The organism is Chloroflexota bacterium, assembly GCA_013152435.1.
Taxonomy (GTDB): Bacteria; Chloroflexota; Anaerolineae; order DUEN01; family DUEN01; genus DUEN01.
In genome coordinates this window covers 9,554-67,224 of record JAADGJ010000037.1, presented here as the reverse complement: position 1 = coordinate 67,224, position 57,671 = coordinate 9,554, and the positions used below count along the sequence as shown (strand labels likewise).

At 65.1% G+C, this 57,671-nt stretch carries 45 protein-coding genes (1 of these 45 cut by a window edge); 20 read left to right on the top strand and 25 right to left on the bottom strand.

Annotation, left to right across the window (positions count from 1 at the left end; translation table 11 throughout):
• Together gyrB and GXP39_04875 are read left to right on the top strand one after the other, a co-directional pair.
• Nucleotides 1–236 carry the final stretch of a DNA topoisomerase (ATP-hydrolyzing) subunit B gene (gene gyrB, locus GXP39_04880; GenBank protein NOZ27374.1) on the top strand. It extends 1,690 nt beyond the left edge of the window, so the window shows 236 of its 1,926 coding nt (coding positions 1,691–1,926); the start codon falls outside the window, past its left edge; it ends in the stop codon at nucleotides 234–236.
• Between the two features lie 408 nt (nucleotides 237–644).
• Complete coding sequence (locus tag GXP39_04875; GenBank protein ID NOZ27373.1) at nucleotides 645–3,101, top strand: endonuclease MutS2; 2,457 nt, start codon at nucleotides 645–647, stop codon at nucleotides 3,099–3,101.
• 99 nt (nucleotides 3,102–3,200) lie between these two features.
• Here the strand turns inward: GXP39_04875 and GXP39_04870 are convergent, their stop codons facing one another.
• From GXP39_04870 to GXP39_04840, 7 genes are all read right to left on the bottom strand, one after another.
• Nucleotides 3,201–4,421, bottom strand: a complete 1,221-nt coding sequence (locus tag GXP39_04870) for a glycosyltransferase (protein ID NOZ27372.1) — start codon at nucleotides 4,419–4,421, stop codon at nucleotides 3,201–3,203.
• A gap of 266 nt (nucleotides 4,422–4,687) precedes the next feature.
• On the bottom strand, nucleotides 4,688–5,932 hold the full coding sequence (locus GXP39_04865; protein ID NOZ27371.1) for a YgeY family selenium metabolism-linked hydrolase: 1,245 nt from the start codon (nucleotides 5,930–5,932) through the stop codon (nucleotides 4,688–4,690).
• A 77-nt stretch (nucleotides 5,933–6,009) separates the two neighbouring features.
• Nucleotides 6,010–7,485, bottom strand: a complete 1,476-nt coding sequence (locus GXP39_04860; GenBank protein ID NOZ27370.1) for an undecaprenyl-phosphate glucose phosphotransferase — start codon at nucleotides 7,483–7,485, stop codon at nucleotides 6,010–6,012.
• Nucleotides 7,430–8,179, bottom strand: a complete 750-nt coding sequence (locus GXP39_04855) for a glycosyltransferase family 4 protein (GenBank protein ID NOZ27369.1) — start codon at nucleotides 8,177–8,179, stop codon at nucleotides 7,430–7,432. The genes GXP39_04860 and GXP39_04855 overlap by 56 nt, the downstream gene beginning before the upstream one ends.
• Nucleotides 8,176–8,589, bottom strand: a complete 414-nt coding sequence (locus GXP39_04850; protein NOZ27368.1) for a glycosyltransferase family 4 protein — start codon at nucleotides 8,587–8,589, stop codon at nucleotides 8,176–8,178. The genes GXP39_04855 and GXP39_04850 overlap by 4 nt, the downstream gene beginning before the upstream one ends.
• Before the next feature lie 46 nt (nucleotides 8,590–8,635).
• Nucleotides 8,636–9,736, bottom strand: coding sequence for a glycosyltransferase family 4 protein (locus GXP39_04845; GenBank protein ID NOZ27367.1), 1,101 nt, complete (start codon nucleotides 9,734–9,736; stop codon nucleotides 8,636–8,638).
• Between the two features lie 53 nt (nucleotides 9,737–9,789).
• Entirely contained in the window at nucleotides 9,790–10,977 is a 1,188-nt protein-coding gene (locus GXP39_04840; GenBank protein NOZ27366.1) for an MFS transporter, read from the bottom strand.
• Between the two features lie 671 nt (nucleotides 10,978–11,648).
• Between GXP39_04840 and GXP39_04835 the strand changes: the two genes are divergently transcribed.
• The 7 genes from GXP39_04835 (at nucleotide 11,649) to GXP39_04805 (ending at nucleotide 18,254) form a co-directional block, all read left to right on the top strand.
• Nucleotides 11,649–13,298, top strand: coding sequence for a ribonuclease J (locus GXP39_04835; protein ID NOZ27365.1), 1,650 nt, complete (start codon nucleotides 11,649–11,651; stop codon nucleotides 13,296–13,298).
• Nucleotides 13,299–13,823: 525 nt separating this feature from the next.
• Nucleotides 13,824–14,417: a hypothetical protein gene (locus GXP39_04830; protein NOZ27364.1), complete on the top strand. Its 594-nt coding sequence runs from the start codon at nucleotides 13,824–13,826 to the stop codon at nucleotides 14,415–14,417.
• 171 nt (nucleotides 14,418–14,588) lie between these two features.
• On the top strand, nucleotides 14,589–15,176 hold the full coding sequence (locus GXP39_04825) for an HDIG domain-containing protein (GenBank protein ID NOZ27363.1): 588 nt from the start codon (nucleotides 14,589–14,591) through the stop codon (nucleotides 15,174–15,176).
• A 13-nt stretch (nucleotides 15,177–15,189) separates the two neighbouring features.
• Complete coding sequence (locus tag GXP39_04820; GenBank protein NOZ27362.1) at nucleotides 15,190–15,645, top strand: hypothetical protein; 456 nt, start codon at nucleotides 15,190–15,192, stop codon at nucleotides 15,643–15,645.
• Between the two features lie 94 nt (nucleotides 15,646–15,739).
• On the top strand, nucleotides 15,740–15,994 hold the full coding sequence (locus GXP39_04815) for a hypothetical protein (protein NOZ27361.1): 255 nt from the start codon (nucleotides 15,740–15,742) through the stop codon (nucleotides 15,992–15,994).
• Between the two features lie 24 nt (nucleotides 15,995–16,018).
• Complete coding sequence (locus tag GXP39_04810) at nucleotides 16,019–16,723, top strand: CPBP family intramembrane metalloprotease (GenBank protein NOZ27360.1); 705 nt, start codon at nucleotides 16,019–16,021, stop codon at nucleotides 16,721–16,723.
• Between the two features lie 205 nt (nucleotides 16,724–16,928).
• A complete protein-coding gene (locus tag GXP39_04805; protein ID NOZ27359.1) occupies nucleotides 16,929–18,254 on the top strand; it encodes a LysM peptidoglycan-binding domain-containing protein in 1,326 nt (441 codons plus the stop codon).
• Nucleotides 18,255–18,493: 239 nt separating this feature from the next.
• Here the strand turns inward: GXP39_04805 and GXP39_04800 are convergent, their stop codons facing one another.
• The 17 genes from GXP39_04800 to GXP39_04720 all read right to left on the bottom strand — a co-directional run bounded on the left by GXP39_04800 (nucleotide 18,494) and on the right by GXP39_04720 (nucleotide 42,878).
• On the bottom strand, nucleotides 18,494–19,198 hold the full coding sequence (locus tag GXP39_04800) for a PHP domain-containing protein (protein NOZ27358.1): 705 nt from the start codon (nucleotides 19,196–19,198) through the stop codon (nucleotides 18,494–18,496).
• Nucleotides 19,195–19,515 carry a hypothetical protein gene (locus tag GXP39_04795; protein NOZ27357.1) on the bottom strand — a complete coding sequence of 107 codons (321 nt, stop codon included), beginning with the start codon at nucleotides 19,513–19,515 and terminating at the stop codon, nucleotides 19,195–19,197. Before GXP39_04795 ends, GXP39_04800 begins: the two co-directional genes overlap by 4 nt.
• Nucleotides 19,516–20,090: 575 nt before the next feature.
• A complete protein-coding gene (locus GXP39_04790; protein NOZ27356.1) occupies nucleotides 20,091–21,311 on the bottom strand; it encodes an MFS transporter in 1,221 nt (406 codons plus the stop codon).
• Nucleotides 21,312–21,317: 6 nt separating this feature from the next.
• Nucleotides 21,318–22,820 (bottom strand): glycerol kinase GlpK, encoded by a 1,503-nt coding sequence (glpK, locus tag GXP39_04785; protein ID NOZ27355.1) that lies wholly within the window; start codon nucleotides 22,818–22,820, stop codon nucleotides 21,318–21,320.
• Between the two features lie 189 nt (nucleotides 22,821–23,009).
• On the bottom strand, nucleotides 23,010–25,781 hold the full coding sequence (locus GXP39_04780; protein NOZ27354.1) for a peptidase S8: 2,772 nt from the start codon (nucleotides 25,779–25,781) through the stop codon (nucleotides 23,010–23,012).
• A 626-nt stretch (nucleotides 25,782–26,407) separates the two neighbouring features.
• Entirely contained in the window at nucleotides 26,408–27,670 is a 1,263-nt protein-coding gene (locus GXP39_04775; protein NOZ27353.1) for a hypothetical protein, read from the bottom strand.
• Between the two features lie 104 nt (nucleotides 27,671–27,774).
• Entirely contained in the window at nucleotides 27,775–28,620 is an 846-nt protein-coding gene (locus tag GXP39_04770) for a pyrroloquinoline quinone biosynthesis protein PqqB (protein NOZ27352.1), read from the bottom strand.
• Between the two features lie 108 nt (nucleotides 28,621–28,728).
• Nucleotides 28,729–29,616, bottom strand: coding sequence for an ABC transporter permease (locus GXP39_04765; GenBank protein NOZ27351.1), 888 nt, complete (start codon nucleotides 29,614–29,616; stop codon nucleotides 28,729–28,731).
• A 29-nt stretch (nucleotides 29,617–29,645) separates the two neighbouring features.
• Nucleotides 29,646–30,620: an ABC transporter permease gene (locus tag GXP39_04760; GenBank protein NOZ27350.1), complete on the bottom strand. Its 975-nt coding sequence runs from the start codon at nucleotides 30,618–30,620 to the stop codon at nucleotides 29,646–29,648.
• A 150-nt stretch (nucleotides 30,621–30,770) separates the two neighbouring features.
• The gene (locus tag GXP39_04755) at nucleotides 30,771–32,432 is read right to left on the bottom strand and encodes a hypothetical protein (protein NOZ27349.1); all 1,662 of its coding nucleotides are present in this window, start codon (nucleotides 32,430–32,432) and stop codon (nucleotides 30,771–30,773) included.
• A 486-nt stretch (nucleotides 32,433–32,918) separates the two neighbouring features.
• Nucleotides 32,919–34,220 carry an O-antigen ligase family protein gene (locus GXP39_04750; GenBank protein ID NOZ27348.1) on the bottom strand — a complete coding sequence of 434 codons (1,302 nt, stop codon included), beginning with the start codon at nucleotides 34,218–34,220 and terminating at the stop codon, nucleotides 32,919–32,921.
• A gap of 79 nt (nucleotides 34,221–34,299) precedes the next feature.
• Nucleotides 34,300–34,995, bottom strand: a complete 696-nt coding sequence (locus GXP39_04745) for an ABC transporter ATP-binding protein (protein ID NOZ27347.1) — start codon at nucleotides 34,993–34,995, stop codon at nucleotides 34,300–34,302.
• 11 nt (nucleotides 34,996–35,006) lie between these two features.
• A complete protein-coding gene (locus tag GXP39_04740) occupies nucleotides 35,007–36,035 on the bottom strand; it encodes an ABC transporter ATP-binding protein (GenBank protein NOZ27346.1) in 1,029 nt (342 codons plus the stop codon).
• Between the two features lies 1 nt (nucleotide 36,036).
• A complete protein-coding gene (locus tag GXP39_04735) occupies nucleotides 36,037–38,961 on the bottom strand; it encodes an FtsX-like permease family protein (protein ID NOZ27345.1) in 2,925 nt (974 codons plus the stop codon).
• A 4-nt stretch (nucleotides 38,962–38,965) separates the two neighbouring features.
• Nucleotides 38,966–40,348 carry an HlyD family efflux transporter periplasmic adaptor subunit gene (locus tag GXP39_04730; GenBank protein NOZ27344.1) on the bottom strand — a complete coding sequence of 461 codons (1,383 nt, stop codon included), beginning with the start codon at nucleotides 40,346–40,348 and terminating at the stop codon, nucleotides 38,966–38,968.
• Between the two features lie 79 nt (nucleotides 40,349–40,427).
• Nucleotides 40,428–41,681 carry an extracellular solute-binding protein gene (locus GXP39_04725; protein NOZ27343.1) on the bottom strand — a complete coding sequence of 418 codons (1,254 nt, stop codon included), beginning with the start codon at nucleotides 41,679–41,681 and terminating at the stop codon, nucleotides 40,428–40,430.
• Nucleotides 41,682–41,885: 204 nt separating this feature from the next.
• Nucleotides 41,886–42,878 carry an ornithine carbamoyltransferase gene (locus tag GXP39_04720; protein ID NOZ27342.1) on the bottom strand — a complete coding sequence of 331 codons (993 nt, stop codon included), beginning with the start codon at nucleotides 42,876–42,878 and terminating at the stop codon, nucleotides 41,886–41,888.
• Between the two features lie 287 nt (nucleotides 42,879–43,165).
• Between GXP39_04720 and GXP39_04715 the strand changes: the two genes are divergently transcribed.
• The 5 genes from GXP39_04715 (at nucleotide 43,166) to GXP39_04695 (ending at nucleotide 50,236) form a co-directional block, all read left to right on the top strand.
• Entirely contained in the window at nucleotides 43,166–45,151 is a 1,986-nt protein-coding gene (locus GXP39_04715) for a DUF4445 domain-containing protein (protein ID NOZ27341.1), read from the top strand.
• 6 nt (nucleotides 45,152–45,157) lie between these two features.
• Nucleotides 45,158–47,761 (top strand): CBS domain-containing protein, encoded by a 2,604-nt coding sequence (locus GXP39_04710; GenBank protein ID NOZ27340.1) that lies wholly within the window; start codon nucleotides 45,158–45,160, stop codon nucleotides 47,759–47,761.
• Entirely contained in the window at nucleotides 47,758–48,600 is an 843-nt protein-coding gene (gene mtnN / locus GXP39_04705) for a 5'-methylthioadenosine/S-adenosylhomocysteine nucleosidase (GenBank protein ID NOZ27339.1), read from the top strand. The genes GXP39_04710 and mtnN overlap by 4 nt, the downstream gene beginning before the upstream one ends.
• A gap of 120 nt (nucleotides 48,601–48,720) precedes the next feature.
• The gene (locus tag GXP39_04700; GenBank protein ID NOZ27338.1) at nucleotides 48,721–49,446 is read left to right on the top strand and encodes a YIP1 family protein; all 726 of its coding nucleotides are present in this window, start codon (nucleotides 48,721–48,723) and stop codon (nucleotides 49,444–49,446) included.
• A gap of 4 nt (nucleotides 49,447–49,450) precedes the next feature.
• Nucleotides 49,451–50,236 carry a hypothetical protein gene (locus GXP39_04695; GenBank protein ID NOZ27337.1) on the top strand — a complete coding sequence of 262 codons (786 nt, stop codon included), beginning with the start codon at nucleotides 49,451–49,453 and terminating at the stop codon, nucleotides 50,234–50,236.
• A 77-nt stretch (nucleotides 50,237–50,313) separates the two neighbouring features.
• Here the strand turns inward: GXP39_04695 and GXP39_04690 are convergent, their stop codons facing one another.
• Nucleotides 50,314–51,048 (bottom strand): NAD(P)H-hydrate epimerase, encoded by a 735-nt coding sequence (locus tag GXP39_04690; GenBank protein NOZ27336.1) that lies wholly within the window; start codon nucleotides 51,046–51,048, stop codon nucleotides 50,314–50,316.
• A 196-nt stretch (nucleotides 51,049–51,244) separates the two neighbouring features.
• Between GXP39_04690 and GXP39_04685 the strand changes: the two genes are divergently transcribed.
• The 6 genes from GXP39_04685 to GXP39_04660 all read left to right on the top strand — a co-directional run.
• The gene (locus tag GXP39_04685) at nucleotides 51,245–51,691 is read left to right on the top strand and encodes a DUF1440 domain-containing protein (GenBank protein NOZ27335.1); all 447 of its coding nucleotides are present in this window, start codon (nucleotides 51,245–51,247) and stop codon (nucleotides 51,689–51,691) included.
• A gap of 614 nt (nucleotides 51,692–52,305) precedes the next feature.
• Nucleotides 52,306–54,186 carry a DUF2723 domain-containing protein gene (locus tag GXP39_04680; GenBank protein NOZ27334.1) on the top strand — a complete coding sequence of 627 codons (1,881 nt, stop codon included), beginning with the start codon at nucleotides 52,306–52,308 and terminating at the stop codon, nucleotides 54,184–54,186.
• A 244-nt stretch (nucleotides 54,187–54,430) separates the two neighbouring features.
• Entirely contained in the window at nucleotides 54,431–56,335 is a 1,905-nt protein-coding gene (locus GXP39_04675; protein NOZ27333.1) for a DUF2207 domain-containing protein, read from the top strand.
• An 81-nt stretch (nucleotides 56,336–56,416) separates the two neighbouring features.
• Nucleotides 56,417–56,941: a zinc ribbon domain-containing protein gene (locus GXP39_04670; GenBank protein NOZ27332.1), complete on the top strand. Its 525-nt coding sequence runs from the start codon at nucleotides 56,417–56,419 to the stop codon at nucleotides 56,939–56,941.
• A gap of 13 nt (nucleotides 56,942–56,954) precedes the next feature.
• Nucleotides 56,955–57,386, top strand: coding sequence for a YccF domain-containing protein (locus tag GXP39_04665; protein NOZ27331.1), 432 nt, complete (start codon nucleotides 56,955–56,957; stop codon nucleotides 57,384–57,386).
• A gap of 79 nt (nucleotides 57,387–57,465) precedes the next feature.
• The coding region (locus tag GXP39_04660) for a hypothetical protein (protein ID NOZ27330.1) at nucleotides 57,466–57,671 on the top strand (206 nt) is incomplete at its 3' end.

Sequence of the window (57,671 nt, the reverse complement as noted above, 5' to 3'; positions counted from 1 at the left end):
AGCGCCTGAATGGGCGGAACGTGACCCTCCAGCGGTATAAAGGGTTGGGCGAGATGAACCCGGAGCAGCTCTGGGAGACGACCATGAACCCCGAGAATCGCACGATCCTTCAGGTGACCCTGGAGGACGCGGCGGCCGCGGATCGGACGTTCGATATGCTGATGGGGTCGGCCGTGCCGCCCCGTAAGCGGTTTATCCAGACGCACGCCCGGCGGGTTCGCAACCTGGACGTGTGATCGTTCAGACCGGTGTGGAAGTGATCGGGGGAGCCAGCCGGCTCCCCCGTTTCGCGTCCGCGGGCCGATGGTGTATCCATCGAAAGGAATACACCAGCGCGCATCGGTAGGGTATCTTTTTGGGTGGAAATGCGGTGGGAGCTTTGAGGGGCGCAGCCCCTCAAAAGAAACCTCTTGGTTTCCGCCCCTCACCTGTCTTGCCCGGCCTCGTCCACCCGAATCAGGCCGGGAGGGGCCGGTGCAGGTCGGAAAAGAGGATATTTTAGCGAGGGGACCTCCCTCCGCACCCCCTGGGGGCTTGCGATGAGCGTCGTGGGTCGTCTCGCGGAATTTCCACCATTTTGAACACACTACCCCGCGAATCGGATGTTTGGTCACCCCTCGCGGCTATGTTATACTGGCGGCGCTATGATGGACGAGAAGGCTTTACACACGCTGGAATTTGATAAAATCCTGGAGCGGTTGGCGGAGCACACCAGCTTCTCCGCCGGGCGTGAGCTGGCCCTGGCCCTCAGGCCTACGGAGGATCCGCAACTGGCCCGTGAGCTGCAGGCGCAGACCGCCGAGGCGCGCTCGCTGTTGGAGCAGAAGACGGATGTTCACATGGGCGGCGTGCACGACGTGCGCCCGTTGCTGCCGCAGGCGGAGCGGTCCGCCATCTTGCTTCCCACGGATTTCCTGAACATTCGCAGCACCCTTTTGCGTGCCCGCTCGATTCAGCGCACGCTGACCCGCCTGCGCGGCCAGTTCCCGCGGCTGGCGACCATCGCCGCCCGGATCGAGCCGTGCGAGCCTCTCATCGATGAGATCGGGCGGTGCATCAATGAGCGCGGCGAGGTGATGGACAGCGCCTCGCCGGCCCTGGCCCGCATACGGAGCGAGAAGCGCATCGCCCACGAGCGGCTGATCGCGCTGCTGGAGCGCATCGTCTCGTCCCCCGCCAACGCGGCGTACCTTCAGGAGCCCATCGTCACGCAACGCCAGGGGAGGTATGTGATCCCTCTGCGTGCTGAGTTCAAGGGACGGATCCCCGGGCTGATCCACGATCAGTCCGCGTCCGGCGCGACCCTCTTCATCGAGCCCCTGGCCGCGGTGGAGCTGAACAATCGCTGGCGGGAGAAGCAGCTGGAGGAGGACAAGGAGGTTCGTCGTATCCTCCTGCAGCTCACCGAGTTGGTCGCCGACGAGGCCGTCTACGTCCAGCGTACTGTGGAGGCGCTGGCCGAGCTAGACCTCATCTTCGCCAAGGCCCGGTACGCGGAGCAACTGGAGGCCCGTGCACCGGAGCTCGTCCCCTTCCGTCGGCCGCGTCGCCCCCGCCACGGACGGCGGGCGCAGGATTCCGGCCGGGAGAACGGGCGTGAGGAGGGGATCCAGCATCCCGGATCGGTGATCGACCTGAAGCGTGCGCGGCATCCCCTGCTCGACCCGGAAACGGTGGTCCCGATCGATGTGCATCTGGGGGATGACTACTTCATCCTGGTCATCACCGGCCCCAATACGGGCGGCAAGACGGTGGCGCTGAAGACGGTGGGGCTGCTGGCGTTGATGGCCCAGGCCGGGCTCCACATCCCGGTCGCGGAGGACTCCCGGCTCACCGTCTTCCAGGGGATCTACGCTGACATCGGGGATGAGCAGTCGATTGAGCAGTCGCTATCCACGTTCTCCTCGCACATGTCCAACATCATCCGCATCCTGGACCGGGCGAACGAGCGCAGCCTGGTGTTGTTGGACGAGCTGGGGGCCGGCACCGATCCGGAGGAGGGCTCCGCGCTGGCCCGGGCGCTGCTCTCCTACCTGCTGCGGCATCGCATTACCACCCTGGCGACCACGCACTACACGGAGCTGAAGGTTTTCGCCCATAGCACGCCAGGGGTGCGCAATGCCAGCGTGGAGTTCGATATTGAGACGCTATCGCCGACCTACAAGTTGAGCATCGGGCTTCCCGGGCGGTCCAACGCCCTGGCCATCGCCCGCCGACTGGGGCTGAACCCGGAGATCGTGGCGGAGGCGGAGGCCATGGTATCCCCGACCTCGCTTCAGGCGGACTCCCTCCTGGCCGAGATCAAGCGCGCTCGCGATGAGGCCCAGGCGATGCTGGCCGAGGCGGGGCGGAAGCTGCGCGCGGCCCAGGCGCTGGAGGCCGACCTGCGCTACCGACTGGCGCGGATCGAGGAGGCGCGCCGGGAGGTGATCAATGAGGCCCGGTCGATCGCCCAGGAGGAGTTGGAGGCCGTGCGGGCTGAGATCGCCCGCCTCAAGCGACGGCTGTCCGTGATCCAGGCGGGAGGGTCCTTGCATGAACAGCTCCTGGCCGAGGCGGAAGCCGAGCTAGCCCGCCGCGCCCAGGAGATGGTGACCGTCGAGGAGTCCGTCGAGCAGCGACAGGAGCGGGGGCAGGAGCCTCCCCTCCGCGAGGGGGAGACCGTCTGGATCCCCTCGCTGCAATCCACCGGCCAGATCGTCGCCCTGGACCCGGATGGCGAGACGGCGGAGGTGCAGATCGGCGCGTTCCGCACGCGACTGCCCCTCTCCCGTCTGGAACGACGTGAGCAGGAGGCCGTCCCCGTGCCTGTGGCTCCGCCCCCCGGCCGGAAGCGCCCTCCGGCCTCTCCGGGGATAGAGCTGGATCTGCGCGGCCAGACGGTCGACGAGATGCTGCCCCGGCTGGAGAAATATCTGGACGACGCGTATCTGGCCGGGCTTCCCTGGGTGCGCATCATCCACGGCAAGGGGACCGGCGCACTGCGTCGCGCCGTGCGTGAGGCGCTGGCGCAGCACCCCCTGGTTGCGGACATGCGCTCCGGCGAGCAGGGGGAGGGAGGGGATGGCGTGACCATCGTGCGGCTGGTCAGCCGGGATTGAGGAGTGGTCGGACGAGGGGCGGCGCGATGCTGCCGCTCCTTCCGGAGCGCGCAAAGTCGATGATAAGAGCGGCCGCCCTGCGGGGCGGCCGTGGCGCGTTCACAGGGCGGGAATCTGCCTGTGGCTGGCCGGCGACGGGCGGCGCGCGGGTAGATCGGCCGGCAGGGATGATCCCGTCCCTGCGCGGGAGGCCAGCTCCAGCAGCTGATCGACGATGGTCAACGTGGCGTCGGGGCGGGCCATCGCTCGGGCTCGCGCCTTCATGCGTGATAGATCCGGGTTGTCGGGGTGTAGCCAGTCGGCGACGATCCGGGCGATCTCCTCCGGCTCCTCGGCGTAGGCTCCGACCCCGTTCTCGACGACGTAGGGGACGTTCCCCTCCTCCTGGCCGGGGATGAACCCGCTGAGGACGATGGGGAGGCCCATGATGAGCGCCTCACTGATGGTGCCAGGGCCAGCTTTGGTGACGATGCAATCGGACGCGAGCATCCAGTCAGGCATGTTGTGTACAAACCCCTGGATGGTTACGGGGATGGGCCAGCTCCGCCTTCGCAGTCGCTCGACCAGCGCCCGATTCCGCCCGCCGATGATGATCATCTGGGCCGTCATGCTCCGGGCCAGCGCGTCGGCCACGGCCGTGGCGATGGGCTCGACGGGGCCCATGCCCTCCCCGCCGCTCACGATGAGCACGGTGGGCAGCTCCGGGCGGAGGCCGAGACGGCGACGCATGGCGGCCTGCTGCTCATGGCCCCCGGGTGGCCGGCGGAACTTCAGGCCGACGGGCATCCCGGTGACCACGACGCGATCCGGCGGCATCCCGTGTTGGACCGCTCGCGATCGGGCGGCCTCCGTGGGCACGCAACAAAGGTCCACCTCCGGGCAGAACCAGGCGGGGGGTGCCGTGACCAGATCGGTCACGACCGTGGCGAAGGGGACATCCAGGCCCGCGCGTCGCAACACCCGCAGGGCAGCGTGGTTGATCAGCGGATGTACGGTCACCACCAGGTCCGGGGCTTGCTGCCGGAAGTAGGCTCCCACCGGTCGGTACGTCAATGACGAGAAGACGGTTTCTATCGCCCGGAGCACCAGGGAACTCTCTCCCAGATGCCAGAGCGTCCTCCAGAGCCACTCTGCATCGTTCACGATGGGGCGGTAGGTGTGTCGTATCTGATTCAACGGCCAGAAGGTGTGCTGAGCGATCAGATCCACGATGATCACATCGACGCGGTCGCCCAGGCGGGCCTGAAACCCCTCGGCCAGGGCCTGGGCGGCGCTCCGGTGTCCACCGCCGGTTTCGGATATCAGGATCAGCACTTTCATCGGTGCTTTCCCGGGAGAATGCCTTGCATCTCTCATATAGTTCATGTAGCTCATGCTTCTTCCTCGCTCTTCGCGTCGTCCCTCTTGCGCTTCGATACGGCCTGGCATCTGTCCTGGATCTGCCCTCTCCAACCCTGATGCGAACTCGGAGCGGACCCGGACGTAAGCCATCCGTCTACAGGCGAGGGCTGACAAGAAAAAAGGTACACTGGACAAGCCAATGTACCTGTATGCAGGATCTTCGGATGTCCGACGTTTGCAGTCCGTCAGCGGGACGGAGTCGTCAGGATCTCTTGGGCCATGTTCGCATACACGTGCGCCGCCTGGATCACATCGTCCAGGCGGATGCGCTCATCCGCCGTGTGGGCAAGGTGCTCCTCGCCGGGGCCGAAGCCGATGGTGGGGATGCCCATTTCCCCCATGGTGTAAACGCCGTCCGTGGAGAACGACCAGACGCACAAGCGTGGGCGAGTGCCCAGGGATCGCTCCACGGCTCGCAGACCGGCCCGAACCAGCGGATGATCCTCCGGCATCAGCCAGGCCGGGTAGTATTCGCGCCCGTGCAGCCGTTGGCCGGTGTAGGTGACCATCTCAAACTCGGGTACGATCACCTCCGCGCGCACGTCCTCCCGTTGGATGATCTGCTGGATCTCCGCCAGCGCACGCGCCTCCGTCTCGCCCAGCGTCAGCCGGCGATCGAGCACGAAGGTGCACTGATCCGGGATGACATTGCGGCTCCCGCTCTCGCTCTCGATCTGCGTCACGGCCACGGAGCCGCTGCCCAGGACCGGATCGTTCACCGTCAGCTGTCGGGCCAGGAGCTCGATCCCAAAGATCAGCCGGGTGGCGGCGTAGATGGCGTTGTCGCCCAGGTCCGGCGTGGAGGCGTGACAGGAACGGCCGTGTGTCGTGACCCGCATCTCCAGCCGGCCGCGCTGGCCGCGGCTGATACGTAGATGGGTGGGCTCGCCCAGGACCACGAAATCGGGGTGGAGGCCCTCCTCTTCGACCAGCCAGCGCATCGCCGTCCCCTCCGCTGGCTCCTCTTGCACCACGCCCACCACGTAGAGGTCACCGGGAAGCCATGCTCCCGCGTCCAGCAGCAGCTTCGCCCCGTAGACCATGGCCGCCAGTGCGCCCTTCATGTCCACCACGCCGCGACCGAACAGGAAGCCATCCTCGATCTCGGCGCCGAACGGATCATGCGACCACGCGGCCAGGTCTCCCACGCCCACATGGTCCATGTGTCCGTTGAAGACCAGTTTGCGGTCGGGGCGGCCGATCCCCGCGCGGCCGATCACATTTCCGGCCCGGTCCACGTAGACTTCGGCGAATCCCACCCGCCTCATCTCCTCGGCCAGGCGTTGGGCGACATCGCCCTCCTGGCCGGAGAAGCTGGGGATCCGCGCCAGATCGCGCAGGAACTCGATGCACGCCGAGCGGTCCGATGATGTCAGACGAGAAAGTATTCCCATGTCGTTGAGTCGCGTCGATCGTATGACGAAGTTCACGGCGTCTCCGCCTCACCGTCCGAGGGGGCGTTCCCGTTCCGCTGCCGACACCGCGCCGGCGGGACAGGAGCGCCGCGTTAGTACGCCCCCTCGCCTAGTAGCACCAGCGGGATCGTCTTCAGCATGATGCGCAGGTCCAGCAGGGGGGACCAGTTCTCCACATAGTAGATGTCCAGCAGGACCATCTCGTCGAAGGAGAGCTTGCTGCGTCCGCTGACCTGCCACAATCCGGTGATCCCCGGCGACACCTCCAATCGTTTCTTGTGCCATTCCTGATACTGCGCGACCTCGCTGGGCAGGGCCGGTCGCGGCCCCACCAGGCTCATCTCGCCGCGCAACACGTTGAAGAGCTGGGGGAGCTCATCCAGGCTGGACCGTCGCAGGAAGCGCCCGACTCGCGTCCTGCGGGGGTCATCCCTGATCTTAAAGATGGGGCCGTCCGCCTCGTTGAGCTCATCCAGCTGAGCGCGGATCTCCTCCGCGTTGACCACCATGGAGCGGAACTTGTATATGGTAAAGGGCTTCCCCCCACGCCCCACTCGCGTCTGTCGGAACAGCACGGGGCCGGGTGAGTCCAGGCGGATCGCCAGCGCGATGAGCGCCATCAGGGGGGCGAGCAGGATCGTGCCCAGCCCGGCGATGGTGATATCCATGGCCCGCTTGATCAGCCGGTCCCAGCTGGTCAGGGTGCCCTCTCGCACGCTCAGGAGCGGGATGCCGGCGACCTGATCCAGATGCACGCGGTTCAGGCTGAGTTGCAGCAGATCCGGGACGATCCGCACGCGTACGCCGGCCCGCCCCGCCTCGGAGATCACGCGGGCGATCCGTCCGTGGTACTGCCATGGCAGCGCCACGATGACCTCGTCGACCCGGTACGTCGAGAGGATCCGGGTCAGGTTGTCGATGCCGCCCAGCGCTTTAAAGGGCCCGATGTCCCGTCGGCCCCTCTCCGGATTATCATCCAGGAAGCCCAGCACCCGATATCCATATTCCGGTTGGGCCACCAGGTTGCGCAGCACGGTGAGCCCTGTTTCGCCGACGCCCACGATCAGGACGTGATCCACGCCGACGCCGCGCCTGCGCAGGCGGGCGACCACGACGGACTTGACGGCGCGCGAGAACGCGAGCACGGAGGGGATCAGAACGGCCGCGTAGAGAAAGATCAGGCGAGAGTAGAACAGCGGGCGGTAGAAGAACGTGACGACCACCATGATGATGATGCCGGTCGTCGTGCCGTTCACGATGGCGTAGACCTCATCGAGCCAGGTGGCGCCACGACGCAGGCTGTACACTCCCTCCAGGCGGAACGCGATCAGGAGGAGGAAGGTCAGGACCACGACGAAGGGAAGATAGGCCTGATAGCTGGTGTTATAGGCCGGATCCACCGCCCGGAACCACTGCAGGTCGTATCGAATCCAGTACGCGATGGCGAACGCGACGTTGATGAGCACCGCGTCGGAGACGATCAGCAGCAGCCCCAACCAACGATGGAACCGTTTACTGGCCGGGTGGGGTCTTTCCCAGGGCCAGGTGATAGGCAGCGATAGTCTCACGTGCCGTTCGCTCCCAGGAGAATAGGCGGGCGCGCTCCAGGCCGGCCTCGCGCAGCTGCCGGCGCAGGTCGGCATCCTCTAGCAAACGCGCCAACGCCTCGGCGATCGCTTCGACGTCATGAGGGTCTACTTTCAACGCTGCGTCGCCGACCACTTCTGGTAGGGAAGATGTATTCGATGTGATCACAGGCGTCCCACAAGCCATCGCCTCCAGCGGAGGCAGACCGAAACCCTCGTACAGGGATGGATAAAGAAATACCTCTGCCGCTCGATACCAGTCGGGTAACTCGGCGGAGGGGATATATCCCGGGAATCGCACCCGGTCCGTGATCCCCAGCTCCTGCACCCGGCTGAAGATCTGCTCATAATACCACCCCTTGGCGCCACCCAGGATCAGCCAGGTCGTCCGGTCACCCGTCGCCTGGATCCACCGGGCAAACGCCTCCACCGCCGCGATCACGTTCTTGCGCGGCTCCAGGGTGCCCAGGTACAGCACGAAACGTTCAGGCAGGCCTCGCCGCCTGCGAAATGCCTCCACCGCCTCCGGTGGCGCCGGGCGATAGACCTTTTCCACGCCGACATGCACTACGGAGATACGCTCGCTCGGGATGTTCCAGGTTTGCACCAGATCATCCCGGGTGCTGAACGAGTCGGCGATGATCCGTCTCGCCCGCAGCACGCTGCGGCGCGTCATCGGTACAGGCGATTCAGCGGCCGGAACGCCTCAGGATAGCGTACGAAACTGAGATCGTGGACGGTGACGACGGTGGGGCAGGGCGCAACGATGGGAGTTACATACGCCAGCGCATGTAGTAGATGCAACCGCTCCTGTCGGACAACCCACGGCTGCGCGATCTGTTCCCACAGGATCCTTCGCCACGGGCTTTCCGTGGACCAGCAGGAGTAACGCACGGTCAGCCCCGCCGGGGCTTGAAACCGGGTATCCCCTACAAACGCCGTCAGCTGCCACCCAGGAGCGGCGGGAGGTAACGCGTATAGCAACTGCTGGATGTAGCGATGAATCCCCGCGCTACGATACGTCTCGCCCAGGAACAGCAGTTGCGCGTTGAGCCCCACCCGAACGGTCGATTGTTCTAAAACCACATTTCATTATACCACATGGCTCCCAAGGAGCCAGTTTACAACTTGCTCAACGTGAGGAGGCCAGCGCCCGGTAGACCTCGGCCGTTCGGGCGGCCACCCGGGCGTGGGTGAAATGCGCCAGCACGCGCTTCCTCCCGAGGGCGCCCAGGGTGCGACGAAGGTCGACATCCACCTGCAAGCGCATCAGATGCTCGCGAAGCACCCCTTCGTCTCCCTGAGGAAAGAGGAGACCTGCATCGCCGATGACGTTTGGGATCTCGCCGCAGTCCGATCCGATCACGGGGACCTCGCAGGCCATGGCCTCGATCAGGACGCGCCCGAATTGCTCCTTCCAGTTAGGGCGCTCCTGTGAGGGGAGGACCAGGACATGCAGCCCCTGGTAGAAGGCGGGCATGTCCGTGGATTTCAGCCGGGGGAGGAAGGTCACCCGATCCTCGATCCCGAGCGTCCGTGTCATTTCTCGGAGCCGCGGGCGTTCGGGCCCCTCGCCGGCCAGCCGGAGCTCCCACTTCCCCGGTATGCCCGCCATGGCCCGGATCAGGAGCTCCACCCCCTTCTCCGGGATGAGCCCGCCCGCGTATCCCACGGTGAACGGGGCCTCCGGCGGCTCTCCCGGCGTGAACTGGTCGGGATCGACGCCGAATTGAGGGATCACGGAGATGGGGCCTGTGTACCCCTTGGCGCGTAGCACCCGGGCGGCCTCTTGGTTGCCGGCGATGGCATGGTCGGACCGCCGGTAGCAGTCTCGCTCGAACCAGCGGAAGGGTGGCGGATAACGGCGCAGCAGGTTTTGCCAGGTGAAGAAGCAGACGCGAGCGCCGACTCGCCCCGCCTGTCGGACGGCAAGCCATGTGGCCAGATTGTAGGGTTCCTCGTCCACGTGGACGACATCGGGGCGCAGCGTGTGCAGCCATCGGCTGAGCTGAGGGTAGAAGTGGAGATGGTAATGGCCGCTGAGCCAGATGGGCGTGACGATCAATCGGTAGCCGGGAGTGGGCCCGGCCTCCATCCGGACATCCCCGCGCCGATCGCGCCATCTCGGCGGCACGATGGCGACCAGGTCGATGTCCGGATGTCGAGCCAAAGCCTCCAGCTTGCCCCGGTAGGCGGCGATCAGCAGGGCTTTGGATAGGATGACCACGCGCATGGGAGCACCTCTGGGCCCATTATATCGTCCGCCCTCGTGCGGGACAACGTGGGTTATGCCAGATAGAACAGGACGGCGGACAGCGCCATGGAGACGGCCACCAGCCCCAACGCGGCCCCTAACCCCGTCCACATGGAGAGCACGCCCACGAGTGCCGGCACGGTCAAGGCGCCCAGGAATCCCAGCGCGATGAGCAATCCGGACGCCGCGCCGGTGCTGCCCTCGGCCCGTGCGGCCGCGTAGCTCATGATGGTGGGCCACATGCCGCCAAAGGCCAGTCCGCCTATGATGACGGCCAGCAGAGGGCCGGGGATCCCAGGGATCCAGATGAATCCCAGCACCGCGCCGGTGCCTATGGCGCCCGCGATCCCTACCAGGCGCTTCTCATTCCCCGGGCGGAGGAGCCGACTGAACCCGTAGCGCCCCACGATCATCCCGGCCCAGAAGGCGGAGACCACCGTCGCCGAGAGCGCGATGGGCGCGCCGCGTTCGGCCGCCAGGAAGCGGGCGGCCCATGTGGTCATCGCCGCCTCTGCCCCCACGTAACAGACCAGCGCCAGCGCGCAGAGCACCAGCACACGCCGACGCCACCAGGGTTGTCCATCGGTGGGGCGGGATGTGTCCGCTCGAGGCCCCGGGGGCGGATAGGGAGCCCGAGCGACGGTTATGAGCAGGATCACGAAGGCCGCCGACAGTGTGGCGAAGACCCATCGCCATGAGCCCACCGTCGCCAGGATGGCCCCGGCTACCAGGGGGCTGATCAGCGATCCGACGCCGACGAACAGGAAATTGCGGTTGAAAGCCGCCCCGCTGCGTCCGCGATAGGCCAGGGTGAGCAGCACGCTGACCGCGGTCGCCATCCCGCCCGCTCCCCAGTTGATCAGGAACGCGCCGAGGATGAAGATGGCCCAGGCGGGCGCGAGGCCGATGATCAGAGCGGCCGCGAGGAGCATCGCCGCCGTCAGCAGCATTACGCGCCGTGGCCCCCAGTGGTCGGCCAGGGGGCCAATCCCCAGCGCGGCGGTGGCCGCGCCCAGCCCACCCACCAGGGGCAGCAGGCTGGCTCGCGCGTTGTCCAGGCCAAAGGTACTCATCACGGCGGGGAGCACCGCGCCGAAGATGGTGAGCGCTAGCCCTCGGAGCATCAGTGCCACGCGCAGGGCGCGCTCCAGCCTCCTCGCCTCAAACGGGGTGAAGAGGGGTTGCGTATCTGGGGGATGGTGTTGGGGATGTGCGATCATTCCTCCTCCGCGTCCGGGTCCAGGCCGGATTCTATAGGCGATCCTGTAACTCGGCAATTTGGAGGGAGGGCAAGTGCGGAGACTGCCCGGTTGGGGCCTGGAGCGGCTTCCAGCTCCCCAAGGCGGGGGAAGATCTGAGGGTCGCGTCCTTCCGGAAAAGTGGGATTTCCGTGGAGGGGAGGCCCCCTCTACACCTCCCCCTGTGGAGCTGGTCGTTGAGGGGAACCCTCAGACATCTTGCCGGTAAATTTTCAGACACGCTCTCACGTTCCCGTGGGGCTGTCACAACGGGCCTCCCCGAAATTGACGTAAAGCCCTTCTTACGGTATAGTAGTGTCGAAGCATACTTTGCCACGTGTAGCGATCCGCCGCGAAGAGGCAGTTGACTTCGCGGTGTTTTGTTGTGAGCGACATTTGCGGCACGGGCCTACGCCGGGGTCGCCTCGGATATGATGGCGAAGCCCAAAGCGTTTGAGGATCAGAGAGATGATCGACGATGGTCTGCCTGATAAGCGGATCACGGTGTGAGATCCATACTGGTTGAAATCACGATGCACTTTCAAACCCCGGCGCGATGGCCGGGGTTATTGATTCATAGACTTTGAAGAGAAATGGAAAACCAACACGGGTCCAGACAGGGACCGTGATGTTTCAGGAGGAAGGAAACGACAATGAGTAAGGTATTACGTATTGTTCCCCTAGGAGGTCTGGGGGAAATCGGTAAGAACATGATGGCCATTGAATACGGTCAGGATATATTGATCGTTGACGTGGGTGTCATGTTCCCGGAGAACGACATGTGGGGCGTGGATCTGGTGATCCCGGATTGGTCGTATCTACGGGATAAGTTCGATCGGGTGGTCGGCATCGTCATCACCCACGGTCACGAGGATCACATCGGCGCGCTGCCCTATCTGTTGCAGGAGATGCAGGCTCCGGTCTATGCCACGCGCCTTGCCTTTGGGTTCATCGAGGGTAAGTTGAAGCGACAGGGCCTGGCCAACACGACGGCGCTTCACACCGTCCAGGTGGGGGATCAGATCTCGATCGGCGCGTTCCAGGTGGAGTTCCTGGCCATGAATCACTCCATCCCGGATGGGGTGGGGCTCGCGATCCGTACGCCGGTGGGCTTGTTGATTCACTCTGGGGACTTCAAGTTCGATTACACCCCGACGCATGGAGTGGGGGCGGATTTCGGGCGGTTGGCCGAGCTGGGACGCGAGGGTGTGTTGGCGCTGATGGCCGACTCCACCGGCGCGGAGCGTCCGGGGTTCACCCCGTCGGAGAAGGTGATCGACCCGGTATTCGATGAGATCTTCCGGGACGCGCCGGGGCGCATCATCATCGCCACGTTCTCCTCGTTGATCTCCCGGGTGCAGCAGGTCATCAACTGCGCTGCCCGACACGATCGCAAGATCGCGTTGGCCGGGTACTCTCTGCTGGAGAACGTCCGCATGGCTCAGAAGCTGGGCTATCTGGACGTCCCGGCCGGGACCCTGGTCTCGCTGGAGGAGATCCGGCGCTTGCCCCCGGAGCAGGTCGTGCTGCTGGTCACCGGCAGCCAGGGCGAGCCCGGGGCGGCGCTGGCGCGCATCGCACGCGGCGCCCATCGCGACATCAACATCATACCGGGGGATACGGTCATTCTTTCGGCCAATCCGATTCCGGGCAATGAGGAAGTGGTGGCGCGGGTGATCAACAAGCTGTTCCAGCGCGGCGCAGAGGTGATCTATCCTCCGTTGGCGCAGGTGCATGTCTCCGGACACGCCAGCCAGGAGGAGCAGAAGCTGTTGTTGGCTTTGGTCAAGCCCAAGTATTTCATCCCGATTCACGGGGAGCTGCGTCACTTGCACGCCCACGCGCGCACGGCCAGGATGCTGGGCATGTCGCCGGAGAACATCTTCGTCGTGGAGAACGGCACGGTCATCGAGTTCGAGGACGGCGTTGGCCGGGTGGGCGAGCGTGTGCCCGGCGGCTACGTCTTCGTGGACGGTTCCGGCGTCGGGGACATCGGGCCGGCGGTGCTTCGAGACCGGGAGGCCCTGGCCCGGGATGGCTTCGTCATCGCCGTCGTCCCCGTCGATCAGGCCACCGGCGAGCCGGCCGGGCCGCCGGAGCTGGTGAGCCGAGGATTCGTCTACCTGCGCGAAGCCGGTGACCTCCTGGACGAGGCCGCGCGACGGGTGGAGCGGGCGCTTCTGGACAGCTCGTGCTGCTCGCCCCGGGCCGTTGAGAGCACCGTCAAGGACGTGCTGGGCAAGTTCCTGTACGACGAGACGCATCGACGTCCCATGATCTTGCCGGTGGTCACCGAGGTGTGATGGTGCCCTGTGCGCCTACGCAGAACAGGGGGAGGATATGCTATGTATCCTCCCCTTTTTCTATGCGGATCGGTACCGCCCGGTGACAGCGTTTCAGTCGAATTTATGTTACGTTTATGACATTTCCAGCCGTATGGAGGTATACCGTATGAGGGAAGTTACCCTCACCCGTGGGCATGGGTAGGCCCTGCGATCGGTGGGCATGCGGCTTTTGCGGCCGGCGTGGGCGCTTCGTGATCCTCCTGCACGCCGATGAGGCCGTGGGGAACTTCGCCAGGGGACGCCATACGAGTGATGGCGTCTGAGCGCGTCGCCTGAGGGCGGCGCGCTCCTTCTGCGATTGACCGGGGCTGCAGGGGAATGCCCTCCCCTCCCGCCCACGGATCTATGTGGCGCTACAAAAGGGCAGACGGCTGCCGAGTCAGGGAGTGTAAGCTGATTGCAAGGGATCTTCATTGACGGCGACAAATATACCTGGTATAGTATCTGTGGAATCTGATAAACGAAGCGAAAGGAAACACAGGTATGGTGATCAGGAAGTCCCGATTCGCGATAGCGTTTCTGCTGGCTTGCCTGATGCTGTCGACGATACTCATCACCGGTGCGCTGGCCGATGAGCAGACCCCCGGCGGGGTCACCTCCAGCATCGGCGTGATCCATGCGGTGCCGCCCGTCACCTCCTCTACGGCGGTGGATGCTTTTGAATGTGATGACGTGCCCGAGGAGGCGAAGCTCATTGAGGTCGATGGCGACGCGCAATTCCATCTGTTCGGCGTTCCCGGTGATGTGGATTGGGTATCCTTTGAGGCCAAGGCGGGGCAGTATTATTTGATCGCTACGGAAGGTTTGTTGGGCGATACGGATCCGGTTCTGGCCCTATTCACGGCCGATGAAGTGCCCCAATTGCTGGCCGAGAACGATGATTTTGCGGGAAGCAAGGCCGCCCGATTGATCTGGCAGGCTCCTGAGACAGGGCGTTACCTGGTGCGCGTGGCGGAGAAGGAGAACCGGTTTGGGATCAACATCGGCTATCGCTTGTTCATCAGCGCGGGCGAGAGCGATTCAGACAGCGGCTTGAGAAAGGTCACACCTCCTATCCCACCCAGAATGAGGATGTGATCCGGTCCAAATACTTACACCTCCATCAACCGTCAGGAAGTGTACAGGCCGCCGCAACTGCGGCGGCCTGTACGCGTATTCCTGCCGCCGGCCCAGCCCCAGGCGCTTGCTCGTCACCCTTCCCTGTGCTATCATCGTTCCCAGTTCACACATCACTGCGGGAGGAGCGTGATGGCTCGACCGACCCGAGAAGAGGCGTGGAACCTGGTGTGCGAGTGGGTTTCGTCCGATAGCCTGCGGAAACATCTCCTGGCCGTGGAGGCCGCCATGCGCGCATACGCGCGCAAGTATGGAGAGGATGAGGAGCTCTGGGGGATCACCGGGCTGGTGCACGATCTGGACTTCGAGCGCTATCCGGACATGAACGATCCGGAGAACGGTCACCCTCGCGCGGCCCTGCGCGTGCTCCGGGAGCTTCAGTGGCCGGAGGAGCTCATCCACGCGGTCGAGGCGCATGCGGAACACCTCAACGTGCCCCGGGAGAGCTTGCTGGACAAGACGCTGATGGCCGTCGATGAGCTTACTGGGCTCATCATGGCCGTGGGCTACGTGCGCCCTTCCAAGGACCTGCGTGATGCCACGGTAAAGTCCGTGCGCAAGAAGTGGAAGAGCAAGGCCTTTGCCGCGGCGATCAATCGCCAGGATATCGAGCGTTTCACGGCCGACCTGGGCGAGGATCTGAATGATCACATCGCGCTGGTTCTGAAGGCGATGCAGGATATCGCCTCCGACCTGGGTCTGGACGGACGACAGGCATAAGGCAGGTATACTGGTGCGAAGCAGTGAGTTCATGCGGCAACTCCCGGGGGCGATCACACGCTATCTCCCGCCGGGGTTGCCGCGTTTCCAACATCGGGTGTGGAGCTTCGGCTGCCAGCTTTACGAGGATATCCCTCGTTTGCACTACGAGGTCGTTCGCACGAGCCTGCGGTTCGGCGATCGGCTGGAGCTCGGGCTGCACTTCGAGAGCCGCTCCTCGCAGGAGAACCAGGCGTTGCTGGCCTATTTCCAGGCCCATCTGGTGGAGGTAAAGGCGGCGCTGGGCGAGGGGTTCGAGGCGGAGCCGTGGGATCGGGGGTGGACGAAGGTGTACGAGACGATCCCGCTCCAGCCCTATGATGCCGCGTTCCTGGAGCGGGTGGGGGAGCGGATGGCGAGGATCATCACCGTGTTGCATCCCATGTTTCTGGACGCCCGACGGACCGTGCGCGCTCGTCGACCTGAGTGATATATGGTGAGCGGACATGGGTAGTGCGATCGTGGATTCGGGCGTATGTGGATTTCGGTCCGAGGTGTGTGTGGCCTCCCAGGACGGCGCGGGGGTGCGAATCACGATTACCAGCCAGTGCGCCAATATCACGCGGCTGGCGGACGCGCTGGATGGGCGAATCCTGGATGGGTTTCAGGAGGTGATACGGCCAAGAGATGAGAATGGGGACACCCCATTGCAGGGACTATTTCGGAAGACGATCCCCCATCCCGGCTGTCCGGTGTACAGTGGCATTGTGAAGGCGATCGAGGTCACGTTGGGCATGGCCTTGCCGGCAGATGCCCACATCCGGATATCCGGTCGTTAGGTACTTCTTTGGGGAAGGAAAGAAATGGAACATGCGAGCGTAGAAAGATGGGGTCACCGGACATGGTTTCAGCAGAACCGCCTTGTGTGGGGGATCATCCTGGTTCTTGTGTTCTCGCTAGGGCGTTTCTCCCAAACCGTTATGTGGCGGCGATGGTTTGATTCCCCTGACTTTCAGACATCGGTCGCTTTCGTGTTCTTTTTGTTGCTTTGGTTTCTTCTCATGGCGATCGGGCTCATCGCGGGGGGCATCGTCTGGTTAACGGGGACGTCGTGGCGAGAATTAGGCTGGAGGAGGGAAGGGGCGGTCAAGGCCATAGGCTTGGGCTTTTTGGGCTTCATTTTGATTTACATCAACGTGGTTGTATGGGCGATGTTGGGGGGGAACATGGAGCCTCCCGAAACACTCGTGCCCAGTTTGTCCCGAATCCTGGTGGTGGCGTTTTTTGCCTTTGGTTTGGCCGCGTGGGTGGAGGAAAATCTCTATCGGGGATATCTGCAGCCGCTGCTGGCGGAGAAGGTGGGAGGTGGGCAGGCGATCATGTGGCAGGCGGTGATCTTTTCCGTGGCCCACCTTGGCTATTTAGGGCATTTCATAGAATTCGCTGCGGCGTTTGTAACGGGCGTTATCTTGGGATGGTTGCGGGAGAGGTCGGGAGGCATCGTGGCCCCCTACGTTGCACACGGATTGTTTTGGATGCTGGGAGCATTTATGGTGGTCTCACCGTGAGGCCCATTCCCGACCGTGCATTCACCCGACTCACCCTCGACGGGTGAGCGCTGCTCTCGTTTGGTGAAGGATATCCCGATGCCTGAGGGGATTCCCCTCTTGTCCATCGTTGGTTGTGAGCGCATCCAGTTTATGCTATACTGGAAACACCTTTCGATTTAAGCCATTCATCGCCCATCTTGTCCGGTCATAAGGAGATGAGCCTATGTTGGTATCTCGACTTCCACGACGGGCCCGGGGGCGCCTGTGCATGAGCCTGTTGATCGTGCTGCTATTGGGGCTGTTGTTGGTGCCGGCCGTCGTCGCCCAGGAGTCCCAGGTCGTGCATGTCGTTCGGCCGGGGGAGACCCTCTATTTCATCGCCGAGCGGTATGGCGTCACGGTGGTGGAGATCATGCGGGCCAACGGGCTGCGCAACCCCAACGTGATCTTCGTGGGGCAGAAGCTGGTGATCCCGGTGGCGGAGGAGACGCCTGCCGCGACCGAGACGGCCACCGTGACCCCGACGCCGGCTGAGGTGCTGATCCACGTCGTGCAGCGTGGACAGACGCTGCAAGGGATCGCGGAGCGCTACAACGTCACCGTGGGCGAGCTGATGCGAGCCAACGGGCTGCGCAACCCCCACCTGATCTTCGTGGGGCAGAAGCTGGTGATCCCCAACGTGCCCGCGCCGACGACCCTGCCGCCCACGACGGTGCCTGAGGCTACACCCACGCCGTCGACGCCGACGCCCGAGGCCATCCCGTCGCCGACGCCGACCCCTGAGCTGCCCCCCTCTGCCGGTGCTCCGACACCGGTTCCCATCGCTCAGCCGCCCGCCCCGGGCGAGTGCGCGTGCGATGAGGTCATCCGCATCCTCAGCCCCGCCCAGAATCAGACGGTCGTGAGCCCGGTGACGGTGACCGGCCTGGCCTCCGCCTTCGAGCAGCAGGTCACGGTGCGGATCCTGGACGAGGCGGGCAAGGAGGTCGGCCTGGGCATCGGGTTCATCGATGCCGATATGGGCCAGCGAGGGCCCTTCACGGCGACCGTCCCGTTCGTCGTGCCTCTGAACACGCAATTCGGCCGCATCCAGGTTTACAGCGTGAGCCCTCGTGATGGCGCCGTAGAGCATCTGAACTCGGTTACCGTGCGGCTGCAAGGGTTGGACCTGGACCCGGTCATCGATCTTCTGAGCGAGGCGATCCGGACCAAGAATTACGACGATCTGCGGGACTTCATGCCGCCCGATGCCTTCTCCATCGGCCTCTATCACGCGGAGGGTCAGGTGTTGACGCCTGATGAGGCCATCGAGCAGCTGAAGGACGTGTATCTCGGCCCGGGCGATGTCACCGTTGATCCCTCCGTTGACGCGCAGGGGTTGTTGGCCGGGCGTGTGACCTTCCCCGCCGATGTGCGCATGATCGTCTATTCCACCGGATGGGGGGAGGACCAGCAGGATGACGGCTTCCTGTTGATCGTGGAGCGTGATGGTCGGGCCTACTGGGGTGGCCTGCTTTACGTTCCCGCCGATCGGATCGATTATCGCTAGACGTGGTTCGTCTCTGCGAGCGAGAAAGAGCCCGCCGGACCATCCGGCGGGCTCTCTCTTTCTTTTGCCTTCGACCTGCCTGGCCTCGGCCTGAGCCCTTCAGGAAGGGCCGAGAAAGGCACGTACAGGCCAGAAAAGTGGGATTTCCGTGGAGGGGAGGACCCTCCACACCTCCCCCTGTGGAGCTGGAGTTGAGGGAGACTCTCAGACATCTTGCCGGTAAATTTTCAGACACGCTCCTAGTGACTTCGTGGTGTGTTTTTCAGATGCATTTGTAGAGTCAGCCACGCGAGTCGGATGCGCTTGAGCGTGAACGTGATGCCGGAGACCCAGTAGGGGGTCTTGCGGTATCCACACGCTTGCCCACGGCGGAGGCGTTCCAGAAACTCACCGGGGGTACGGAAGTCCTCGATCTCCACCCACCCCCGCCCGTACTCGAACGGGAAGTGCGCGTCGCTGCCGGCCCCGATCGCCTTCCCATGGGCCAGGGCCAGCGAGCGTGCCCGGTGGTCATCCGTGGCCAGTGGGATCCGCCCGTTGAATCCCTCGATGATGTCCACCTCCGGCAGCAGGTCCAGCAGGACGGGCCAGCGCAGTCGGGGAGGCACGCCTCGGGCGACCGGATGGGGGATATATACCAGGCCGCCCTGCTCTTTGATCCGGGCGACGGTCTCCGCCGCCGGAAGCCCCGGCGGGATGCGCTCCTGCAGGAAGAGGCCGATGATCTCGCCATCCCGGGTGGTGATCTCCTCTCCGGGGATCACGCGAAAGGTGTCGTCGTGCTGTTCGTCCATCAATTGGAGAGCCCCTGCGATCTCGTTGTGATCCGTGAGGGCGATGCCGTCCAAGCCCGCCCGCCGGGCGAGGTGGATGATCCGCCGGGGTGGCACCAGACAATCATACGAGTGAGAGGAATGGACGTGCAGATCCAGGCGCAGGATCATCGATCGGCTTCGGCTTCATATTCTTCACGGGTGATGATGGTCCCGCCGTGGGCGGTCTGAGTGACCGGCCGTTTGCTGGCATCAAATCGGATCTCGACCTCTACCTGCTGGTAGCAACGCCGCGCTCCCGTCCCCACCAGGAGCTTACGCACATAGTAGCCGCTGGGACGTTCGTCCTCGCCATATTCCACGCTCAGATCATTCGCCAGATTGATGCGGGTGGCGATCACCTCGCCGCATCGGTTGCAGCGCACATACACCCAATACGCGTTGTCATGGACGCCGGCCGCCCCGCCGCTTCCGAAAAGAGCGGCCAGTTTTTTCAGCAACCCCATACCCTCTTCCTCCCGTCGGTGTGCTCTCCCGTGGAAAGGGGACACCGCCGTGATATCGCCCGCGCGGGCGGGCGATTGGACCTATTATATACTGACCGCTGGGGATCTGACCAGTCGGTTGTTGTGGCTAAAGGTGGTGGGAATTTCGCCAGGCCCATCGCAAGCCCGCAGGGGAGGTGCGGGAAGCTTCTTTGGGAGGGGTGCCCCTCAAAGCTCCCCGCTGTGTTTCCACTGAAAGAGATACACCACCGTTGTGAGAGTGCGTCTGAAAAAATGCCGTTGCTTCTGCTGCGGGGAGGTCCGGAGGGGCGGAGCCCCTCCGGAAAAAGCCCTTCTTTATGCCTTCGACCTGCCTGGCCTCGGCCTGAGCCCTTCAGGAAGGGCCGAGAAAGGCAGGTGCAGGCCGGAAAAGTGGGTTTCCCGTGGAGGGGAGGACCCCTCCACACCTCCCCCTGTGGAACTGGTCGTTGAGGGAAACCCCTCAGACATCTCGCCGGTAAATTTTCAGATACGCTCTGAAGGATGGCGTGATCGGGCCGGGGGAGCAGGCTGTGTGCTCAGGCGGGTCCTCCCTGGACATCGAGCGTTTCTCCGGCGTCTCGTTCGGTTCCCCGGGTGCCCCACCATAGGATCCCCAACGCGATGAGGCCCAGCACGGCGTAGCTTTGGAACAAAGTCGCCGGGCCGATGCGATCGAACAGGAAGCCGCTGATCGGGGTGCCGATCACGCTGGAGAGGCTGAAGAAGGTGGCCGAGAAGAGCCCCTGGGCGGTGGCCTTCAGCCCCTCGGGGGCCAAGGCATCTGCGTAGGCCACGCCAGCCACCCACAGCGCCCCGAAGGTGACGCCGTGCAGCAGGCTGATGGGGGCGGCCCATTGGGGCGTCGGCATGATGCCGTACAATAGCCAGCGCACCGCGTACAGGGCGTAGGCGATGGCGAGGGTGCGGCGGGTGCCGATCCGGGCGATGATCGGGGCGGCCAGGAACATCACCGGCAGCTCCGTCAGCGCGGCGATGCCCCACACCGCGCCGATCAACCCTTCATCACCGCCGGCCTCTTTAATATAGATGTTGAGGAAGCTGTGCATGCCGCTGTTGGCCAGCCCCAACACGATGAGGCTGATGGAGAAGAGCGCCCACGTCCGCTGGCGAACCAGCCGGGCGATCCCGCTGCGCAATGGGCTCTGCAGCCGGGTGCGGCGATCCGGCAGCCATAAGGCCGCGATCAGCACGCCCATCATGAGGGCGATGTAGCCCAGGAATAGCCAGTGGAGGCCGACCTGCTCCAGCACGTTGCCGAACACCCAGGAGGTGATCACGAACCCCATCGAGCCCCACAGCCGCTGGCGGCCGTAGCGCTCGCGATGTCCCTCCAGCAGCTCCAGAGTGGTGCTGTCCAGCAGCGGCATCATGGGATTGCTGAAGAAGGCGTACGCGGCCGTGAAGGGAAGCAGCCAGATGAACTGGCGCGCCAGGGACAATCCGAACACGGCGGCCATGGATCCGATGGCCGCCAACACCAGCAGCCACCGCGTCGCCCCCAGCCGATCGCTCAGCATGCCCCACAGGGGTCCGGCGATCATCCCCGTCAAAGGCGGCAGGGAGCCGATCAATCCGATCTGTGTGCCGCTCAGGCCGATGCTTCGATAGTATACGTTGAGGTAGGGAAAGATGGCCCCCACCGCCGCGAAGAGGAAGAAATACAGGGCGCGGACCGTTCGAAGCCCGCGCCGGGTGATGTCCGGTCGGAGATCCCCGGAGATGTTAGCGGTTGACATGAATCATCACGCCTCTGAGGTCTCCGCCCAACCTTTGGCCCGCTCCACGGCCCGCTGCCATCCGGCGTACAGCCGATCGCGCTCGGCGGCCGGCATGTCGGGGCTGAACTCCCGATCTACCTGCCACTGCGCGGCGATCTCCTCTTGACCGCTCCAGAGGCCCACGGCTAGCCCCGCCAGGTAGGCCGCGCCCAAGGCGGTGGTCTCGGTCACCACCGGCCGCTGCACGGGGACGCCCAGCAGGTCCGCCTGAAGCTGACACAGGAGGTTGTTGGCCACGGCGCCGCCGTCCACCCTCAGCGCCTGCAGCGGAACCCCGGCATCCGCCACCATGGCGTCCACCACGTCCCGCGTCTGATAGCAAATGGCCTCCAACGTGGCCCGCACCAGGTGCGCCCGGGTCGTCCCGCGCGTCAGCCCCACGATCACGCCGCGGGCGTAGGCATCCCAGTAGGGGGCACCCAGCCCCACGAACGCGGGGACGAAGTACACGCCGCCGGTGTCCGGCACGGACCCGGCCAGCTCCTCCGTCTCCGCCGCGGTGGCGATGATCCCCAGCCCATCCCGTAGCCACTGCACCGCCGCCCCGGCGATGAAGATAGACCCCTCCAGGGCGTACGTGACGCGCCCGTCCAACCCCCAGGCGATGGTCGTCAGCAGACCGCGCTGGGAGGGCACCGCCTGTTCGCCGGTGTTGAGCAGCATGAAACATCCGGTGCCGTAGGTGTTCTTGGCCATGCCCGGGGTGTAGCACGCCTGGCCGAAGGTGGCCGCCTGCTGGTCGCCCGCGACGCCCGCGATGGGCACCGCGGCGCCGAGGGCATCCGGCGCGCTCTCGCCGAACACGCCGGAGCTGGGGCGCGCCTCTGGGAGCATGGCCCGTGGGATACGCAGCTCCCGCAGTAGATCGTCGTCCCAGTCCAGGGTGTGGATGTTGAAGATCATGGTGCGGCTGGCGTTGGAGTAATCCGTGGCGTGCACCCGGCCGCCCGTCAGCCGCCAGATGAGGAATGTATCCACCGTGCCAAAGGCCAGCTCGCCACGCTCAGCCCGGGCCCGGGCGCCGGGCACGTTGTCCAACAGCCATGCGATCTTGGTGCCGGAGAAGTAAGCGTCCACCACCAGGCCGGTCTTCTGGCGGATGGCGTCCGCCAGCCCTCGAGCGCGCAAATCATCGCACATGGCGGCGGTACGACGGCACTGCCACACGATGGCGTTGTGGATCGGCTTGCCGGTCTCGCGGTCCCAGACGATGGTGGTCTCTCGCTGGTTCGTGATGCCGATGCCAGCCAGATCGCGGGCGTGCAGGCCTGCCCGATCCAGCGCTTCCCGTGCCACCTCGATCTGGCTATCCCAGATCTCCTCGGGGTCGTGCTCAACCCAGCCGGGTTGCGGATAGATCTGGGAGAACTCCTTTTGGGCTACGGAGACGATCTGGCCGTGCTCGTCGAAGACGATGGCGCGTGATGATGTCGTGCCCTGATCCAGGGCCATGAGGTAACGTGGCATGGCTTCCTCCCATCGTTCTGCGGTAGTCGGGATGCGGGCCTTCGCATTATACGATGTCTGGGGCGGGGGCGCCAGCCGAGATGGGCCTTGCCAATCGTCGATCCAAAAAGGAAGCCTCTCCCCACGGTGGACGTCGTGGGGAGAGGCGATCGGAGGAACGGGGACATGGAGGGCGAGGGGCTTCCCCCGTCAGGAGGAAGTCTCCTGCAGAAGGATCGGCAAGTAGATCCGTTCCGTTCCTCGGGTCCGCACGAAGGCCGAGTAGATGTCCGGGGCGGTGTCCGGCCGACGGTGATCCACCCAGACCACATATCCGTTCCCGTGGCCGTCCACGGCGATGTCGGGATCCTCCTGTATCGCCGGCAGATCGGGCGGGTCGTCGTTGATACGGAGATCCCCGGTCCACTCGTTCCGCCACGGCAGGTAGGTGGCCAGGAAGATGTCCGGATCCGGCTGCGCTTCCGTCGTGTTGCGCTCGTCCGTCCAGACGGCGAAGGCGATCCCATCGGCTGTGACGGCCAGGGCTGGATCCCGTTGCACATGGCCCACCGGATCGTGATTCACCCGTCGATCCGCCTCCCAGGTGCCCCCGCCGGGGAGCAGCCGGGCCCCGTAGATGTCCGGGTCGTCCTCGCCGTTGCGGAAATCCTGCCAGATGGCATAGACGGTGCCGTTTCCGCCCACGCCTACGTCCGGGTGTCGGGGCGGCCGCACGCCGTCTGCCAGGGGGTCGTTCACGAGCAGGAATCCCCGCCAGATGGTGCTACCGGGGCGCAATATGGCCCAGTAGATCCCGGGGTGGGCGGGGTCCTGGCTTTCCCAGACCAGGTGGACGTTGCCTCGCCCATCCACCGCTATCGCGGGGTTTCGCTGGTTCTTGGCGCCTTGCGGCCCCACGGGCTGGCTGGGCGTCCAGGAGCCGCCGGCGGTCTGTCTGGCCCAACGGAGCTCTATTTGATCCTCTCCTCTGCGCCAGTCCTCCCAGACCACGTAGGTTGTGCCGTGGCTGTCTATGGCGACGGCCGGCTTGCCCTGGCGAGCGGCTCCGGGGTCGTCGTTCACCCGCTGGGCCGCCCCCCAGCCGTTGGGCGCCGGGAGCAGCCTGGCCGCGTAGATGTCCATATCCCCGTCCCGGTCGTCTGCCCATACAGCTACCACGTGATCGCGCCCGAATAGGGCCACCTTTGGATCGATCACCGTGGCCGCCGCCGGCGCGTCATCGGCTCGGAGAGGGAAGCGCCATCCCTGCAATCCGAGGAACATGGAGCTGTAGGAGACGATCGCGTCGCCCAGGGTCGCATCCATCCACACGGCGGAGGCTCGCCCCTTCCAGTCCGCGGCGATGGCGGGGTTGTACTGCGCGGCGGAGCCGGTGTCCCGGTTGACCCGCATGTTGTTTCGGCGAGGGGGGACCTGGGGTGGACCTTCAAACGGCGTGGGGGTCGCCGTCGCGTCGGGCGGGGTGGTGGGTGTCGGCGTGCGTGTCGGCGTCGATGTAGGGGTGGGTGTGTCGGTCGCCCCGGGGACGGGCGTGGCAGTAGCCGTGGGCGTCCGGGTGGGCGTTCGAGTGGGCGTGTACGTCGGTGTGGGAGTGTCCGTGGCCCCGGGCGGAGGGGTGGGCGTCCAGGTGGGAGTGGGGGTACCGCTGGAGGCCGCGGATACGGCCGCCGCGGCGTCAACCCGCCCCCAGCCGTACGTCTCATCCCAGCCCGCGGTGCCCAGATCGACCGCCGTGGTCTCGATGATGGACTGCACCTCGTCGTTGGTCAGGGATGGGTTGACCGACCAGATCAACGCGGCCAGGCCCGCGACGTGCGGGCTGGCCTGTGAAGTGCCCACGACCATCGCGTAGCTGTAGCCGCTACCTCGCCAGTAGGTGCTGGAGATCCAGTGGTTCGGGTCCGAGTCGTAAGAGCTGGAGGGATTACCACCCGGCGCGGCCACGTCCAGATAGGATCCGGTGTTGCTGTAGTAGGCGTGCTCGTCCTGGTCGCCCACCGCGCCCACGGCCATCACATGGTCCAGGGCGGCCGGATATACCGTCGGATTGCCGTCCTCGTACTCGTTGCCGGCGGCCGCGATCAGGATACAGCCCGCGTTGTAGGCGTAGTTGATCGCGTCCTCCAGCGTGCTGCTGGACGAGGTGCCGCCCAGGCTCAGATTGAGGACTTTGGCCCCGTTGTTGGCCGCCCACTGGATGCCCTGAGCGATTTGGGAATAGGTGCCGCTGCCGCTGCTGTCCAGCACCTTGATGGGCATGATCTTGCTGCCCCATGATACGCCGGCCACGCCGAGGCTGTTGTTCGTCGTCGCGGCGGCGATGCCGGCCACATGGGTGCCGTGCCCCTCGTCGTCGCTGGGATCGCTATCGCCGTTGACGAAATCATAGCCGGAGACCAGCTTGTCGGACAGATCGGGGTGGGTGAGGTCTACGCCCGTATCGATGATGGCGATGATGACGCTCGACGAGCCGGTGGTGGTATCCCAGGCCGTCTCCAGCCCGATATGCGGCATGTTCCACTGATAGTCGGCGTAGTAGGTGTCGTTGGGCTCGGTGGTCAGGGCATGAGCGATGTAATCGGGCTCCGCGTACAGGACGGTGGGATCGCTCTCCAGCTGTCGGGCCAGGGCCAGCTCCCGCCCGACCGGCACATCCACCAATTCGACATCCAGCAGGTCCAGGTGTTCGCGGAAGACCACCCCTTCGGCGGCCAGTTGTGCCTCCCGCCGGGCCAAGGGGAGGTCCGGACGGAATTTGACCAACAGCCGACCAGGGACGAACGTTTGGGTAGACCGGGAAGCATGACGGAGGGCGATTTGGGGCAGGTTCCCATCGTCCCCCGGCGGAGGGCTGGATGCCGAAGCCCCTCCGTGGGCCATCAGGAGGATCGCGATCATGCTGACGATCGCGATGACGCTGAGAGCCGATAGGATCTGCTGGGGGAGTACTCGCACTTTCATCGTAAATGCTCCTTTCAGAGTGCGGCGGCAAACCCGCTGTAGCTGTTACGTCAGATACTCTTTGTAGGTGGTTCGTGAAGGTCTTTATGGGGGGAGCCCCCCATGCCCCGTTCGTCCTGGTCATGGATCTAGCGCGTCCTATCCTGACGCGCAGGTGCGGAGCTGTCGATGATCGGATGATGCGCGTGGTGTGCCGTCCAGGGGGCGTGTGTTCGAGGCGTTCGGTGATGGGACTCCTGGGACGGTGCTAGAGGTAAAACCGCGCTCTCTCAATTATACCGTGCGAGCGATCCTCCGGGTAGATGACTTGGGTAGGAGTCGAGGCAGAGAAATGCATCTGAAGCGAGTGACCCGAGCTCGGGTTGCCCATGCGGTGGCATGGTATGCTCCCAGCGGAGTGGTTTCTAACTCCTCTTGCTCATGGATGTCGTTTACTGGACACCAGGGTCATGGTACGAACACATTATGCCATCGAAAGTCTCGGATGACAAATAAATAATACTGTATTTCGTGCCGATTTCTTCAGGGAGATGCACGAGGATGTGGGGTGTGGGAGGGGATGCCGACGTCGTCGTGGCCCAACGGGAGGGCGCCTCGTATGCAGCCACACGCCCCACGCGCCCTAACTAGGGCGCGGAGGATCTACTGCTCAGCCACTCGCGGGCGAGCAGGAATCCCAGGCTCAGCATGGCGCCCAGGGAGGCTCCCGCCCATAGCGCGACCGGCCGCGTTGCGGGGAGGCTGTCATACAGAACGGCCAGCCGCAATTGTCCCCCGGCCGATTGGGGATCCTCTAGCTCCATGTGCAGATAGTAGCGGCCTGGGGGCAGCGCTTGCAGATCGATGGTCGCGTCGGTGATCTGTTTGGGATCGTCTGTCAGGATCAGCGGTTGCCCGGAGCGGACCGCCTGCGTCCCTTCCGCATCCTTCGCCAGCCACACGCGCACCCGGCCCTCGCCGTGGATGTTGGAGATGTTCGCACGGTGGGCGGCTCTGTCGATCGCAATGGGCAGGACGCCGTGTGGGGCTTCCGGCTCCACCCACACGGTCGCTCGTGACACCCGGGGGCCTACCGCCTGATAGACGGTCGTCGCCCACCACAGGGACACCATCGCCAGCAGCATGCCGCTGCCGTACAGGAGGAGCGCTCTCACATCGCGGCCGACGAGGGTTGCTTCGCTGGAAAGGGCTCCTTCGCCGGTGGGCTGATCCCGCTTGAGGCGATGCAACCTGTCGGTGTATTCCCTCCAGCTCACGTCCTGATCCAGCTGGGGCCCGGGTGGAGCCTCTCGGGGGCGCTCCGCCCGGCTGAGGGCGAACAGGCGCATGTACCACCAGCGCCACGCCTCCCAGGTGAAGTATCCGACGATCAGTGCCGCCCCCACCCCGAGCAGATACAGCGTTCCCAGGCTGCTGAGGAGCAGGTGGGCGATGGAGAAGGCCCCCGGATGTTCCACGACCCAGACGGCCACCTGGGCTCGCTGCCACAGCTGGGCGGTGACCACCAGGGTTGTCACCGCCCACAGCGAGGCGGCGAAGGTATAGCTCCAGCGGTAGACCCAGCCCCGCCGCCATGCGAGTCGCTCTGTCAGCGCGTAGAGGATGCCGAGCGCGGCCAACGCCGCGGCTCCCATGCGGGCTTGCCAGAGGAATCGCCACGCATTGGCCAGGCTGGCGCTCAATCCGGCGATGAGCACCTCCGTGATCGACCGCACCTGGCCGCCGATGGCGCCCGTGCGTGCGAAGCTGAGGGATTGCACCGCGCCGCCCAGAAGCAGGAACAGGAGCATCAACACGACGAAGCTGAGGCAGGCCATCGCGCCCGCGATGGCGCCCGCTACCAGGGCCTGTCCCCATTCCTGGATGCCCCTCGCTGTGTCACGCGTCATCCGATGATCCCTCCCCTCTGACTCTCTTTTCGCCCATTTGGGGGCGCCGGGCAATGATGTTCCTCATTATGTGGGGAGATCTGGGGAGAGACGATCGGCGGGGCCTATCCCAGGGGCCAATGCTCGCCCGCGGCCCCTACATGGAGGCCTCGCTCGGACACCCAGGATCGTTCCGGCCCGGGGGCCAATAGGGGGTTCGTATGGTTGAGGTGGATCAGCCACACATCGCAGTCGACCCCGGCCACCCGGTCGGCGGTATCGACGACTGGAGGATGCGGGACCACGCTCATGTCGACGCCCGGGAGCTCATCCGCGCTGAAGAAGGTCGCATCCAGCAGGGCGATGTCCATCTCGGTGAGGAAGTCGCGCAGATCGTGATCCCATCGATCCCACGAGTCGATGTCAGGGCAGTAGAACAGCCGTCGAGAGGGGCCGCGCACGACGAACGCCACCGTGTCGCTCAGCTCATCGCGATGGGGGACCTGATGAGGGGTGACGTGCAGGTTCGGGCCGATCCGGGCTTCCTCGCCGGGCGTGAGGATTCGAAGATCGATGTTGCGCAGCGCGATCAGCTGGGACCAGGGGGCGTTGTCGCGGAGAAACTCGGCCATTCGCGGCGTGGCGTAAACCGGCATCTCCTCCGTGCCCATGACCTCGCGACCCAGGTGGATCAAGCCGGCGTAGTGCCCGATATGCGCGTGGGTCAGCAGGATCCCGGCCAGGGGGCAGTCGGGAACGAACTCGCGCAAGGCGTGGAGTTGCTCGGGGAAATTGGGCGTGGCATCGATCAGCCAGCTTTGGCGATGGGCGCGATCCACCAGGCCCAGGCAGGCCGCCCACTGACGGAAGCTCGGATCTTCCCAGGCCCGACGGCAATGGGCGCACTCACAGCCTGTGTGGGGCACGCCCCCGTCTTGGGCGACGCCCAGCAGGATAGCCTCTACGCTCATCTATATCCTCGTGTCCTTTGATCTGGAAATGCGACGATGGACGAACGACGTCTCATTTTGCCGCCTCGCTCCCTGCCATGGCAGGAGAGGTACTCCCTTGGCGCGTCCTTAGCGGCGCAGGGATGGATCCAGCGCGTCGCGCAGGCCGTCGCCCACGAAGTTGAACGCCAGCACGGTGATGGAGATCAGCACGCCCGGTGGCACCCACATCCACCACGCCTCGGTCAGCCATATCTGTGCGCTCTCCAGCATGCTGCCCCAGCTGGCCTGCGGCGGTTGCACGCCCAGCCCCAGGAAGCTGAGCGCCGACTCGGTGAGGATCGCCGCGGGGATGGCCAGCGTGGCGGCCACGATGACCGGCGCCATGCTGTTGGGAAGCAGGTGATGCGTGATCAGCCGCCAGCCGGGCACTCCCACCGCCTGAGCCGCCGTGATGAACTCCGTCTCCTTGAGGGCGAGGAATTGCCCCCGCACCAGCCGGGCGACCCCCATCCAGCTGAACAGGCCGATGACGACCATCACGTTGTAGATGCTGGGCGGCAGGTAGGCATTTACCGTCAGGATCAGGAAGAACGCCGGGACCGAGAGGAAGACGTCCACCACGCGCATGATCAGGTTGTCCACCCGGCCGCCGAGGTAACCGGCCAGCGATCCGAGGAAGACGCCGATGACGATGGAGATGCCGACGGCCACGAACCCCACGGAGAGGGAGATGCGCGCCCCCGAGATCGCCCGCGACAGGTAATCCCGCCCCAGCTCGTCGGTCCCCAGCCAGTGTTGGGCGCTGGGCGGTTGAGGGTAGCCCCGGGCCAGCTGTGGATTGACCTGATTGGGATCGTAAGGGGCGATAACGTCGGCCAGGATGGCGACCAGGAACAGGAGGATCAAGACGAAGGCGCTGGCCAGCGCCAGCTTGTGACGGCGGAATTGGCGCCAGACCATGGCGGCCTGGCTCTCCGGCTTGCGTATGGCCTGCCGATCCTCGGCGAAGCTCATCTTCCGTGCGCCAGGGATCATCGTTCCCCCTACTGGTACCGGATCCTGGGATCTGCCCACGCGTAAACGATATCGGCCAGCAGGTTGCCCAGGATCACCAGGACCGAGGACATCATGGTGACGCCCATGATGAGAGGGTAATCCCGGGCCAGGATGGCGTTCACACCCAGCCGGCCCATGCCCGGCCAGCCGAAGACCGTCTCGATGATGAAGGCGCCGCCCACCAACACCGGCAGGGAGAGGCCCAGCAGGGTGATCATGGGGATCAGCGCGTTCTTGAGGGCGTGGCGCAGGATCACGGCCCGCTCCTTCAGCCCCTTGGCCCGGGCGGTGCGGATGTACTCCGCTCCGATGACCTCCAGCAGGCTGGAGCGCATATAGCGCATCCAACCCGCCAGTGAGGGCATTGCCAGCACCGTGGCGGGCATGATCAGGTGCTTGATGACGTCCACGACGGCCGGCCAGCCGCTGAGCTGCTCCCGGACCGAGCGCATGCCCACGGCGGGCAGCCACCCCAGGTGATTGGCGAACACCTGCATGAGCACGAGTGCGAGCCAGAAGGGGGGCACGGAGATGCCGAAGAAAGCGATGCCGGTGACCGTGTAATCGAACAGGCTGTACTGCCTGGACGCCGACAGGATGCCGATAGGGATGGCCGCCAGCAGCGCGATGGTCATGGCCACCCCGCCCAGGAGGAGGGTGTTGGGCAGGCGGGCCATGATGTTGTCCAGCACCGGCTGTCGATTGATGAAGGAATACCCCCAGTTACCTCGCAGGGTGTTGGTCAACCACTTCCAGTACTGGACGTAGAGCGGTTGGTCCAACCCGAGCTGGCGCCGAAGCCGCTGCAGTGTCTCGGGGTTGTTCCCGGCTCCCTTCGTCGGGTCCATGTACATGGCCGTGGGATCGCCGGGGGCCAGATGCATGATCAGGAAGGATAAGATCGAAATGGCGAACAGGAGAGGGATCATCTGCACCAGGCGACGGATGAGATACCGTCCCATACAGGACCTCCGCGGTGTGGGTTATCCAGGCCGTGAGCTGGCGTCCTGCGAAAAGTCATCGGCGCCTGCCGTTGCGACAGGTATTGTCCTCCTCGGCAGGCAGGGGCGAGCCCCAGACTCGCCCCTGCTACGTCTCTGCCGCGATCGTAATCACTTCTTCTGAATGTAGATCTTCTCCGGATATCGGAACGGAGGCAGCCGGCCGGGATCCAGCTCCGCCTCGTCGATGTTCACCCGATTGTTGACGACGTAGATCGTCTGGCGGTAGAACAGCGGGAGGACGGGCAACTCATCCCAGAGCAGCCGCTCCGCCTTCTCGTAGATCTGCTTTCGCTTCTCCAGGTCCAGCGTCACCCGCCCCTCGTCGAAGAGTTGCTTGATCTCCTCGTTGTAGAAGTTGATGAAGCTCAACTCCTGTCTCTCCGGGGCATAGGTGGCGGCGTAGTGGTCGGGATCGGCTCCAAAGAGGCCCCAGACCGTGAACTGCACATCGAAGGGCTTCTCGATATCGGGCTTATAGGCTGCCTGGAAGAACGAGGCGACATCCACGTTCTTGATGGTGACATCCAGGCCGATGTCCTGCCACCAGGCCTGGACCAGAGGGGCGATCCGCTGGTGGATCGCGGCGACGGTGAACACGCCGAGCTCGATCTTGAAGGGCTCGCCGTCCTTATCCACGATGCCATCGCCGTCGGTATCCTCCCAGCCGGCCTCCTTGAGCAGCTCCCTGGCCTTGTCCGGGTTGAATTCATACTGAGGCAGATCGCCCTCCTGGTAGACGAACACCGGCTGGTTGAAGGGCGAATCGGCCAGGGTGCCATACCCGAGCATCGCCGTGTCCAGCAGCGCCTGGCGGTCCAGGGCGTACATCAACGCCTGCTTCACGCGCTTATCCTGGAAGTAAGGGCGGGCGTTGTTGAAGAGGAGAACATCGCACAGGTCGCGAGTCCGGGTGAAGACCCGGAAATCGGGATTGTTGAGGAACTTGGGGACGTCCTTCCCGGAGATCTCGCCGAAGTCGATCTCTCCCGTCTGTAGCGCTACCAGGGCGGCGTCGGAGCTGGGGAGGATGCGCATGACCCAGCGATCCAGGTAGGGCTCGCCCCGGTAGAAATCGGGATTGGCCTCCAGAACCACGGATTCCCCCGAACGCCACTCGACGACCTTGAAGGGGCCCGTGCCGATGGGCTTCTGGTTGAACTCGGCGGTGTTGATGTCCTGGCCTTCCAGGATATGCTTGGGGATGATGGGCACGGTGATGTTGGTGGCGAAGGAGGCGATGGGCTGTTTGAGGGTCGCTTTGACCGTGTAGTCGTCCACCTTCTCGAACTTGATGGGCTCTCCGCCCTCAAAGAACCGCTCCCGGAAGCTGGCGGCCTGGACATCAGGATCCTGGAGGGCCTGGAAGGTGAACAGCACGTCGTCAGCCGTGAAGGGGACGCCGTCGTGCCATTTCACGTCCCTGCGCAGGTGGAAGGTCCACTCCGTGCCATCCTCCGAGACCTCCCATGATTCGGCCAGATCGCCGGCCACGATGGTGCCCCAATTCTCCCCTCCCAGGATCAGCGGGTTCTGGTTCAGGCCGATCACGCTCAGCGAGGCCCCATCATTGGCCAGGATGCCGTTCAGGGATGTGGGGTCACCGTTGATGCTCGTGACGAAGGTCCCGCCTTTCTTGGACGGCGGCGTGGGGGTGACCACCTTTTCCACGACCTTGGTTTCGACAACCGGGGTGGCCGCGGGTACGGCACAGGCGGAAAGCAGGATCGAGGCCATGACGAGGATGCTAACGAGCAACACGATCTTCTTCATGTCGATTCCTCCTCAGTTACACGACGAACGGGAGAGAGGTCGATTCGGCCGTCGTGAGCGGCCAAATCAACGGTTGACATGACACATGGACTGAGTGAGCGCGCATCTCTGGCGGTCGGGCGATAGGCATCACCTCCTTGCAAGGGGGAGCGCTTCCAGTGGCCCGTATGGGAACCTCCTGGGGATATATCGTTTGTTTGCACGGGGTGGATGGTTCTCGAGAGGGAGACCAGAGCGGCCCGCCATGGGCCAGAAGTCGCCTCTACGAAATCCGTGATCGGGTTTCTGTAGTCTCTCCGTTGAGCGAGGACGGATCCGCTCTGCGGCGGGCGGACCGCGTCGTGTAAAGCTCTCTGCGTGTGTAGGATCCTTGTCGCGATCTTTTTCCGGAGACTACTCGAACCTTCTGGTCTCTGTGTTGTGGGGTTGCGATTCCTTTTGATATTATGCCATCAAACATCTATGATAGCAAAGCCTTCCCCGCGGTCACGCGTGTGGGTATGGGCCGGGCTCCGAGCCATTTGGGGGCTCGGGGCTATTCGCATATGCCGCCGTCATCCCCAGGGTGATCATGGTCATGAACGCCAGATGCGGCAGGAAGAAGGCGGCGTCCACCATCCCATGTGCCAGCCCCGCGATCCATCCGGCCGCCAGACCGGACAGCACCGGCGATGGGTGCGCGGCGGTTGCCCTGCGCCACAGCCCGGCCCATGTCCACCCCATCGCCAGGACGGTCAGCAGCCCCAGGAGCCCCATCCAGGTCCCCAGCTCCAGGACGAGGTTGTGCGGGTGGTATAGCAGCGGCTCTCGCCAGGCGCTCAGCGCCATGTAACGTGGGTAGATCCACTGGAAGCCATCCAGCCCGACGCCCAGCCAGGGGTGATCCCGCCACATGGCCCAGGCGGCTTGCCACACCTCCGGGCGCAATGCCGTGCTGCCGCCTCGGCTCAGCGCCACCAGGGCGGCGAGCAGCGCTCCGCCCAGTAGCCATGGTCCGGCCCACCGGCGGCGCTGGAGCAGGGACAGCGCCGCGAGCCCGGCAGGCACGCCCAGCAGCCACGCGCCGCGCGAGAACGTCAGCGCCAGCGCCATGAGGATCACCCCCGTCGCGAGGAGAAGTGGCCGTCGCCATCGGCCAGCGGAGTGCAACGCGAGGGCGGCGGCCAGCGGCCAGATGCGTACCAGGAGCAGAGCGGCCTCATTGGGGGAATAGTAGACGGATCGCAGCCGGGGGATCCTCCCGGCCATCACCACGTTGCCGCTGGCGTACCCGGCCAACCCGATCAGGCTGACCAGCGTGCCGCCGGCGATGAGGCCCCCCGCCGCCCAGCGCATCCCTTTGCGGTCCACGGGAAGCAGACGCCATAGCAGGTAGAGGCCGGCGGGGATCAGGATCAGTCGCCGCAATGCCAGCCATGCGTCCCCTCGGTCCGGCGCGATCCACGCGGCCGCCCCACCCACGGCGACGAAGGCCAGGACCGCCCCGTCCAGCGCGCACAGCCGGCCTCGCAGGCGGCGCCAGCAGGGAATCGTCCAGATCAGCGCGGCTATGACCAGGGCCTCCGCGTGGGAGAGCCATGTGCCCCCAAGCGGTTTTTGCGTGTAGTAAAATGGCGTGGCCAGGGCGATGGCTGCCAATCCCGGCCCAGGCGATCGGACGATGAGCCAGCCGAGGGCGAGTAGGGGGATCGCCGCCCAGGGCCACGGCAGGGCCGCGTAGACGAGCGCTGCCAGCGCCAGTGCCCCTAGATCCCACAGCTCCGTCGTCCCGCCAAGAGGTTTCCACAAGGCGTGGAGGGCGTTGGCGAACAGGAAAAGAAGCCCGGGACGGTGCCCGGGCTTCTCTGGCGTGGCAAATGAGAGGTCTTCATGACTCCTGAACGATCTGGCCATCTCGAAGTTGTAGGATCTGATCCACGTACTCGTCCACCAGGGGATCGTGTGAGGACATCAGCAGGGTGACGTGCTCTTCCTCCACGATGCGCCGGAAGAGCGCCAGGATCTCCCGGGCGGTGACGCTGTCCAGCTCGCCGGTGGGCTCGTCGGCCAGGATCAGTTGGGGATTATTCGCCAGCGCCCGGGCGATGGCCACGCGCTGCTGCTGGCCGCCCGACAGCTCATACGGGCGATGGTGCATCCACTTTTCCAGGCCGACCAGGCTGAGGCAGTAGAGCGTGCGGTCGTGGCGCTCCCTGCCGTGCACGCCGGCGATGCGCAACATCAGCTCCACGTTCTCGTAGGCGGAGAGCGTGGGCAGCAGGCCGAATGACTGGAAGACGAATCCCACCCGCTCACGCCGCCATTGGGTGAGCTGCCGCTCGTTTAGCTCTGAGAGATCACGGCCGAACACGCGTACGACGCCGCGTGTGGGCTGATCCAGCCCTCCGATGCAGTTGAGCAGCGTGGTCTTGCCGCTGCCGGATCGGCCCTTCAGCGCCACGAAGCGTCCCGCGGGGATGTGCAGATTGACGCCTCGCAGGGCCGGGACCTCTTGGGATCCCACCTTGTACACGCGCCACAGATCTTCCGTCTCCACGATGTATCCATTGGCGCCGACGTTCATCGCTTCGACCATCAAGACTCCCTCCTGCTCTGGCCATCACGCCGCCAACGGCTGAACAGCTTGCGCAAACCTCGCCTCTCGGACCGGGACGTCGGTACGAGGTCGGCCACGGGGGTCTCCGCGGCCTGCGTGTAGGCGGATTGCGGGGCCGGGAGGATCAGGATCCCCTCCTCCGTCATCTCCAGGCGGGCGCGCCCCTTGATGCCAAAGTGCTCCAGGTATTCCTTGGGGACTTGCAGCCGGCCGGCCGAGTCCAACACGACCAGCTCCTCGAAGATCTCCTCTTCCTGGCCCTCGCCCTCCGTAACCAGGTCGCCCTCGGGCGAGACGGCCGCCACGGTTTGGCGCACCGTCTCGCTGGCCGTCTTGCCGTCCCGGATGGCGACGACCCGGTTCACGTGTCGGGCGATGCCCGGATCGTGGCTGACGATCAGCGTGGTCAGCCCGAACTCTCGGTTCAGGTCCTGGAACGTCTGGTAGATCGTCAGTGCCGTCGCCGAGTCCACCTCGCCGGTCGGCTCGTCCGCCAGGAGGAGGGAGGGATTGTTGGCCAGGGCGACCGCGATGGCCACGCGCTGCTGCTCGCCGCCGGACATCTGAGCCAGTTTGTGATGGCGACGCTCCGCCAGCCCGACCGCCTCCAGCAGCTCCTCCGCTCGCTGGCGCTTCTTCCGGCCCGTCACGCCCGCCAGCGTCATGGGCAGCATGACGTTCTCCAGCGCGTTCAGGTAGGGGATCAGGTTTCGGGCGCCCTGTTGCCAGACGAACCCCACCTTGGACCTCCGGTAGCGGTTGAGCTCGGCGTCCGAGAGCTTGAGCAGGTCGTAGCCGTCCACCCAGACCCGCCCGGCCGATGGACGGTCGAGCCCCCCCAGGATGTTCATGAGCGTCGATTTGCCGCTACCGCTGGCGCCGACGATGCCCAGTAGCTCGCCGGGGGCCACGACCAGGTCCAGCCCCTGCAGGGCCACCACCTCCAGGTCGGCGACCTTGTAAATCTTTACCAGATTATCGCAGATAATGAAAGGTTCTTGTGCCATATCACGCCGTCTCACCCAGTTTGACTGCCTGGAAGATCTTCATGCGGAGAAGCAGTGCCACGAGCGCCCCGAGGGCCACGACGAACAGCAGGCCGAACAGGGCATAGATGCGCAGGATGGCGGGCCATGCGATCTCCACCAGGAAGGGTGGGATGCGGGCCGAGGGGCCGCTGCCCACCTGCAGATAGGGGATGAACAGTTCGCTGACCCATGCGCCCAGCGCGGTGCCGGCCACCAGCCCCGTGAGGATCAGGAAGGCCAGCTCCCAGGCCAGGAACACCGCCATCTGGCTGGATGATAGGCCGACGGCTCGCAGGATCCCCAACTCGATGAAGCGACGCCGGAACGAGAACAGGGCGTAGAGCAGGAATCCCAGCACCGTGAGCAGGGCGGCAGCGGCGAAGCCGACGGACAGAAGGCCGAAGAGCCCCTGTCGCTCCGGGCGCTGCTGCTCCTTTGCGACCTCCAGGAGCGGAGCCCTCCAGTCCAGCAGACGCAGGTTCAGATCACGTACCCCCTCCGCAATCTGATAGTAATCCGCGTTGGGATCCGTCTTTAGCCATACGTCGTATGGGAATTGCCCCCCCGCTTGCTCGAAGAGATACTCCAGATTCCCCACGAACAGGGGGCCATCCTCCTCGGGGTACCACGTGGGGAAGAGATCGATGATCCCCACGACTTTCATATCCATCTCGGTGCGCTGCCCATAGGTATCCACAGAGACGCGAATCGTGTCTCCCACATTCAAGGCGTGGATCGCCATGAAGTCCCGCGGGACCAGCACGCCCTCCGGGGCGATGGCCAACGCGTTCATGAGAGAGCCCAACGATGAGGGGGCGAAGTCCCATCGCCAGAAAGCCACTTTGAGGAAATCAACCCGGTCCACGCCGATGAACACGCCCTTCTGCGTTCCCCCGCTCAGCCGGGTGGTGGCCGTGTAACGGCCCACCCGGGTGGCCGCCTGAACGCCCGGCACCTTAAGGTGTTCGGACACCGGCAGGAAGAGCCAACGCGGCCCCTCCTCCTCCTCGGGGGTGGTGGCCTCGCCCCCGCCGCCTCCTCCCCCGCCGCCGAGGGCCCCGAAGCCTCCGCCGCTCGTCTCCGTGCTCTCGCCGAGCTCGACGAGGCTCATGTCCGCGCCGTACTTGTAGTACATCTGGTCGTACAGATGGTTATCCAGCGTCTGAGCCAGCGAGGCGGTGAACGCGGACAGGCTCAGCGTCAACACCAGGAGGATCAGCGGGGCCGTATAAAGCCCGGGGGTGCGGGAGAGCTGGCGGGCAGCCAGGAGCACCCCTACGCTCCCGATGTGGGAGGCGCCCCAGGCGATGGCCGACATGATGGCCGGGAGCAGGCGCAGGATGAAGAGCGTGAGCGCGAAGATGCCCAGCGCCGGGACCAGGAAGAGCAGCGGGTTTTGGAACGGATCGTTTACCATCGTCCCGCCGCCTGCCGGCAGGGCGATACTTCCCTGCTGGCGCAGCAGATATGCGCCGTAGGCCGCGGGGATCAACAGCAGTATGTCCACCCAGGCTCGCTGCCACCAGGGCGGGCGCAGCATGCGCGCTCGCTCCTGTTTATAGGTCACGATGGTGTGACGGGCCGCGCCGATGGTAGGCATCACCTGTGCCACCAGGGCCAGCCCGATGGCCACCGCGCCGAAGCGCAGGGATGCCATCGTGACCCCCACCCGAAGATCGGACTGCGCCGTGAAGTTCAGGAAGCTGCGCGCCTTCCCGATGACGTGGGCGATCATCTCGCCCACGGGGGAGCCCAGGGCCAGGGCTATCACCCCCAGGAGCAACGCCTCCAGAGTGGCGATCCCAACCACCTGTGCGGCTGTCGCCCCCCGGCTGCGCAGGATGGCGATCTCCCCGCGTTGTCTTCCCACGGTCAGTCCCACCACCAGGCCCACGAACGCCAGGATCAGCCCGATGATGGGTACGCTGAAGGCGTAGAGTAGGATCGTGAGCAATGAGGCCGCCTTCCGATATCGCTGCAGGGCGTCCGTCGGGGATACGTCCAGGCTCGTGTTCGGGAGGAGGGCGGCCACGCGCTGTTGCATCGCGGTGATGCGGGTGAGCAACGAGCCCACATCGCTGGAGTGAACGTTGGAGCCGTCCATGACGAAGTACCACAGCGCCAGGTAGACCTCGTCCTCCAGGTAGGGGCTGATGCGCCCGGCGAAGGTGCTCTCTGGCACGAGCAGCAGATCTTCCAGCGCCGCCGGCTTGTAGAACCAGTATTCCTCATCGGGATCCGTGGCCTTCCAGACGCCGGCGATCCGGACAGGGATCTGGATGCTTCGGCCGCCCTGGGTGCCGCGTCGGTCGAAGGCGATGTAGGTCTCGCCGACCTGGAGGCCCAGCTCCAGCGCGCGAGGCTCGCTGACCAGGACCTCCACCACGCTATTGTCCACGGGCTCGGCGACGGCCGGGAAGTTGCCCTCCAGCAGGGTGATGTGCTTCTCCAGATCGCTGACGAAGGCGAAGCTCACCCAGGCCAGAGGCTGCTTGGTGTCGGCGTAGGCGATATCCTCTTGCGGGAAGAGCCGGAAGTTGTTGGTCTTGAAGTGCCGCACCATCAGCTTCTGCGGCAGCCCCAGGGAGGCTTCCGTGTGCTCCGTGAGGTATTGATCGAGTTGTTGGACATCCTCCCACTGTACGGGGCCGTGCCAGGCGCCGAGGTATCGGAACATGAAGGCGAAGGGGGGCCGGGTCGTGCTCCCACCCGGCACGTTCTCCCCGCCGGACAGCTCCTGACGCAGGATGCGGTAGTACACCGCGTCAGCGTACAGGGGCACACTCATCACCAATGCGACGGCGACGACCAATCCCAGCGCCGTCGCCAGCGCCAGCCCGCGTTGTGAGAGCAGGCGTTTCGTGGCTACGACAAAGATCGCCCACGTGCGTAGAAGTATATTCATACCGCTACTGCCCTATCACGACCTGTCCTTCGGTCAAACCTTCCTCGATCTCCCACCGATCCTCACCCTGGATGCCGACCTTCACATCCACCCGTCGCTGCGCATCGCCCTCCTTCACGACCACGAACCGGCGGCCTTCGAAGGTGCGGACCGCCTGCGGCGGCAGCCAGAGCACGTCCTCCTTGCGCTCCAGCACGACGGTCACCCGTGCCAGGTCTCCCAGCTCAAAGCCCGCCTCGGCCGCCGAGGTCTTCAGCGCCACCCGGGTCGATTTGTCCTCCTCATCGAGCCCTTCCGTGCGCCCACCGCCGCCATAGGGGTACGGCAGGCGGCGGATGTATCCCTCCAGCTCCTCGCCGGGGCGGCTGACCAGGACGATGGTGGCCGGCATGCCCTCCGCCAGGTCCTGGAGCTGGGTGCTGGTCAGGTCGGCGCTGATCTCCAGCTCGCTGGGATCGGCGACGACCACCACGGGCTTGAAGGCATCCACCGGCCGGCCTTCCGTCAGGCTGATCGAGAGCACCTGCCCATCGAAGGGGGCGATGATCTGCGCGTCGGCGATGGCCGCCTCCAGCTTCTGCACCTTCAACTGGGCCCGCTCCACGTCGTTCTTCAGGAGCGGGTCGACGCCCGTGTTGAGCTCATCCAATGCGATCTGGGCCAGCTCCACCTGTCGCTCTTTGATGGCGACTTGGTACTTGTAAGCCGCGATATCCTGGAGGACCAGGTCATAGGTCGCCTTGGCCTTTTGGTAGTTCAAGGTCGCCTGTTGTAGGGCGGCCGCCTGCTGAGTGGCAGCCCGGTCGTTGCGCCAGGCGATCGCGTTGTATTCCTCCTGCGCTCGCTGCAACGTGATCTGGGCCTTCTCCAGGTCTGCCTCCGCCTGCGCCTTGCGCGGCGTGGGATCCTGGGCCTTGGCCGCCTCCAGGCTCAGCTTGGCGATCTCCAAATTGACCTGAGCCCGTCGGATCTGGTTCTGCAGCTCGCGCTCCGCCTCTTGTAACCGCACCTGGGCCCGTTCCAGCTCAAGCTGGGCGGAGGTCAGCTCTCGCTCCAGATCATCGATCTCTAAATCTGCCAGCACCTGGCCGGCCTTGACGAAATCGTTGCGCTGGACGAAGACGTGGCGCACACGGCCGCTGGTGCGGAAGTAAAGCTCCTTCTCAAGGACCGGCGCGATGCGGCCTGTGAAGGTGAGCTTCTTGACCACCTCGCCCCGCTGCACCCGATAGGTGGGCTTTGTGGGCACGATGGGAGTGGGGATGGGGGTGGGCGTTGGCTCCTCTCGCGCGGGTGCACGAGAGCGCCCTGTCGGCAGTAGGGCACAGCTCGTCACCATTATCACGGTCATCACCAGTGCAGCAAAGCGCGCTGCTCGCCGTATCATGGAACGGAACCTCCTCACGGTATTCATAAGCTGTTCAACTACAGCTTATTTCCTATAGGCTTATAGACGGATGCGGCGTTCACCCGCCGGCCGCATCTACACGGCGCTGGGCGTCCCGCAGCGCGTCCTCGACGGGGCGCCCTCCCTCCAGGATCTCGCGCACGGCCCGCTCCAGGGCGACCGCGTAGATGTCGAATTCGGGGCCGGGCGCGACGACGACGCTATCCATGGCCGCCTTGACGAAGACGTCATATTGCTCTACCCCGAGCTTCTCCTGGAAGTCGGGATCCTCCAGAAGGGAGCGTCGCACGGGCAGGCCGCTGGTCTGCTCGAAGCGATGGGACAGGAAGGAGATCCACTGCCAGGCGTCTCCCGGATGCGTCGCCGAGGTCGGGATCACGTACATGGCCAGGAGGGCGATGGTGCGTCCGGAGCTCCCCTTCGGCAGGGGGGCCACCCCCCAGCGGAACTGCCAGGGCACGGCGTCCCAACGCCCGCCGCGCTGGGACATCCAGTTCAGCCACATGCCGGCGCGCCCCAATGCGATGGGATCGCCCGTCTGCCGACGCAGCTCATCCGGCGTGGGCATCACGCCGTGGACCAGCGCCAGGTTTGTGTACCATTCGATGGCGCGCATCACCGGCTCGCCGTCCAGTCGTAGCGTCTGCGGGTTCAGGAGGTCATCCCCCCATAGCGCCGCCAGCTCCTCGGCGACGAAGGCCAGGTAATCTGGCAGCGCGCCCGCGGGGTAGAACCCGTACTGTTTCCCCCCGTCCGGAAGCGGTTGCGTCAGGGCCTGGGCGATCGCCACGAAATCACTCCACGTCCAATCCGGTGGAGGGTAGGGAACCCCCGCCTGGTCGAACAGATCCTTGTTGTAGTACAGGACCAGGACGTCCAGATCGACCGGGAGGGCCATGAGCTGCCCCTGGTAGCGCACGGAGTCCAGGACCTTGGGCAGGTAATCGTCCAGGAAGTCGGGTGAATCCGCCTCGATAAACGGATCCAATGGGCGCAGATCACCGACGTCGTTGATCGCCCATCCCCAGGAGAGCACGGCATCCGCGCCCGCGCTCAAGGCCGAGCGCAGGCTGGCGGAGCCGGACACGGGCTTCAGCTCGACGGTGATCTCGGGATGGGCGGTGTGAAACTCATCCGCCAATCGCTGATAGGCCGTCAGCAATTCCCCGGGCTGGTTGTACAGGATGAACTGGATCGTGCGTGGCTCCGGCGTGGGGGTCGCTCGCCCGCCGCATCCGGCCATGCTCAGCGTCAGGGCGAGGATCAGGACGATCGCTCCCACGCGGTAGATTCTCTCTACCGTCTTCTTCATCCGCTCTCTCCTCGGCTCACACGATGTGGCCTTTGGCATATCCTGTCGCCAGTGATTGTGGCGCAAGTCTCATTATACTGCAAGGTGTGCACTCAGGCAACGAGCGCCATCATGGCGCGCGCCCCATCGTGAAGGCCGTCGCCATGGGGGCAGGCGACGGCCCTCGTGAGCTGCGTGGTGAGATGTGGGATCAGGGAAGCACGCTTACCATCTTCCCCCCATGGTGAGCGCCATGAGCGCCTTTTGGACGTGCAGTCGGTTCTCCGCCTGGTCGTAGATCACCGACTGAGGGCCATCGATGACCTCGTCGTCCACCTCATGTCCCCGATCGACCGGCATGCAGTGCATGTAGATCGCGTTTCGCTGCGCGAGCTTCATCCGCTCGGCCGTGGCGCGCCAATCCTGATGCTGCGCCGCCATCGCCTCCACCTCGGCCGGATCCTCCGTCACCATCAGGGGGCCCCATGATTTGGGATACACGACGTGGGCATCGCGGAACGCCTCGTCCATGTCGTCGATGATGCGCAGGGAGCCACCGCCGGCCTCCGCGTTGCGCTGTGCGACCTCCAGCACCTCTGGCATCAGCTCGTATCCCTTGGGGTGGGCCAGCGTGACGTTCATGCCGAAGCGGGGCATCAGCATCACCAGCGATTGGGGCACGGACATCGGCCGGACGTACTTCGGGGCGAAGGTCCAGGCGATGGTGAAGTTGAGGCCGCTGGTGTTCCGCCCGAACTTCTCCTGGATGGTCATCAGGTCGGCCATGGCCTGACACGGATGGTCCACGTCGTCCTGCATGGAGAAGATCGGGACGGAGGCCCACCGGGCCATCTCGTACAGGTACTTCTGTCCGATGCCCTTACGGCAGTCTCGCACGGCGATGCCGTGACCATAGCGGGATAGCACCATGGCGGTGTCCTTTGCGCTCTCGCCATGGCCGATCTGGGTGACCCTGGGCGTCAGGAAGATGGCGTGCCCGCCCAGTTGCGTCATCCCCGTCTCAAAGGAGTTGCGCGTGCGGGTGGACTCCTCGAAGAAGAGCATGTACAGGGTCTTGGCGCGCAGGATGTGGTCGTGAGGTACGCCCATGGCGAACTCGCCTTTGAGCCGGAAGGCCACCTCCAAAGCGGTCTCCAACTCCTCTCTCGTCCAATCCTGTGTGGTGATGAAGTCCTTACCTGACAATCGGGTGATCATGGCGTCCATCTCCTGGTCATGGAAATATCGTACACGGCCCCGGTGGGTGATCCTCCTGTCTCGCGTGGATAGGGGCATCCATCTCCGGCTGGAAGATCGCCCTCCGGTCAGCGGCCGCGTGTTTGCATGGAGGGGCTTACCTCCTGACCAGAGTATACTGGAAAGCGCCCAAGGCGCAAAGAAATCCCGGGACAGGATCGCGCCGTGTTGCAAGGCGGTTTGTCAGTGCCGTAGACATAGCGTACAATGAGCCGACACATCATCTCTCGCCAGGGGAATGAACGGCTATGTCTGACCATCGCGGCGACGATCATCGTTCCCATCGGGTCGTCTTTCAGCCGGCGGGGCGCCAGGGCCTGGTCCCATCGGGGATCACGATTTTGGAGGCCGCGCGCCTGCTGGGAGTGGAGATCGAATCGATCTGCGGCGGGAGGCAGACCTGCGGCAAGTGCAAGGTGATCATTGAGGAGGGCTTCTTCCCCAAGCTTCGCATCCACTCCAGCCGTGAGCATGTCTCCCCCGTCTCGGAGAAGGAGGAATTTCACGCCCAACGTCAGCGATTGGATCTGGAGCGCGGCTGCCGCCTGGCCTGCGCGGCCGAGGTCCGCGGCGACCTGCTGATTACCGTCCCAGAGGAGAGCCAGGCGCTCAAGCAGGTGATCCGCAAGGCGGCACGTGAGATGCGCATCGAGTTGGACCCGGCCATCCGACTGCACTATGTGGAGGTAGAGCGCCCCACGCTGGAGCATCCCCAGGGGGAGTGGGAGCGCGTGCAGGCGGAGCTGGCCGATCGTTTCGGCCTGGAGGGGCTGTCCATCGACATTACGGCGTTGCGCGAGCTGCAGCAGACCCTGCGCAAGGGGCAGCGCGGGGTCACGTGTACCGTCTGGCAGGGGCGCGAGGTGGTTCGCGTGCAGCCGGGTTATCATGAGGAGGCCTACGGGCTGGCCGTGGACGTGGGAACGACCACTGTAGCCGCCTACCTGTGCGACCTGCTCACGGGCGAGGTGAAGGCGGCCGATGCCATCATGAATCCCCAGGTGCCCTACGGCGAGGACCTGATGTCGCGCGTGTCCTATGTGATGAGCGAGCCGGAGGGGCTCACGCGCTTGCACGGGGCCATCGTCGCCGGGATCAACGATCTGGTCGGCCGCGTGGCCCGCTTGGCGGGGATCGCCTCGCAGGATATCACGGAGATCGTGCTGGTGGGCAACACCATCATGCATCATCTCCTGCTGGGGATCGATCCCCGGGAGCTGGGCGGGACGCCGTTCCCGGCCGCGGTGCATGGCCCTCTGGACTACAAGGCGCGTGATCTGGGGTTGGCGTTGGCGCCCGGGGCCATGGCGCACATCCTGCCCATTGAGGCCGGCTATGTGGGCGCGGACAACGTGGGGGTGATCCTGGCCGAGGAGCCGCACAAGGTGCCGCCCGAGGAGATCGTTCTCATCATCGATGTGGGGACCAACGGTGAGCTGCTCCTGGGGAACTCGGAGCGTCTGTTGTGCTGCTCCAGCCCCACTGGCCCCGCCTTTGAGGGCGCTCAGATCACGCACGGGATGAGGGCCGCCCCCGGCGCTATCGAGCGGGTGCGGATCGATCCGGAGACGCTGGAGGTGCGCTTCCGGGTGATCGGCGAGCCGCGCTGGAGCGACGAGTGGACGGAGGAGGCGCCGCCTGCCGAGAAGGCGCACGGCATCTGCGGCTCCGGCATCATCGAGGCGGTGGCCGAGCTGTTGAAGGCGGGCGTGATCGATCGAAGCGGCCGGTTCGTGTCGGAGTGCCCCTCGCCTCGCTTCCGACGGGAGGGGAACATCGCCTCCTTTGTCCTGGCCTGGCCGCATGAGAGCAGCACCGGCCAGGAGATCGCCCTGTACACAGACGACGTGCGCGCGGTCCAGCTTGCCAAGGCGGCCCTCTACTCCAGCGCCCGCATCCTGATGCGCCGTCGCGGCGTCGATCGGGTGGATCGCATCATCCTGGCCGGCGCCTTCGGCAACTACATCGACCCCGAGCGGGCGATGACCATCGGCATGTTGCCGGATTGCGATCTGAGCCGGGTCTACGCGGTGGGGAACGCGGCCGGCGACGGTGCGCGCATCGCCCTGTTGAATCGGCATAAGCGGCTGGAGGCGGCGGAGGTCGCCCGGTGGGTGGAGTTCGTGGAGACGGCCGCCGAGCCGGATTTTCAGGATCGGTTTATGGAGGCCATCTATCTGCCGCACATGTTTGACGAGTTTCCGCACCTGGCTTCCATATTAAAGGTTGGCTAGCGGAAGATGCGGGTAATCCTGACGCATGAGCACGCGGACTTCGACGCGGTGGCGTCGCTCCTGGCAGCTCATAAGCTCTATCCGGACGCGATGCCGGTCCTGCCGCGCCAGACGAACCGCAATGTGCGAGATTTCGTCACCCTGTACCGGGACTCGCTGCCCTTCCGGCGCGTGGACGAGTTGCCGCACGAGCGCATCGATCATGTGATCGTCGTGGACACGCAGACCTTTCAGCCGCTCCGCCGCATGGGATCCCACACCACCGGGCAGTTCATCGATCACCATCCGAGGCAGGACCCTCTGCCCGAGGGCTGGCAGTTCTGGGGGGAGGAGGTCGGCGCGACCACGACGCTGCTGGTGGAGCAGATCGCCGAGCGGCACATCCACATCTCACCCCTGGAGGCGACGCTCTTCCTGTTGGGCATCTACGAGGACACGGGCGCGCTCACCTATGGCACCACCACCCCACGAGATGTCCGGTGCGCGGCCTGGCTTCTGGAGCAGGAGGCCAACCTGGAGGTGGTGAACCGCTTCCTGCATCATCCTCTGACCCCGGAACAGCAGGCGTTGTATCGGCAGCTGGTGGAGAACAGCCATCCCTATGAGTTCCTGGGCCATTCCGTGATCATCGCCACCGCCCGCTCTCCCGAGTATGTGGCGGAGGTCTCCGTACTGGCCCACAAGCTGCGCGATCTCTACGAGCCGGAGGGGCTCTTCCTGCTGGTGGATCAAGGGGACCGCATTCAGTTGGTGGCGCGGAGCACGTCGGACGCCATTGACGTCGGCAAGGTGGCGCAGGCGATGGGGGGCGGGGGACATAGCCGGGCGGCCGCGGCCCTGCTGCGTGGGATGACGCTGGAGGAAGCCGAGCGCCGTCTGGTCGAGTTGCTGGAGAAGCACGTGCGTCCGGCCGTGACGGTGGCGGAGATCATGTCGCGCGGCCAACCCCAGACGGTGACGCCGGATACCACGGTGGCCGAGGCCGCCGAGCGGATGCAGCGCTACGGGTTCGAGGGGTTCCCCGTGGTCGCCGACGGCCAGATCGTGGGCATGCTGACCCGACGGCAGGTCGACCGGGCGCTGCATCACGGGTTGCAGAACGCGCCCGTGCGTCAGGTGATGCACTCCGGCGCCGTGGTGGTCCATCCGGAGGACTCGGTGCAGCACCTCCAACGGGTGATGATCGAGCACGGATGGGGACAGGTGCCTGTGGTCTCCTCGGAGGACGGCCGGCTGCTGGGCATCGTCACGCGTACAGATCTCATCAAGACCTGGCCGGGAGCGCCCGATCGCTCTCAGACGCTGGCGGATCGAATGGAGGCGGCCCTTCCCCCCGACCTCCACGCGCTGCTCCAGGAGGTCGGGCGCACGGCTCACGAGCTGGGGTACTCCATCTACGCGGTGGGCGGGTTCGTGCGGGATCTCCTGTTGGGCGTCCCCAACTTGGATCTGGACCTGGTCGTGGAGGGGGATGCCATCCATCTGGCGCGCGAGCTGGCGCGACGGAAGGGTGGCTATGTGCGTAGCCACCGTCGCTTCGGCACGGCGAAGTGGATCCTGCCCGAGGATGACGACCGGCCGCCGCCCGTGCCCTCCCTGGATTTCGTCACGGCCCGGATCGAGTTCTATGAGCACCCGACCGCCCTGCCCACCGTTGAGCAATCGAACATCAAGCAGGATCTCCACCGTCGCGATTTCACCATCAACACGCTGGCGATCCGGCTCGATCCCGATCGCTGGGGGGAGCTGTTGGATTTCTACGGCGGCGAGCGGGATCTGGAGGAGGGCCTCATTCGCGTCCTGCACAGCCTCAGCTTTGTGGAGGACCCGACCCGGATCCTGCGGGCGGTCCGGCTGGAGCAACGGCTGGGATTTCGGATCGAGCCGCGTACTGAGGAGCTGATCGGGAACGCCCTGGATCTGCTGGAGCGGGTGAGTGGGGAGCGTATCCTCCACGAGCTCACCCTGATCCTGCGGGAGCCGGAGCCGGAGCGGGCGTTGGCCCGGCTGGCCGCCTTGGGCGTGCTGCCTCATATCCACCCGGCGCTGCGTTATGACGAATGGCTGGCCGATCGGTTCCGGAGGCTGCGCGCGGAGCTGGCTGACTACGAGGTGCCGGAGCCCATCGAGTATCTCTATTTTGGCCTGTGGCTGTACCGGCTCAGCGCCGAGGATCAGGAACAGGTGATGACGCGGCTGCGCCTGCCCGCGCAGGCCCGCTCGGTGGTCGAGCAGGCGCGCTACCTGCGCGATCACGAGTCCCAACTGGTGCAGAACCATCTACGCCCCAGTCAGATCTATCGGCTGTTATCCCAGGCGCAGCCCGGGGCCCGGCTGGTCTTTCGAGTGGCCACGGATTCCTGGCTGGCGCGACAGCGCCTTGCCCTTTTCGAGCAACGGTTGCAGCACGTCACCACGGAGTTGGACGGACACGACCTGCGCCGCATGGGGCTCAAGCCTGGCCCGATCTATCGCCGCATCCTGGAGGCTCTGCTGGACGCGCGGCTGGATGGCCAGGTCCATACCCGGGAGGAGGAGGAGGCCCTGGTGCGTGCGCTCATCGCTGAGGAGGAGCGGTCCTCCTCCACGTCGGAGGACCGCGATCGATGATCGTCGGGATCGTCGGCATCCCCGGTGAGCTTCGTCCTCTGCAACGGCGAGTGGATGGCATCGTCGCACAGGAGCGAGGGCCCATCGCGCACGTCACAAGGGCCCGCTGGGCGGGTCATGACGTGATCCTGGTCGCGTGCGGGGTGGGCAAGGTGAACGCGGCGCTGGCCACCATGGCGTTGATCCAGACCTTCCGGCCGGATGTGATCTGGAATTGCGGATCGGCTGGCGCTCTGGCATCGGAGCTGCGGATCGGCGATGTGGTGATCGGGCAGCGCCTCGCGATGCACGACGCGGGGGTGCACCTGGAGGATCGTTTCCAGGTCGCGGGGCTGCCCATGCCGCCCGAACGGGGACAGCGCATGCGCTATCTGGCCGCGGATTCCCGGTGGGTGGCGCGAGCGCGGGAGGCGGCGAACGCGCTGGGATGGGACGAGGAACGGTCCTTCCCTCGCGCCGTGGCGGGCGTCATCGCCACCGGAGATCAGGTGATCTTTTCCCACGCGCACAAGGACCGGATCCGCCAGACGACGGGGGCCATTGCCGTGGAGCAGGAGGGCGCGGCGGTGGCGTACACGGCGCATCTGCACGGCATCCCGTGGCTGGTGATGCGCGGGATCAGCGATACCGCGGATGGCCGGGCGGCCTTCGACTACACGCGATGGGTCACATACGTGGATGAGCCACCCCGATGGGGCGCGATCGGCGAGCGCTGGTTTCGGTGGTCGAGACAGATCACGTCCCCGCGCGCTTTGATGCGGGCGCGCCGCTTCCGTCGCGGTGCTCGTATGGCGATGGAGCACGTAACCCAGCTGGCGGATCAGATCCTGCGCGTCTGACGTGGCACCTGTCACCTCCGCCTGTTGTTGTGCGTATAGGTGTACGAAACCTGGCTTTCCCCGCCCGGGAGCGTGATGGGTCTTACGCCCCGCAGGAGTTCTTCGGCAAGGAGGTGATCCATGACGACGGTCGCACGTCCGCTGAGCTTGCTCTGGCGCGCTCTGTGGTTGCAACCCTCTGCGTATGAGGAGATACGAGAGGATGATGCCCCGGTCGTCGAAGGGCTGTTTCTCATCGTGTTGGTTGCCGTGGTGATCGCCGTGAGCAATCTGGCCGGTACGGTCGTCGAATGGGCCAGCATCCCTCACATGGCGGACATCAAGGAGGTCATCTACCGCAACTACGAGCAGATGTCATGGTTCCAGATGCTGCAGAGGGAGATCGGCCCTTCGTTCACCGAGCAATTTCGGCGATGGTACGACCTGGGCTGGCAGGTCTTCCCCCGCCTCTTCGGCGCTCCGGACCCCGGCAGCGCCGCCTTGGGCATCATCACGAAGCCGTTGATGCTCATCATCGGCTGGCTCGTGTACGGGGTGTTGGCCCACGGCGGTGCCCGCCTGCTGGGGGGCGAGGGCACATTATCGCAAACGCTGGGCGTGACCGCCCTGGCCGTGGCGCCTCAGGTGATCCACCTGGCCGATGCAGTCCCCTTCCTGGCGGTCGGGGGCGTGGTGGGCACCTGGACCCTCATCTGTCGTTACATGGGGCTTCGCATCGCGCACGATCTGACCTGGCCCCGCGCCCTGGTTGCGACCCTGTTCCCCCTCGTCATCCTGTGGCTCCTGGGGATCCTGCTGATCGCCGTCGCCGCGCTGATCGCGCTTCCGTTGATCATGGGAGGTTGAGATCATGGCTGTATGGCAGACTTTTCGCGGCGTCATGACCCTGCGGACAGAGACGTTCGTGTCCTTCCGGGATGACCCCGGCGGGCTCAGGCGGGGCATCGTCTGGCTGATCGCGGTGACGTTGATCGCCGGCTCCCTGGTCTTTGTGACCGATCTGGCCCAGAGCCTTCGGCCGGTTGAGGTGCAGATCGAGGCCATGCAGCAGGGGATGGAGGAGGGCCTGCGCCAGATGCAGCGCTTCATGCCGCCCGGCAGCGTGCCTCCCGAGGTCCTGGATCAGATCACCGAGGGCTTTAAGGTCGGGGTGAAGATCGCCACTGAGATCGCTTCCCTGCCGACGATCCTCCCTCGCCCTATCGCGGCCTTCCTGGAGTCGCTGGGTGAGTGGTGGTCGACCCCGTTCGCCCGGATGGGGCGCTGGCTGGGCTACGCGTTGTGGGTGATGCTGGCCGCCAAGCTGCTGGGCGGGCGCGGCGGGTTGCGCGGGTTCCTGGCGACGACATCCCTGTACGCCGTGCCGCAGGTGATCACTATCCTCCGTCCGGTCCCATTCCTGGGGGCGCTCCTGGGATGGATCGCGGCGGTATGGGGATGGCTGATCTATGTCAAGGCCACGGCGGTGGCGCATGGGTGGGTGGAGACGGTCCCCACCGAGTCAGGGGAGGTGCTGGAGCGCACCCGTTGGGGAAGGGCCATAGCGGCCGTCCTCCTTCCCCTCCTGGTGTGCGTCATCCTGGCCCTCTTGCTGGTGATGGTCGTGGTGATCGTCATTGTGGCCGTCAGTCGGTAGGATATCCGTCGATTCGATGGGCAGAATCCGTCGACCCTTCAGAGAGGCCGGCACTGCGCCGGCCTTTTTGCATCGCACTAGCGGTCCAGCCGGACCCAGTAGCGTTTCCCAAAGGGCGGATCGAGGGAGATCCCCAGGCGACTGTAGACCTCCGGCGGGATGCCGATGTCGGCCAGGTAGAGCTCGCCAGGGATGTGGATCAGCCCCCTCTTGGGAAGCGCCAGGGTCAGCGTCCTATCCGGGCGCACCGAGAGCCCCATCGCCTCGCCGGTGGTCGCATCGATCCCTGAGGGCACGTCCAGGCAAAGTACGCGTTGGGCGTGTCGGTTGCAGAGGGAGATGATCTCGGCCGTCCTTCCCCTTGGCTTGCCCCGCAGGCTATAGCCGATCAACGCGTCGACGACCAGCGGAGAGCGGCGAATCCAGCTCTCGGCCTTGGGAAGGGGGAGCGGGCGTAGACCCGTTGCCTGCAAGATGCCCAGCTGGCGACGCGCGGCTTCCCCCAGGTTCGCCGGATCACGGTCCAGCACGATCTGTACCGAGATGCCGTGGTTGTGCAAGTGGCGCGCGCAGCATAATCCTCCGCCGCCGTTGCCCCCGCCGCCGGCGAGCACGACGATCTCGCCCGGGGCGTCATCCAGCATCTCCATGGCGTGCCCCGCCAGATTCCGGCCGGCGTTTTCCATCATCTGGAGGATGCCCAGGCCGAACTCCTCCGTCGCGACGCGATCGACCTCTCGCATCTCCGCCGCCGTCACGGCGGGCACAACGTGCCCGTCTGCCGTTCGAAACGTCCTCCTCGATCTTTCCATAAAATCATCCCTTTCGATCCGCCTCTTGAGCGTATCTGAATTCCCCCTTGGATCCTCTCTACCCGCAGCAGAAGGGCCTCGTCAAGCGGTGGGTCCGGGGTAAGAAATCCGCCGGTCGCGTCGTCCATGTGGCAACAAGTACCGGCGCCGGATCGGAAATTCATCACTCGATCAGATTCTACAGGGAGGAAATCGAATGTCAACAACGGCTATACGACGACCCCTTAAGCAATCCTTTTTCAGCCAGATCTTCACAGGAGCGATCGCTGGCCTGGGCGGCGGCCTGGTGTTCGGCATGCTCATGGCGATGATGGGGGCGCTGCCCATGGTGGGCGCGCTCATCGGGCAGCCCAACAACGTGATCGGCTTCGTCGTGCACATGTTCATCAGCGCCTCCATCGGCGGTTCCTACGGGCTGATCGGCGCGCGGCTTCCGGCCGGTCGGGCGATCGCCGTCTTCGCCGGCGCCGGGTATGGGGTCATCTGGTGGGGGCTGGGCGCCCTCATCCTGATGCCGCTGTTTCTCGGCATGCCGCAGATGGTCTTCGTCATCGGCAGCGCGCAGTGGGCGAGCCTGATGGGGCACGTGATCTACGGCGCCATCACCGGGTGGCTGTTCACGGCCCTCGCCGGGCGTCTGTAGCCATCTGGAGCTGGGGACGCGAGGAGGCAGGATGGCTCGATGGGGCGTCATCCTGCCTGATCCTCGCGTTTTTCTTTTCGCTCATATTGGAATCGGCAGCATGAACCCTCCTCTCCACGGGAATCCCACTTTTCCGGCCTGCACCTGCCCTTCTCGGCCCTTTCCGAGGGATCCAGGCTGAGGCCGGGCAGGTCGAGGGCGGAAGAAGGGCTTTCTCCGGAGGGGCTTTGCCCTCCGGGCCCCTTGGTATCAAGTTAAGCGATACGGAAGCGTGGTCCCGCATCTCTGGGGTGGCTCGGAGGGGCGTCAGCCCTCCGAAGGAATCTATTTTCAGCCCCTCACCTGCCCCGTGGGGCCGGAGGCCACCGGCCAAAGCCCCAACCAGGCAGGTGAAGGGCGAGAAAAAGCGTTTTTCTGCGGAGGGAAGCCCCTCCGCACCTCCCCTTTCAGGTGCGGCCGCCCGTGGAGGGAAAAGATGGCAGGCGGGGGCCTCGCCCATGCTGTTAAGTTGATGCGAATAGGGCTTTGCCCTCCGGGCTCCTTCGTAGGACATCACCCGGCCCAGCACGACATAAATTGCTCCGTTGTGGCAGGTGTGGTATGATCCTTTCGCCATGGAAACGCGTCGCCCTCGGCTTGATTATGGGATCGCGCTGGGGCTTGGGCTGATCGGCCTGATCCTCTATGTTCGCACGGCAGCTCCCTCCGTCGTCGCCCTGTTCGATGACAGCCTGGAGTTCCAGCTGGTCCTGCCGACGCTCGGCATTGCACACCCAACGGGATATCCGCTGTATACGCTGCTGGGATATGCCTTCACCCGGCTGCCGCTTGGCGAGGTGGCCTATCGCGTGAACCTGTTCTCGGCCGCGGCCGCGGCCGCGGCCGTTGGGATGCTCTACCTGGCCGGACGAGTGCTCACGGGGCGTCGGCTGGCGGCCGCGCTGGCGGCGGCTTACACGATCGCCATCCCGGTATGGTGGTCCCAGGCCACTGTGGCCGAGGTGTATGCGCTGCATGGGTTCCTTCAGGCGTTGCTCTGCTGGACCGCCCTGCGCTGGTCCCACGGCACGGGGAAGTTGTGGCCCGTCGGGCTGGTGTTGGGCCTGGGCCTGACCCATCATCGCATGATCGTGTTGCTGGCCCCGGCCGTGGCGATATGGCTGGCCGCCCGGCTCGGCGATATCGTTCGGAAACGACGTGAATGGGTCTCCGCTGTTGTCGCCTTCCTGCTCCCCCTGTCCCTTTATGCCTATCTGCCCATTCGCGGCCGCGTGACCACCTCGTTGGATGGGACGTATCGCAACGACTGGGCGGGATTCTGGGCCTGGGTCACGGCTCGCGGCTACAACGTATTCCTGACGGGGAACCCCTTCCAGATCGATAGGGACGTTCGCTTCTATCTGGACCTCCTGCGTGAACAGGTGGGATACGGAGCTGTAGCGCTGGCGGCCGTCGGGGTGATCGGCCTGCTCCTGGGCTGGATAGGTGCGGGGCGGCGGCGGGCGCGCTGGGATGGGGCCGGGTTGGCGGCGGCCCTGCTGGCGACTTACGGGTTCGGCCTCGCGTATCGGGCGGCCGACATTGAGGTGTTCTTCATCCCCGCCTTTCTGACCACGGCTTTGGCCCTCGCGGCCGGGTTGGCGGTCATACAGGAGGGATGGGAGGCCCTGTGCCACAGGCTCGCCCGGGCCTCGGCGATCCGACCTCTCGGCCATGTCGCCCTGGGGGGCGTCGTGTTGATGGCCGTCGTGTGGGGTGCTGCAGATCGCCTTCCCCAGATGGACCGCCATGCGCGTTGGGAGGTGCACGATCTGGGCGTGGACATGCTCAGCCAGCCGCTTCCGAAGGGGGCGGCCATCGTGGGGATCCTGGGCGAGACGACGCTGATCCGCTATGTTCAGTTTGCGCATGGCTTGCGCCCTGATGTGCTTCCGGTCCCGGCCGACCGGGAGGCGGACCGGTTCATCGCCGTCGATCGCTTGCTGCGTGAAGGGCGTCCCGTCTTCCTCACGCGGCGGCTCCCCGGGGCGGAGCAGCGCTACTCGTTGGGGGCGGTAGGCCCCCTGATCCGGGTGTGGCCCAAGGGGGAGGGCCGCTGGGACCCGCTGCCCGGGCGGATCGACCAGTCGTTGGGGGCGGGGGTACGCCTCCGGGGGTATCTGGTCGAATCGAAGGCGCTGCGCTCGGGACGGCTGGTGCGTCTGACGTTGCACTGGCGGGCGGAGAAGCCGATCGCGGAGCCGCTCAAGATCTCGGCGCGGCTGGCGACCCCGGCTGACGATAAGGTGGCTATGCGAGATGACGAGCCTGTACACGAGGCCTACCCGACGACGGCATGGATCCCCGGCGAGATCGTGCAGGACGTGTACGACATTCGCGTGCCGCCGTCGGTGCCGGCGGGTCGGTACGAGGTCCTGGTGATCCTGTATCGGGCGGCGGATGGGACGGAGATCGGGCGGGCGACGTTGGGTCCCATAGAGCTCCCATCCCCATAGCGAGTGGGCTCTTTGGGATGTCAGGTCGCCGTCGGAGGGGCGTCGGGCGGCGCAGAAGGGATCGCGCGATGGTATGCTTGGCCGATGTCCGAATCGGCCTGTATCGAGTTATATTCATAGGAAATCGGGGGAGATCGTTCCACGACACGAGGAACGGTTGGCTCTCTATTGGGTCGGATTCAAACGCCAGCTCCATCGATTCCCCGATGGGGGGTAGGGGCGGGGTGAGGAGGCGCTACAGGCGATGCGATTCAGGTACCTGAGGCTCATAGGTTTCATAGTCCTGTTGTTGGTGGTCTCCACCGGCCTGGCGCAGGCGCAGAGCAAGACGTTGTATTGGGATCGGTGGGATGTCGACATCGTCGTCCGCACGGATGGCACCTTCCGCGTCGTCGAGCGGCAGACCATCGAGTTCACCAGCGGCACGTTCACGTTCGGGATTCGGGGCGTGGATGTCCGACGCCTGGATCGTATCTCGGATGTGGAGGTCAGGGAGGGAGATCAGGTCTTCCAGAAGAGCTCCAGCGGGCAGCCCTGGACGTTCACCACGTACATGGAGGGAAATGAGTTCAAGATCAAATGGTACTTCCCTCCGACATCGGATAGTCGTCACACGTACACGATCGCCTATACCGTGCATGGGGGGCTACGCTATTACGAAGAGGGCGACCAGCTATGGTGGAAGGCGGTGGTCGCCGATCGGACGTTCCCAGTGAACGCCTCACGGGTGATGGTGCAGATACCGGAGCCGGCGGAGGTCCAGAATTGGGACGCGTACGGGGTTGCGGCGCAGGCGCAGAAGGTGGACGCTCGCACGGTCATCTTCGAGGCGACGGAGGAGATCCCGCCGGGGCGTGAGTTCGAGGTGCGCGTGCAGTTCACGCCGGGCGTGGTGGCCGGGCAGCCGCAGCCCTGGCAGCAGGAGGCGGACGCCGCCGCGGAGTGGGATCAGCGTTGGCGCCCCGTGGTGAATGTGCTCATGCTGGCGATCGGGCTGCTCTTCCTGTTCGGTGGGCCGGCGCTGCTGTACCTGCTGTGGTACACCCGCGGCCGGGACGCTCCGGTGAAGATCCCCGCGGACTACCTGATCGACCCGCCTGCGGACATCCCGCCGGGGGTCGCCGGAACGCTCCTGGATGAGCAGGCGGATATGGAGGACATCGTCGCCACCATCGTCGATCTGGCCCGACGCGGGGTCATCACCATCGAGGAGGTGCGCGAGCCGGGGCTGTTGGGCATCGGCGAGAAGATCGATTTCATCTATCGGCTGGTGGGCTCCACGGAGGGATTGCGTCCGTTCGAGGAGACGCTGATCGAGGAGATCTTCGACGGGCGTAGGGAACGGCGGCTGTCGGATCTGAAGAACAAATTCTACCGGGCAATCCCCAAGATCAAGCGCCAGCTTTATGCGGAGGTGGTGAAGGAGGGGTACTTCAGGGCCAGCCCGGAGCGTATACGTAATCGGTACGCGGGGCTGGGCGTGGTTGGCCTGGTGCTGACCGGCGCATTGACGGTGTGTTTGATGGCCTTTCTCTCCGCGTATACCGATTACGCCATTTGCCCTCCCATCGGGATCGGGATCACCTTCGTCGGGCTGATCGTGTTGGCTCGCGTAATGCCGCGTAAGACGCCGAAGGGGGCGGAGGCCGCGGCTCGCTGGCGGGCTTTTCGCCGATATCTGGAGAACATCGATAAATACGCGAACCTGGAGGAGGCGAAGGACATCTTCGAGCGGTATCTGCCGTATGCCATCGCCTTCGGTGTGGAGAAGGAGTATGTGCGCAAGTTCGCCGCGGTGGATACGCCCGCCCCGAGGTGGTACATGCCTTACCCGGTGGAGGGGCCGTATGTTCGGCCGGGGCGTGTATCAAGCGGAGGGGGCCGTCCGTCGGGCCACGCTGCTGAGATGCCCACCGGAGGTGGACGGGAAGGACAGATGCCCTCCCTCGAAGGGATGACGCGAGGGACATTCGGTGGGTTGGAGGCCATGACGGGCGGGCTTTTCACCATGCTGAACAGCGCCTCCAGCACGTTGAGCAGCCGCCCCTCGTCGTCGGGGAGTAGTGGCGGGTTCAGCGGCGGCGGGTGGAGCGGTGGCGGTTCCGTCGGCGGTGGTGGCGGCGGTGGCGGCTCGGCCGGGTTCGGATGATCCGTGGGGAGACGAACGTCGACGTGGAAGCCGGATCCCTGGTGTGATTCGCCGGTTTCGACATAGGACTCGGAGGGAAACATGGTGGGTATGGGCCGGATCACCGGCATCATCTTGGTCATCGCGGGGATCGTGTTGTGTCTGGCCGTGGGGGTGTTTCTGGCCTCAGGCGTCCTGACCGGGCGGCTGACCATCTCGGCAGGACTGCTGGGCATGGTGCTGGTTTTGCCGGTGGTGCTGATCCTGGTGGGCGTGGGCGGATATGTGGCCGTGCGCGGCCGTCAGGAGGCGATCGAGTTCGCCGAGGTGGAGAAGGAGAAGCAGGTGCTGAACATGGTCCTGACCCAGGGGCAGGTGCGGATCTCCGACGTGGCCCTGGAGATGAACGCCTCACGCGATCAGGTGGAGGCGTGGGTGCGGGACCTCGTGGGCAAGGGGCTATTCAGCGGCGCCGTCAACTGGAAGGACGGGATCCTCTACTCCCGAGAAGCCAGCCAGATGCGAGCGGATCAGCGGTGCCCGAACTGTGGCGGGCAGCTGGAGCTGGTGGGCAAGGGGGTGATCGAATGCCCGTATTGCGGCTCGCAGGTCTTCCTCTCCACCTGATGGGGGAGAATATATGAGCACGGAACGCGTCCTCGTTCGCGAGGAGGGAGGGCTTCCTTGGATCGTACGGGCGCTGTGGTTCCTCTTCTTCGGATGGGAGCTCACAGGCGTCTGGATCCTGGTCGCCTGGTTCCTGAATCTGACCATCATCGGCTTGCCGCTGGGGCTGTGGATGTTGGACCGCGTCCCCCAGGTGCTGACCCTGAAACCACGCAGCGGTGTGGTCATCGCGGAGATTCGAGGTGGTGGGGTCTGGGTGCGGTCCGGAGAGCTGCGCCAGCGGAGCTGGCTGGTGCGTTTGCCGTACTTTTTACTCGTTGGCTGGTGGTTGAGCCTGGCTTGGGCGGCGGTGGCCTGGCTTCTATGCGCCAGCATCATCGGCTTGCCGGTGGGGATCTGGATGTTGCATCGGCTGCCCGCGGTGACGACGCTGTGGCGCGGCTGATAGGCGGCGAAGCGCGAGCGCGCCTCGCCTTTCCTCGGGTGTTCTCCCCGGTGCGGATTTGAGGATAGGAGGGAGAGAGATGGGTTTGACGGACAAGATGAAGTCGCAGATGAACGCGGTCGAGCGGGCCCTGGCCGGGCTGCCGGGGATCCGGGAATACAAGGAGAAGGAGCTGCGACGCGAGGCCGACCGGCAGGTGCGGGAGGCGTTGGCTCAGTTGCTGGAGGAGCAGAGGAGCCGCCTGACCGGGCTTCAGCTGGACCTTTTGGGTAGCGGCGGGCTGGA

Excerpts from the sequence above, each read along its gene's own strand:
- GXP39_04875 (NOZ27373.1), top strand. The coding sequence starts at position 645 with ATGATGGACGAGAAGGCTTTACACACGCTGGAATTTGATAAAATCCTG.
- GXP39_04870 (NOZ27372.1), bottom strand. The coding sequence starts at position 4,421 with ATGAAAGTGCTGATCCTGATATCCGAAACCGGCGGTGGACACCGGAGC.
- GXP39_04855 (NOZ27369.1), bottom strand. The coding sequence starts at position 8,179 with ATGACGCGCCGCAGCGTGCTGCGGGCGAGACGGATCATCGCCGACTCG.
- GXP39_04845 (NOZ27367.1), bottom strand. The coding sequence starts at position 9,736 with ATGCGCGTGGTCATCCTATCCAAAGCCCTGCTGATCGCCGCCTACCGG.
- GXP39_04840 (NOZ27366.1), bottom strand. The coding sequence starts at position 10,977 with ATGATCGCACATCCCCAACACCATCCCCCAGATACGCAACCCCTCTTC.
- GXP39_04835 (NOZ27365.1), top strand. The coding sequence starts at position 11,649 with ATGAGTAAGGTATTACGTATTGTTCCCCTAGGAGGTCTGGGGGAAATC.
- GXP39_04830 (NOZ27364.1), top strand. The coding sequence starts at position 13,824 with ATGGTGATCAGGAAGTCCCGATTCGCGATAGCGTTTCTGCTGGCTTGC.
- GXP39_04825 (NOZ27363.1), top strand. The coding sequence starts at position 14,589 with ATGGCTCGACCGACCCGAGAAGAGGCGTGGAACCTGGTGTGCGAGTGG.
- GXP39_04810 (NOZ27360.1), top strand. The coding sequence starts at position 16,019 with ATGGAACATGCGAGCGTAGAAAGATGGGGTCACCGGACATGGTTTCAG.
- GXP39_04805 (NOZ27359.1), top strand. The coding sequence starts at position 16,929 with ATGTTGGTATCTCGACTTCCACGACGGGCCCGGGGGCGCCTGTGCATG.
- GXP39_04800 (NOZ27358.1), bottom strand. The coding sequence starts at position 19,198 with ATGATCCTGCGCCTGGATCTGCACGTCCATTCCTCTCACTCGTATGAT.
- GXP39_04790 (NOZ27356.1), bottom strand. The coding sequence starts at position 21,311 with ATGTCAACCGCTAACATCTCCGGGGATCTCCGACCGGACATCACCCGG.
- glpK (NOZ27355.1), bottom strand. The coding sequence starts at position 22,820 with ATGCCACGTTACCTCATGGCCCTGGATCAGGGCACGACATCATCACGC.
- GXP39_04780 (NOZ27354.1), bottom strand. The coding sequence starts at position 25,781 with ATGAAAGTGCGAGTACTCCCCCAGCAGATCCTATCGGCTCTCAGCGTC.
- GXP39_04775 (NOZ27353.1), bottom strand. The coding sequence starts at position 27,670 with ATGACGCGTGACACAGCGAGGGGCATCCAGGAATGGGGACAGGCCCTG.
- GXP39_04770 (NOZ27352.1), bottom strand. The coding sequence starts at position 28,620 with ATGAGCGTAGAGGCTATCCTGCTGGGCGTCGCCCAAGACGGGGGCGTG.
- GXP39_04765 (NOZ27351.1), bottom strand. The coding sequence starts at position 29,616 with ATGAGCTTCGCCGAGGATCGGCAGGCCATACGCAAGCCGGAGAGCCAG.
- GXP39_04760 (NOZ27350.1), bottom strand. The coding sequence starts at position 30,620 with ATGGGACGGTATCTCATCCGTCGCCTGGTGCAGATGATCCCTCTCCTG.
- GXP39_04755 (NOZ27349.1), bottom strand. The coding sequence starts at position 32,432 with ATGAAGAAGATCGTGTTGCTCGTTAGCATCCTCGTCATGGCCTCGATC.
- GXP39_04745 (NOZ27347.1), bottom strand. The coding sequence starts at position 34,995 with ATGAACGTCGGCGCCAATGGATACATCGTGGAGACGGAAGATCTGTGG.
- GXP39_04740 (NOZ27346.1), bottom strand. The coding sequence starts at position 36,035 with ATGGCACAAGAACCTTTCATTATCTGCGATAATCTGGTAAAGATTTAC.
- GXP39_04735 (NOZ27345.1), bottom strand. The coding sequence starts at position 38,961 with ATGAATATACTTCTACGCACGTGGGCGATCTTTGTCGTAGCCACGAAA.
- GXP39_04730 (NOZ27344.1), bottom strand. The coding sequence starts at position 40,348 with ATGATACGGCGAGCAGCGCGCTTTGCTGCACTGGTGATGACCGTGATA.
- GXP39_04725 (NOZ27343.1), bottom strand. The coding sequence starts at position 41,681 with ATGAAGAAGACGGTAGAGAGAATCTACCGCGTGGGAGCGATCGTCCTG.
- GXP39_04720 (NOZ27342.1), bottom strand. The coding sequence starts at position 42,878 with ATGATCACCCGATTGTCAGGTAAGGACTTCATCACCACACAGGATTGG.
- GXP39_04715 (NOZ27341.1), top strand. The coding sequence starts at position 43,166 with ATGTCTGACCATCGCGGCGACGATCATCGTTCCCATCGGGTCGTCTTT.
- GXP39_04710 (NOZ27340.1), top strand. The coding sequence starts at position 45,158 with ATGCGGGTAATCCTGACGCATGAGCACGCGGACTTCGACGCGGTGGCG.
- mtnN (NOZ27339.1), top strand. The coding sequence starts at position 47,758 with ATGATCGTCGGGATCGTCGGCATCCCCGGTGAGCTTCGTCCTCTGCAA.
- GXP39_04700 (NOZ27338.1), top strand. The coding sequence starts at position 48,721 with ATGACGACGGTCGCACGTCCGCTGAGCTTGCTCTGGCGCGCTCTGTGG.
- GXP39_04695 (NOZ27337.1), top strand. The coding sequence starts at position 49,451 with ATGGCTGTATGGCAGACTTTTCGCGGCGTCATGACCCTGCGGACAGAG.
- GXP39_04690 (NOZ27336.1), bottom strand. The coding sequence starts at position 51,048 with ATGGAAAGATCGAGGAGGACGTTTCGAACGGCAGACGGGCACGTTGTG.
- GXP39_04685 (NOZ27335.1), top strand. The coding sequence starts at position 51,245 with ATGTCAACAACGGCTATACGACGACCCCTTAAGCAATCCTTTTTCAGC.
- GXP39_04680 (NOZ27334.1), top strand. The coding sequence starts at position 52,306 with ATGGAAACGCGTCGCCCTCGGCTTGATTATGGGATCGCGCTGGGGCTT.
- GXP39_04675 (NOZ27333.1), top strand. The coding sequence starts at position 54,431 with ATGCGATTCAGGTACCTGAGGCTCATAGGTTTCATAGTCCTGTTGTTG.
- GXP39_04670 (NOZ27332.1), top strand. The coding sequence starts at position 56,417 with ATGGTGGGTATGGGCCGGATCACCGGCATCATCTTGGTCATCGCGGGG.
- GXP39_04665 (NOZ27331.1), top strand. The coding sequence starts at position 56,955 with ATGAGCACGGAACGCGTCCTCGTTCGCGAGGAGGGAGGGCTTCCTTGG.